We start from the raw sequence: 55,597 nt of genomic DNA, 5'->3' as shown, positions 1-55,597 counted from the left end.
GGTCCGGACCGGGATCGACAACTGCCTGCTGCTGGACCGCACCATCGAACCGGGCGACGAGCCGGTCAAGCTGTGCATCCGCGACGGCCGGATCGTCGATTTCCACAAGGTGCCGAAGAACGCCCATGACTGGCATGGGGAGTCGGTCGGTTTCTTCCGGCTATCGCCCGCCATTGCCGAAGCATTGGCCGGGCGTGCGCGGGATTATGTCGAGAGCGGGCGCGGGGCGATGGAGTACGAGGAGCCTCTACGCGACCTGATCCTCGCCAGCCCGCCGGGGACCTTCGGGTACGAGGATGTATCCGACCTGCCCTGGACCGAGATCGATTTCCCCGAGGACGTCGTGAAGGCCGAGACCGAGGTCCGGCCGGCGTTGCGCGACGATCCGATGACTGGAGGTGCGTGAGATGGATGAAACTCAGGTCGGCGCATTCCAGCGCGACGGTTACCTGCTGCTGCCCAGGTTCTTCGACCGTGATGAGGTTGCGGAGATCACCCGCTGGACCGAGGAACTGGCCTCGGCGCCCGAAGAGGTCGGAAGCCACTGGGTCTACCGCGAAGCCAGCCTGCTCGATCCGGAAGACAGGATCATCCAGCGGATCGAGAACTTCTGCCCGTTCCACGACGGCTTCGACCGCCTAGTCCGGCACGGCCGGCTGATGGAGACGGTGTCACGGCTGTTCGGCGAACAGGCGGTGCTGTTCAAGGAGAAGATCAACTTCAAGATGCCGGGCGGGGCCGGCTTCAAGGCGCATCAGGACCAGCAGGCCGGCTGGAGCACCTATGCGCCGCTGTTCATCACGGCGCTGGTCGGCATCGACGCCTCGACCCTGGAGAACGGCTGCTTGGAGGTGGCGCCGGGCTGGCACAGGCAAGGTCTGTTGGGGGAGGAGTGGAAGCCGCTGGACGACGACCGGATCAAGGAAGTCGGCTTGAAGCCGGTCCCGACGGAGCCCGGCGACGTGCTGCTGTTCGACAGCTATGTCCCCCATGCCTCCGCCGAGAACATGACGGGAGCGGCGCGCCGCATCCTGTACCTGACCTATAACCGGCTATCCGACGGCGACCATCGGGAAGCCTACTACCGCGACAAATTCGCGGCCTTTCCGCCAGATGTCGCCCGTGTCCCCGGTTCCAAATACGTCTTCCGGGTCTGACACAGGCGGATGAGGCTTCTTCCGGTATTGACGGCTCTGGCGGGGATCGGCGTCCTGGTGGCGCTGGTCCTGGGGACCGGGCTGGACGCCGTCCGCGACGCGCTGGCTCCCGTCGGGTGGGGGATCGTGCCGATCGTCTTGTCCCACGCGCTGGCGGTCCTGCTCGACGTGGTGGCGTGGCGGCTGCTGTTCATCGGTCCTGCCCCGTCGCTGGGTGCGCTGTTCGGGATGCGCTGGATCGGGGAGGGCGTCAACAACCTGCTGCCCGTCGCCCAGATCGGCGGCGAACTGGCGCGGGTGCGGCTCGCTATGCTGAGCGGGGTGGAGACGTCGCGCGCGGCGGCGACCGTGCTGGCTGATGTTACCTTCGGCGCGCTGACCCAGATGGTCTTCGCGCTGATCGGGGTCGGCTTGCTGCTGGCCGCCCATGAGGTCGGATCGGTCGTGCCGGTCGTATCGGGTCTGCTGCTGTTCGGCAGCGGCATCTTCGCGTTCTACTGGATACAGCGCGGCCGGGGGTTTGGGGTGCTGTGGCGCTGGGTCAGCGCCGTGCTGCCCAAGCAGGACTGGGCGGCCAGGCTTGGAGGCATGGGATCGTTCCAGACGGAGCTGGACCGGATCTACGCCGATCGGAGGGCTGCCGGGTGGAGCTGTTTCTGGCGGCTGGCCGGCTGGTTCGCCGGTGCTGCGGAGATCTGGCTGTGCCTGTGGTTCCTCGGCGTGCCGGCGCGCTGGACCGACGCGATCATCCTGGAAAGCCTGTCGCAGGCCGGGCGGTCGGCGGCCTTCACCGTTCCCGGCGCCATCGGCGTCCAGGAGGCGGGTTTCGTCGCCATTGGGCTGGTGCTCGGCCTCGATCCGTCCACGGCGCTGGCGCTGGGACTGATCCGCCGGGCGCGCGATCTGGCGCTGGGATTGCCGGCGCTGGCGGTCTGGTCGGCGATCGAGGCGCGACGGTCGGGAGCCGTCGGTCAGGACGGCGCCAGATAGCGCCTGAACTTCCAGCAGGCTCCCAGGAAGAAGGCGGGCGCGCCGATGGAGGCTAGGATCAGGATCGGCATCTCGCCGTTGAACCAGATGGCGAAGGGGATCATCGCCATCGCGTCGTCGGGATCGAACCCGCCCGTGGCCGAGTAGGAGGCGGCACCCATGCCGCCGAGGGATTCGACCCTGGTCATCAGCCACAGCATCGCGACGATGGCGCAGCCGGCCAGCAGCCCCAGGGCGATGGCCCAGTTGCCGAGCTGGCTGTCGCGCAAGCCGATCCCGATGCCGAGGAAGATCAGGATGTTGGACAGCGCATCGGTCACCAGATCGTAGCGGTGTCCCCACGGGGAAGACTTGCCGCTCTGCCGCGCCAGTTCCCCATCGGCCCGGTCGAGGAAGAACGAGAGCAGGAAGCTGGCCGCCGCCCAGTCGTTCCATTGGCCGTTGCCGAAGGCCAGCAGGCCGAAGGCGATCAGGGCGGTGGCGAAGCGCAGGGTGGTGATGTGGTTCGGCGTTACGATGCTCGACGCCAGCGGACGCACCAGTGGGCGAACCATTCCATGCGTCCAGGTATTGTGACTCATGCCTGACCTTTTCTCAGTGTGCCCGATTTGGAACGTTAAATGTCGGGCTGAAGAGGCCCGACCTACGTGAGCGTGCTTTTGCCCGAGAAGGCTTTCGCTGGTCGGGCCTCTTCAGCCCGACATGGCGAAAATTTCATTTGCGGACATACCCCGCCCCCTTGAACCAGTTCAGCGCGTCTTCCAGCCCTGCCACGGCTGGGCGGTGGCGGTAGTTCAGTTCGCGCTCGGCCTTGGCCGAGGAGAAGAACATCAGCTTGGCCGCCATGCGCAGACCGTCGCGGGTGAGGAAAGGTTCCTTGCCGGTCAGGCGGGCGACGCTTTCCGCCACGACGGCCAGCGGGAACAGCGGTGCGGTGGGCAGGCGGACGCGGGGAGGGGTGCGGCCTGCCAGACGCGCGATCTCCCCCAGCATCTCGGCCAGTGTCAGGTTGTCGCCGCCCAGGATATAGCGCTCGCCGATCCGGCCGTGCTCGAACGCCAGCAGGTGGCCCGCCGCCACGTCGTCGACATGGACGAGGTTGAGGCCGGTATCGACATAGGCCGGCATCCGGCCCGATGCCGCCTCCACGATGATGCGGCCGGTCGGGGTCGGCTTGACGTCGCGAGGTCCCACCGGGGTCGACGGGTTGACGATCACGGCCGGCAACCCGTCCTCGGCGGTCATCCGGCGGACCACCTGTTCAGCCTCGTATTTCGACCGCTTGTAGGGGCCGACGATGTCGCCGGGCCGGTCGGGGGTGTCCTCATCAGCGGGGGAACGGTCGGGTTTCAGGCCCAGGGTCGCGACGCTGCTGGTATAGACGATGCGCTCGACGCCGTCCGCCAGGGCTTCCCGCATCAGGCTGCGGGTGCCCTCGACATTGGTGCGCATCATGGCGTCCGGGTCCGGGACCCAGATCCTGTAGTCCGCCGCGACGTGGAACAGCGCCTTGCAGCCCGCCAAGGCGGCGCGCAGCGACGACAGGTCTTCAAGAGAGCCGGTGACGATCTCGACGCCTTCGCCAAGGTCCGACAGGTTGCGGCGGTTGCTGGTGCTGCGGACCAGCAACCGGACATGAACACCCCGCGCCATCAGCGCCTTCGCCACGGCGGACCCGACGAAGCCCGAGGCTCCGGTCACCAGGACGGTGCCGCCGATATCCTCAACCCGCATGGTGCTTCCCCTTTCCCCGGCTTCTGCGTTCCCACTCCATCATCAGGCTGGGTAGCACGATCAGGGAGCAGATAAGGGTGAATAGGATGGCGATGGCCAGCAGGATGCCCATGCTCGACAACCCTCGATGGTCCGACAGGGCCAGCGTGGCGAAGGCCGTCGCGGTGGTCAGGGTGCTGACCAGGACGGCGCGCGGCGTGCTGGTCAGCATCAGGTCCAAGCCGAAGCGGCGGCCGGGCGGCAGGTCGCGCGCCAGGGCGAGCCCGCGTTCCACCATATGGATGCTGCTCGCCACCCCAAGGCCGAACAGCAGCGGGATCACGATCACGTTGGCGAAGTTGAACGGGATGCCGAGCAGGGCCGATGCCGCCAGCGTATAGAGCGCCCCCAGCGTCAGGGGCGCCAGGATCAGCAGGACGCTGGCCACGCTGCGCTGGATCGCCAGCAGCAGCACGGCGATCAGCCCTATGGTCAGCAGGGTGGCTTCCCGAAAGGAACCCATCACGACCTTGCCGGCCTCCGTCACGGTCACGGGCGCTCCGGTCGCCGTCGGGGCTACGGCCATGATCGGTTCGGCAAAGGCCTGCATGTCGCGCGAGTCGGAGATATCACGCTCCGGCTGCACCTCGATCCGGGCGCGTCCATCGGACGCTATCCATTCGCGGCGCAGCGAGTCGGGGATGTCGTCGACGGTCACGGGTTGCTCGACTTCCAAGCCGGCGCGCAGGCGGTCGAGCAGGCCGGGCAGACTGGCGGTCAGCGTATCGTCCAGGGCCGCCAGCTTGGCGGGGTCATCGGCGGGGATGCGCCCAAGGGCGTCTTGCAGCCGGCGGATTTCGGGTTGCGCCTTGCCGTCATCGGCTACTGCCCGGCCCAATGCTGCGCGGATATCGGTCAAGGCTGCTTGCCTCTCGCCGGCGCTCAGCGGAGTAGCATTGGATGGGGTATACAGGCTCGGGCCGAGCAGCAGCGCCATGTCGCCGATGATGGCGAGCTTCGCGTCCTGATCGTCGGGGACATAACTAGCCAGCGTCCGGACGCCTCCGACCTCCGGCAGGCCTTGCAGGGTAGGCACCATCAAAAGGGCGGCGTCGAGGTCGGCCGCCAGGATATTGACGCTGTAAGGCGAGGTCTCCGGACGGGAGGCCAAGTCCCGGTACGTCTGGACCGCCTCGGCGGTTTCGTCCTGGAGGTTCAGCGGGTTGACGTCCAGCCGCACCAGCGGCAGGGCCAGCACCGAGCCGATCGCAGCGATGCCGCTGACGATCAGGATGCGGCGACTGTTTCGCTCGACCCAGACGGCGAAGCCCCGGTCTTCCGTCTGCATCGCGGCAGCGCCCGGACCCGGCTTAAGCAGCACGATCAGCGCCGGCAGCAGGGTCAGGCTGATCGCCAGCGCCACGAACATCCCGAGGCCGGAGATGATGCCGAACTCCGCCAGTCCCAGGTAGTCGGTCGGCACGAAGGACATGAAGCCGATGGCGGCGCACAGGGTGCTGAGCGTCAGCGCCGGTCCGACGCCGACCGAGGCCGCGATGACGGCCGGTATCGGGGAAAGCCCCCGGCGCAACTCCTCCTGATAGCGGAGGCTGAGATGACTGCCGAAATCGTCGCCCAGCCCGAAGAACATCACGGCGCAGGTGACGGAGATCAGGTTGAGCTGGCCGACGCTGAGGGTCGCCACGGCGGCGGCCAGCAGCAGCCCGGCCAACAGCGTCCCCATGACGGCGCCGATCAGCCGGCCGGAGCGCATGCCGACGATCAGCACGGCGGAAACCAGCAGGAACGAGAGCACGGAGGCGATTCCGGCGCTGCCCGCCACGGTATCCAGCTCGGTCTGGCGCAGCGCCATGTCGCCGGTGATCCGCGCGGTCACCCCTTGGCCGGCGGGTTCGGTGCGCAGGGTGGCGATGGCGTTCTCCACGACCGACAGCGACGGCCGGCCACGGGCGAAGGAGGCATTGTCGAGCGACGGCTGAGCCAGCACGAAGCGGCGGTTGCCCAGCCTGTCCTCCTCCCCGCCGGATACCAGTCCGGTCCAGGACAGGCGCGCCGGCGTGCCGTCGGCGACGCTTTCCGCGCCGTCGGCCAGACGGCCCAGCAGGTCGGTGAGGCCGGCCGGCGCCTCGCCGCCGGTATTGCCGAGCACCAGGTCGAGCATCCGCGCCAGCCCGCGCAGGTTGGGATCGCCGTTCAGCATGCCGAGCGCCGCCTGAGCGCCGGCCAGCCGGGTGGCGAGGTCCTGGAGCTTATCCGTTTCCAGGAAAAGCAGGCCGTAGCGCTGGAAATAGGGGTCGGCCGAGGGAACCTCGATATTGGAGAGGATGTCCGGACGAGAGGCCATCAGCTCGGCCATCCGGCTGGCCGCCGCGTCGCCCTGGTCGGGCGACGGCGCGTCGATCACCACGACGATCCGGTCTTCCGTGTCCGGAAACGCCGCGTCGTAGGCCTTGTCGTGCTGCCGGAACGGCACGTCGGGAGAGATCATCTCGGCGGCGCTGGTATTGATCTTCAGCGCCACGGCGGAATACCAGCCGCCCAGCACCGCCAGCAGCAGGACCGCGACCACCGTCACCGCCGGACGGCGGCAGATCGCGGTCACCAGACGCGCCAGCATGGTCGTTTCCCACATTCCCGGACCTTCATAAAGCTTGCCCCCGACTGGGACGGGCCAAGTCGAACCTGCCAGTTCAAGGGGGCCGGTTTAAAGCGGCGCGCGGGGCGATACTACCCATGCGCCGTAACTGGAACCGTTCTGACGGGTTGTTGAGGGTGAATGACTTTTCAAAGGGAGACTTCGAATGAAAAAGCTCGGCATCCCGGTATTGCTGGCGTTCCTGTCGATAGCCGTTCCGGCCGTGGCCCAGGACATGAAGGGCACGACCGAGGGCACCACCAAGGATTTCCAGCCCACGGGCGAGTTCAAGGGAATGGCGCAGGAACAGAAGCTGCTCCATGTCGAGGAAGCGTCCGATCCCGACTCGAGAGAGCAGGAAACCCGTCAGACCATCCGGCAGAACTGCGTGGCCGAGCATGTGGACGCGGCCGTCTGCGACAGGATAACCGGCCTGGACGTCAACAAGGCGCCGAACAAATAACTGTCGGCTCACCTGACCTCACTGCATCGCAGAGTTGCGTCATAAGCGGAGCTGAGGCGGCAGGGACATTTGGTCGCGCTATCATTATGGGCGCATACTACCGTCAGCGTCGTCCAGTTTTCCCCAAAGCCTTGGCAGTCCGTCCCCGTGGCCTCTCTACGCACGCAGTTGTTTCCGTCGAAAATCCCGCTCCCGGTCCAGGGCGCGCTGTGGATGGTAACCGGAGCGGCGCTGTTCTCGCTGCTCAACCTCCTGATCCGCCACGGCGCCACCGAACTCCACCCGTTCCAGGTCGCCTTCTTCCGCAACTTCTTCAGCCTGATGTTCATGCTGCCCTGGCTGGCGAAAGCCGGTCTGGGCGGGCTGCACACCAGCAAGGCATGGCTTTACACGACCCGGTCGCTCACGGGGCTGGCGGCCATGCTGACCTGGTTCTACGCGCTGACCGTGATGCCGCTGGGGGAGGCGGTGGCTCTCAGCTTCACCACACCGCTGTTCGCGACGATCGGCGCCGCCCTGTTCCTGGGGGAGGTCGTGCGGCTGCGGCGCTGGAGCGCCACCGTCGTCGGTTTCATCGGCGTACTCGTGATCATCCGGCCCGATGCCGAGGCGATCACCTTGCCGGCGGCGATCGTCCTCGTCTCAGCCTGCTTCAGCGCCGCGTCGGCGCTTCAGGTCAAGGCTTTGTCGCGGACCGAGTCGCCGGCTGTCATGGTGACGTACATGGTGCTGTTCCTGACCCCGATGTCGCTGGTGCCGGCGCTGTTCGTCTGGTCGTGGCCCAGCTGGGGCATGCTGGTCTGGCTGGTGCTGATGGGCGGCATCGCGACGCTGGGGCATCTAGCCCTGACCCGCGCGTTCACCCTGGCCGATGCCTCCGCGATGATGCCGTTCGACTATACCAAGCTGCCCTTCGCGGCCTTGCTAGGCTATCTGGCCTTCGGCGAGACCATGGACGTCTGGGCCTGGATCGGGGCGGGAATCATCGCGGCTTCGACGATCTACATCGCCCAGCGCGAAGCGATGCTGGCGCGCCGTGCCCGGTCCGCCGCAGCGGCCTCAGCCGCCGTCGGCAGTCCCGCCGAGTAGGCCGGTCCCGAGCAGCACCCGCGCCAGCGACACCGCAAGAGCCGCGATGACCAGGACGGTCAGGGCGCGGCGCAGCGGCAGATACCAGACGGGAGCGTGGCCGGCGCGGACGGCGGACCTGTCACCGGCGTAGAGGGCTGCGAAGGCCAGGATGAAGGTGATCAGGGCTGGGACAGCGTTCATGCAGACGGCGATCCAGGCGACCAGCGGCGGCACGACGCTCCAGCCGAGCCTTGACCACGTCATCGCGGGGGCTGGATTGTCCGGGGTGGCGGGAGCGCCGCCATAGTTGGCGACGGCCAGTCCCCAGTGGACGGCACCCAGGAACGACAAAATGGTCGCGGCGTAGAGGACCTGGATCTGGAGCGCGTGGACGTTCCATGGTGCTGGCGCCAGCCATACGCAGGTGGCGGCGAACCAGAACGGAATCAACCCGGCGAAACCGAGGACGAGGGCGGGACGTGGGGTCTGTGACAGCATGATCCGCCACCAGATAGGGCGGATTGGCGGTTCGTCTATCCCGCCGCCCGGCTGTCGCCGCCATTCGCCTGCTCCGGCGACTGGCCAAGCCCGGCCAGCGTTTCCCGTGCCCGCTCGTAATGGTCGGGCCTCATGTTCATGCGCACGGTCTGGATGGCGGCCATCAGCACGGCGGCGTCGTCCGTGAATCCCAGCAAGGCGATGAAGTCCGGTACGGCATCGACCGGCATCACGAAATAGGCAAGCGCTCCCAGCAGGATCGCCTTGGCCTTGGTCGGGGTCGAGCTGTCCGTGGCGCAGTAGAAGGACGCCACGGCGTCCTCGGCGAAGGGAATGCGGGCGACGGAGGAGCGCAGCTTGCTCCAGAATCGCTCGCGGACCAGCCGCTCGTCCTGCTCCATCCCGGCGCCGCCGGCGGTATCCGAAGTGCTTCGTGTTCTCATGGTTAACAGATATGGGCAGTGCCAGCGGCCGTACAATCGTCCGGCTGCTGCATTCGATGCAGCGGTCTGCTAAAGAGCGGGATGCGGCCGTTCCGGCCGGCAGACTTGATAGAAGACATGGTAAAGGGAGGCGACCGATGAAGGTCAAAAATCATGCCGCCGTCATCACGGGCGGCGGTTCGGGCATGGGTGCCGAAACAGCACGCCGTCTAGCGGCCGAAGGCGCCAAGGTGGCCCTGTTCGACCTGAACATCGACGCCGTTCAGGCGATCGCCGACGAGATCGGCGGCATCGCCCTGCAATGCGACGTATCCGACGGCCCCAGCCTGGAAGCGGCTTTCGCCAAGGCGCGCGATGCCCATGGGCCGGCCCGTATCGCGGTCAACTGCGCCGGGGTGGCGACTCCCGGCCGGATCGTCGGGCGCGAAGGCCCGCTAGACCTCGCCGCCTTCAAGCGGGTGGTCGACATCAACCTCGTCGGCACCTTCAACATGATGCGCCTGGCCGCCTACGACATGAGCAAGCTCGACCCGCTGGAAACGGCGGAGCGCGGCGTCATCATCAACACGGCGTCGGTCGCCGGGTTCGAAGGCCAGATCGGGCAGGCCGCCTATGGGTCGTCCAAGGGCGGTGTGATAGCGCTCGGCCTGCCGGCCGCGCGCGAACTGGCGCGGTTCGGCATCCGCGTCATGACGATAGCGCCGGGGCTGATCGCGACGCCGATGCTGCTGACGATGCCGCAGGAGATCCAGGACAGCCTCGCGGCTTCGGTGCCGTTCCCGGCCCGCTTCGGCGAAGCGTCGGAGTACGCCGACCTCGCCCTGCACATCATCGGCAACGTCATGCTGAACGGCGACGTGATCCGCCTGGACGGCGCGCTCCGGCTGGCGCCGAAGTAAGGTTCCGCGATCCGGACTTAGCGGTCGTGCTCGAGCGCGATCGCATCCATGTGGTGGGCCAGTTCGACATCGCGGTCGGACAGGCCTTCCACATCGTGGGTTGCCAGGATCACCTCTACGCGGTTGTAGACGTTGAACCATTCCGGATGGTGGTCCATCTTCTCCGCCTTCAGGGCGACACGGGTCATGAAGCCCCAGGCCGTCGCGAAGTCCGGGAAATGGAACGTCTTGCGGATGGCGTCCCTGTCCTCGACCTCGGCCCAGCCGTGCAGTTCGGCCAGGGCCGCCTGACGCCTTGCGCCGACGAGTTTTTCCACCATCTGAAGCCTCCCTTGTTGTATCGCTGTAGCGGTTGATCAGGAAGAGTGCGCCCGAATGACCAGTCGAATCAATGCCCCGACCATCGCCGACATCGAATCGCTGGCCGACGAGGCGCTCCAGACGATCCCGCCCGAACTGCTGCGGTTCGTCGGCAACGTGGTGATCCATGTCGAGGACTTTCCCGACGAGGAAACCGAGCGGGAAATGGGGCTCGACTCGCCGTTCGACCTGCTCGGCCTCTATCGGGGCGTCGATCTGGCCCACAAGAGCGTCAGCGCCACGCCCAGCGACCTCGACATGATCTACCTGTACCGCAGGCCGCTGCTCGACTACTGGTGCGAGACCGGCGAGGATCTGGCCCATCTGGTCCGCCATGTCCTGATCCATGAGATCGGCCATCATTTCGGCCTTTCCGACGACGACATGGAGGCGATCGAGGCTGCCGAGCCGGACTGAGCGGCGAGACAGTCAGCACGCTCAAAGCATCCGTGCTACCCGCTCCCGCAGCTCCGGCACCAGTTCCGCCTCGAACCAGGGATTGCGTTTCAGCCACGCGGTATTCCGCCAGCTCGGATGCGGCGTCGGGATGAAGCGGGGGAGGTATTCGCGCCAAGCCGCGACCGTATCGGTCATGGTCTTGCGGCGCCGCTTGCCGAGATACCATGCCTGAGCATGGCTGCCGACCAGCAGCACCAACTCCACTTGCGGCATCAGCGCCAGCAGGGGAGGGTGCCAGAGCGGCGCGCATTCCGGCCGGGGCGGGCTGTCGCCGCCGCTCTTGTCGATGCCGGGATAGCACAGCCCCATCGGCATGATGGCGATCCGGCTTTCGTCGTAGAAAGTGTCGCGGCCAAGGTCCAGCCAGCGGCGCAGCCGGTCGCCCGAAGCGTCGTTCCAGGGAATGCCGGTGTCGTGAACCTTGGTGCCGGGCGCCTGCCCGACGATCAGAAGCTTAGCCGTGGCGCTCGCCCGCAGGACCGGGCGGGGTCCGAGCGGCAGATGCGCTTCGCAGACCCTGCATGCCCTTGCCTTCCCGACCAGCACCGCCAGGGCGGCGGCGCGATCCGCTGCCGTCATTTGACCGCCAGGATGCGGTCGACGAAGGCCGGCACTGCCGCCGTGGCGGCGCCGTAGATCTTCTCGGCGAACAGGGTGGCACCTTCCGACGGCTCCAGGTTCAGCTCGACCGTATGGGCGCCGTTGATCCGCGCCTCCTGGACGAAGCCCGCCGCCGGATAGACATTGCCCGACGTGCCGATCGAGACGAACAGGGCGCAGCCGGCCAGGGCGGCGTAGATCCGTTCCATCTCCAGCGGCATCTCGCCGAACCAGACCACGTGGGGGCGCATCTCGGCGACGGCGCCGCAGGCGATGCAGTCGTCGTTCACCGACAGGTCGGTGCGGATCTCGGAGATTTCGCCGCAAACGCCGCAGCGGGCCTTCAGCAACTCTCCATGCATGTGGATCAGGTTGGTCGAACCGGCGCGCTCGTGCAGGTCGTCGATGTTCTGGGTGACCAGCAGGACCTCGCCCGGCCAGTCCCGCTCCAGCCTCGCCAGAGCGGCATGGGCGGCGTTCGGCTGGATATCGGCCTGGAGCAGACCGGAGCGGCGGTCGTTGTAGAACCGGTGGACGAGGTCGGGGTTCCGGTCGAACCCTTCCGGTGTCGCGACGTCCTCCAGGCGGACCCTTTCCCAGACGCCGCCGGCGCAGCGGAAGGTGTCCAGGCCTGATTCCTTGGAAATACCGGCGCCGGTCAGGATGACGATCCGGTCGGAAGGGCTTAAGATCATGGCGGCAGTTTCCGGAGCGTGAACAAGGAGCGTTTGTTGTCGAGTGTAGAGGTGGCTGCCGTCGAGCCGAACGCAAGAGTGCTTCCTGTCGCGGACCTGCGCGTATTCCTGACGGGTGCGTGGCGCATTTCCCGTACGATCAGTGATGCGCGAAGCGGACAGGACGGCGGTTTCGAGGGGAGGGCGGTCTTCGCGCCGCTGCCGGATGGCGGTTTGCTGCTGACGGAGAGCGGCACGATGCGGCTGGGCGGCTATGCAGGGCCGGCGGAGCAGACTTACCGCTACGCGTTTCCCGAAGGTCCCGGACGGGCGCAAGTCTTCCGCCACGACGGGATGCCGTTCCATGAGCTCGACCTGACGACCGGCAGCGCCGATGCCGTCCATCTTTGTGGGGCCGATCTTTACCGGGGTTCGTTCCGGGTGGAGCGGCATGACGAGTGGGTCGTCGAGTGGTCCGTCAACGGACCGCGCAAGGATTATCACATGGTGACGCGCCATATCCGCGCCGCCAAGGACGGGGAGCAAGCATGACCAAGGTTCTGTTCGTCTGTACCGGAAACATCTGCCGGTCGCCCACCGCCGAGGGCGTCTTCCGCCGGGTGGTCCAGGACGCGGGGCTGGACGGGCGGATATCGACCGACAGCGCCGGCACCCACGACTACCATGTCGGAGAACCGCCCGACGGCCGCTCCGTCCAGGCGGCCAAGTCGCGCGGAGTCGATATCGCCGACCTGCGGGCGCGCAAGGTCCGGAAATCGGACTTCGAGGAGTTCGACCTGATCCTGGCGATGGATCGCGGGCACTTCGACCAGCTTGTCCGGATGGCGCCCGAGGAGCGGCGCGATCGGATCAAGCTGTTCATGGACTATGCGCCGGATGCCCCGAAGCGGGAAGTTCCCGATCCCTACTACGGTGAAGGCACTCATTTCACCGAAGTCCTCGATCTGGTCGAGGCCGCTTCCGAAGGGCTGCTGAACAGTTTGCGCCATTCCCGCCCCGGCCATGTCCGTGCATCCGGCGATTCCTGAACATATCGGCCAAGTCGTTGCCGCCCGGCGGTTCGCCGACGGCAACACGGCGGAGTTGTGGCTGATCGATCTTGCCGGTGGTCGCCGGGTGGTGGCGAAGCGCGGCAAGGGGCTGATGCTGGAAGGCGCCATGCTGCGCCATCTTGCCGACCACTCGCGGCTGCCGGTGCCGGAACTGTTCCATGCCGACGATTCGCTGCTGGTCATGTCGTGGATCGAGGGAGGCGGTGGGCTGAACGCCCCGGTCCAGGAACATGCCGCCGAACTGGTTGCCGGCCTGCATGACGTCGGGGCCGAGCGCTACGGCTTCGCCTTCGACACCCTGATCGGCCCGCTGCACCAGCCCAACCCGGAGTCGAAGGACTGGATCGAGTTCTTCCGCGACCACCGGCTGATGCATATGGCAAGGCTGGCGCTGAAGGAGAAGCGGCTCGACGGCGGCCTGATGGGGAGTATCGAGCGGCTGGCGGAACTGCTGCCCAACCTGATCGGGGAACCGGCACCTCCCAGCCTGATCCACGGCGATTTGTGGGGCGGCAATATCCTGGCGCATCGGGGCCGGATCGCGGGGTTCATCGACCCCGCCGTCTACCACGCCGATCCGGAGATCGAACTGGCTTTCTCGACCCTGTTCGGGACCTTCGGCGAGCCCTTCTTCCGCCGCTATGCCGAGCTGCGCCCGATCCGGCCCGGTTTCTTCGAAGTGCGGCGGGATATCTATAATCTGTATCCGCTGCTGGTCCATGTCCGCCTGTTCGGCGGCAGCTACCGAGGGCAGGTGGCCGGGATCGTCAGCCGGTTCGTCTGAAGGAAGCGTCGGCGGCCGGTTTGCGGATCACGCCCGGTTCGGATCGGTCACTTCGTCCAGGCTGGCTGCCAGGACGCCCCGCCGCATCCAGCTTTCGAGGGTGGCGAGATCGGCATCCTCGATCTTTTCCAGCAGATCCTGTGGCAGCGGTCCGAACTTCTGCTCAAGGACGAGAAGCAGCGAGTCGGCTTTGCCTTTCCGCAAACCGTTCGCTTCGCCTTCCCGGAACGCTTCGACTCTACCTTCGGCCAGCCCCTCGGCCTTGCCTTCCGCGAACAGTCTTTGCAGCAGCGTAGTCATCTGTGAGTGCTCCTCGTTGGCGAGTGGGGCGATCAGGGCTTCCATCGTCGTCCGGTCCAACTCAGCATATACTTCCGCGACATAGCGGAGCAAGGCGAGCACCCGGTCGTCCCGATAGACTTCCTCCGTCGCAAGGGTAAGCAGCCTTCCGGCGACATCCGGCGAACCGCGCGCCAGTTTCAGCACGGCGAGACCGAAGCGCAGGAAAGCCTGGGTGGACAAGTCCTCGTCCGGAGTAGCGCCCAGATCGAACATCAAATAGGCGAAATCCGGAACGAAGGGAGCCAGCGGCGGATCGACGTCGTAAAGCCCGGCGTAGTTCGGGGCCTCGCTCCAGGGCTTGGCACCCTGATAGATCACCAGCGGGATGACCGGGGGCAGCGGCAGTCCGTGACCGTCCTCCAGGTGCTTCTCGCCCATCACGGCCATGTAGCGCATCAGTTTCGGCAGAACGACGGGATGGGAGCGCCGCCTGCTCACATGTTCGATCAGCACTGGGACGAAGGCACTGCGTCCGCTGGTCAGGGGTAGCCGGAAGAGCAGGTCGGTATGATGGCTGCGCCGCCCGCCGTCGATAAACGAGCCGGGCATCAATTCCGGCGGTTCGGGCGCCATCAGCGCCACGATATCAGGCGGCAGCCGTTCCCGCAGGAAGGTCGCCGCCGTGGCGGGCCTTCCCAGCAGGAGCTTGATGAGGTGATCGTGAAGTGAGCCGGTCTGGGTCATGGCGGTTGAGTGCGATACGTCCGCATGACATGCAAGCAGGCGGGCATGCGCCCGAACGCCACGTTTACCAGAACGGGAAGCTTACCTTGCTACTGCATCTTCGCAGCTACGCCTTGGCAGTCACATCTTGATCGTCACCTCGACCACGCCCGGCTCGTCGCGGTTTTCCTTCCGCGTGAAGCCCAGCTCGTGGCACATCCCCAGCATGGTGGTGTTCTCGCGCAGGACTTCGCCGTAGACCTCGCCGATGCCGCGTGAACGGGCATAGTTGATGATCCTGGTCATCAGCACATAGCCCAGGCCCTTGCCCTTCATGTCGCTGCGGACCATCACGGCGTATTCGGCCTTCTGGTTGTCCGGGTCGGCTGCGATGCGGACGATGCCGTAAAGCTCCTCCCGGCCATCCTCGTTGGGGGCCACGGCAACCACCGCCATCTCGCGGTCGTAGTCGATCTGGGTCAGGCGCGCCGCCATCTGGTGGGACAGCCGTTTCATGGGAGCGAAGAAGCGCAGGCGGATGTCTTCCGGCGTCATCTTCTCGAACATCCGGTGGACGATCGGCTCGTCCTCGGGCCGGACCGGGCGCAGCAGGTACTCGCGGCCGTCGTTCAGCTTGACCCGCTCTTCCAGCTTCTTCGGATAGGGCCGGATGGCGAGTCTCCGCGTGCCGGGCTGGACGGTCGGCACCGCGACCTTGATGCGGGCGTCGAGCGCCAGCACGCCGGCGTCGTCCGCCAGCAGCGGGTTGATGTCCAGTTCGACGATCTCGGCGATGTCGGTGATCATCTGGCTGATCTTGATCAGCGTCAGCGCTATCTGGTCGATGGCGGCCGGCGGACGGTCCCGGTAGCCCTGGAGCAGTTTCCAGACCCTTGTCCTGCTCATCATCTCGCGCGCGAGATTGGTGTTGAGCGGCGGCAATCCCAGCGCCTTGTCCTGAACGACCTCGACCGAGGTGCCGCCCTGGCCGAACAGCAGCACCGGGCCGAACAGCGGGTCGTCCGCCATGCCGACGATCAGCTCGTGCGCACCGGGCTTGCTGGCCATGGCCTGTACGGTGAAACCTTCGATCCGGGCATCGGGCTTGATCGCCCGGATGCGGTCCAGCATGGCGACGGCCTTGGCGCGCACTTCCTCCGGCGTCTTGATATGGAGCTGGACGCCGCCGATGTCGGACTTGTGGATGATGTCGACCGACAGGATCTTGAGGGCGACCGGCTTGCCGATCCGGCGCGCCGCGTCGGCGGCTTCGTCCGGGGTGGCGGCCTTCAGGGTTTCGACGACGGGAATGTCGTAGGCTTCCAGCACCTGCTTGGCCTCGAACTCGCTGAGCCAGCCGCGGCCTTCGGCGATAGCCGCGTCGATCACGGTGCGTGCGGCTTTCTCATCGACCTTGAACTGCTCCGGTGTGCTGGCCGGAGTTTCCATCAGCAGTTCCTGGTTCTTGCGGTACCGGACCATATGCATGAAAGCCCGGACGGCCTTGTTCGGCGTCTCGTAGGTCGGGATCCGGTTGGCGGCGAACAGGTGCCGCGCATCCTGCGCGCTGCCGTCGCCAAGCCAGCTCGTCAGGACCTGATGCTTCTTGCCCTTGAGCGTATCGACCACGGCCTGGGCCGCTTCCGTGCTTTCGGATAAGGCGACCGGGCAGTTGATCACCAGGATGCCGTCATGGCTGCGGCTGCCCAACAGCGTCCCGAGAGCGTCGGCATAGCGCTTGGCCGGCGCGTCGCCGATGATATCGACCGGATTGCAGCGGCTCCAGGTCGGCGGCAGGACGGCGTTCAGCTTCTCCATCACGGCCTCGTCGATCGAGGCCAGCTTGCCGCCTTCCTCGATCAGCATATCGGTCGCCATGATGCCGATGCCGCCGCCGTTGGTGACGATCGCCAGCCGGTCGCCGGTGATCTGCACGCCCATGGCCAGCGTCTCGACCGCGTCGAACAACTCGTCCAGCTCGACCACGCGGAGCATGCCGGCCCGGCGGAACGCCGCGTCATAGACATCGTCGTGGCCGGCCAGCGCGCCGGTATGGGATGTCGCGGCCTTGGCGGCTTCGTCGGAGCGCCCCGACCGGATCACGATGACCGGCTTCTGGCGGGCCGCCGCGCGGGCGGCCGACATGAACTTGCGGGCCTCGGTGATCGCCTCGACATAGAGGCAGATGGCGCGGGTATGCTGATCGGCCGCCATGTAGTCGAGCAGGTCGCCGAAATCCACGTCGGCCATGCCGCCCAGCGAGACGAGATGGCTGAAGCCGACCCGGCGGCTGGTCGCCCAATCGACGATGGAGGTGACGACGGCGCCGGACTGGGCGATCAGCGCGATATCGCCCTTCAGCGCGTTGACGTGGGCGAAGCTGGCGTTGAGGCCGATGCCTGGCACCATCATGCCCAGGCAATTGGGTCCGGCGACGCGGAGCAGGTGCGGGCGCGCCGCATCCAGCACCTGCTGTTCGAGCGCCTTGCCCTCGGGTCCCATTTCCCCGAAGCCGGAGGAGATGACGATGGCGGCCTTGGTGCCGCGCTCGCCCAGCTGGCGGATCAGGTCGGGCACCGTTTCCGGCGCGGTACAGATCACGGCGAGGTCGGGGGTGATCGGCAGCGCTTCGACCGACGGGTAGCACAGCACGCCCTCGATCGAGCGGTCTTGGGCACTGACCGGCATGATCGGGCCGTCGAACCCGGCGTTGAACAGGTTGCGCGCGACGACGGCGCCGATCGTCTTCGGTTTGCGGCTGGCCCCGATCAGGGCGATCGATTTGGGCTTCAGCAGGTAGTCGAGATTACGAACGGTCATGGCCGCCCCCGGAACGGTGTGGGCCGTCCGCCCCCGAGAACCGGCACCCGGCTCACGGGGCGGAAGGCCTGATGATGCGGCGCACCATACTCTTCGAAAGACATAGGAACAATTAAGGGCCGTTACAGTCGGGTGCGGTATTACGCCCCGGTGAAGACGGCGCCGGGTTGTCGAAAAAGCGAACGGCCGGCGTCGCCGCCGGCCGGGAAATGGGGACAGGTGCGATCCGATCCCGTCATCCGGTTCGCCGGTCCTATTCGGCGGAGCCTTGGCCGTACTTGTCGATCGAAGCCTGGATGATCTTGGCGGCCTCTTCGGCGTCGCCCCAGCGCTTGATCTTGACCCACTTGCCCTTTTCCAGGTCCTTGTAGTGCTGGAAGAAGTGGGCGATCTGGTCCAGCAGGATCTCCGGCAGGTCCTTGTACGACTGGACGTCGCTGTAGAACGGGTGAAGCTTGTTGACGGGCACCGCCAGGACCTTTTCGTCCAGGCCGGCTTCGTCTTCCATGATCAGCACGCCGATCGGCCGCGACCGCAGGACGGCGCCGGGCTGGATCGGCCGGCGGCCGACTACCAGCATGTCGCACGGGTCACCGTCGTCGGACAGGGTATGCGGCAGGAAGCCGTAGTTGCACGGATAATACATCGCGGTGTGCAGGAAGCGGTCGACGAACAGGGCGCCGCTGGCCTTGTCCACTTCGTACTTGATCGGCTCGCCGCCCATCGGAATTTCAATGATGACGTTGACGTCCCACGGTGCATTCTGGCCCACTGGGATCTTCGAGATATCCATGAACTTTTCCCTCGGTTCCGATCGGTTACGCCCCTTTTGGCGCGCAGTCCCGGCCGCGCCAACGGCATCCGCCGGGCGCGCGTCGGAGTTTAGGGTAAAGATCACAATTGAGCCAGACTTGCAAATAGGCGGATTGTCACGGTCTCTTCCGTCCGCGGCCTTTCCGTCGAACCGGCTTGCATATAGGCATCCCTGTACGGACACTCCAAGCCTATGAACAAAGCCATGTCCCGTGCCTTCCTCCGCGTCCTTTTCGTTTCTATCGCAGTCCTTTGCGCGTCGCCCGCTGTCAGCGGCGCGGCGGAACCGCAGCCGGCCCATGGCATCGCCATGCACGGGCAGCCCCGCTACGCCCCCGGTTTCAGCCATTTCGACTATGCCGATCCGTCGGCACCCAAGGGCGGGGTCTTCCGCAATGCGGCCGTCGGGACCTTCGATACGCTCAACCCCTTCATCGTCCGGGGGCGGGCGGCGCTGGGGCTGGGCTACGTCTCCGAAAGCCTGATGCAGCGGAGCTGGGACGAGCCGTTCTCGCTCTACGGCCTGATCGCCGAATCGATCACGGTCCCGGACGACCGCTCCTGGGTGGAGTTCACTCTGCGCCCGAATGCCCGCTGGCACGACGGCGTTCCGATCACGCCGGCCGACGTGCTGTTCTCCTGGCGCACGCTCCGCGACCATGGGCGGCCCAACCACCGCAGCTACTACGGCAAGGTCGAGCGCGCCGAACGGACCGGCGAGCGCGGGATCCGGTTCACCTTCAAGCCGTCGGCCAAGGCATCCGCCGACCCCGATGCGCCGGGCGACCGCGAGATGCCGCTGATCATGGGGCTGATGCCGATCCTGCCGGAACATGCCTGGACAACGCGCGAGTTCGACCGGACGACGCTGGAACCGCTGCTTGGCAGCGGTCCCTACCGCGTCGCGCGGTTCGAGCCGGGCCGGTCGATCGTGTACGAACGGGTGCCGGACTACTGGGGCCGCGATCTGGCCGTCAACCGCGGGCAGTACAATTTTGCCGAGATACGCTACGACTACTACCGCGACGACGGGGTGGCGCTGGAGGCGTTCAAGGCCGGGGCCTACGATTTCCGTCGCGAAACCGATCCGGCCAAATGGGCGACCGGCTACGATTTCCCGGCGGCGCGCGACGGCAGGGTCACGCTGGAATTGCTGCCCCATGGCCGGCCCGAGCCGATGCGGGCCTTGATCTTCAACACCCGCCGTCCGCATTTCGCCGACCGCACCGTCCGGGAGGCGCTGGGCTACGCGCTCGACTTCGACTGGATGAACAGGACGCTGTTCCACGGCGCCTACCGGCGGACCGCCAGCTACTATCCCAATTCGGAACTGGCGGCGTCCGGCCCGCCCGGCGCCGCCGAACTGAAGGTGCTGGAACCGTTCCGGGACACCCTGCCGTGGCAAGTCTTCGGCCCCGCCTATGTCCCGCCCGCCACCGACGGCAGCGGACCGGCCGGCCTGCGCGGCAACCTGCGGAAAGCGCAGGACCTGCTGGCGAAGGCGGGGTGGACCGTCCGCGACGGACAGTTGCGCGACGCCGGTGGGGCGGCGTTCGAGTTCGAGATCCTGCTGGTTTCGGCAAGCGACGAGAAGGTCGCCCTGGAGTTCGCGCGGGCGCTACAGCGGATCGGGGTGACGGCGAAGGTGCGGACGGTCGACAGCGCCCAGTATCAGGCGCGGCTGGAGTCCTTCGACTTCGACATGACGTTGAACCGCTGGACCTCGACCCTGTCGCCCGGCAACGAACAGATCTACTACTGGGGAAGCGAGGCGGCGGCCTGGGAAGGCAGCCGCAACTATCCCGGCATCCGGAGCCCGGCCGTCGATGCCCTGGCGAACAGCCTGGCGACGGCCGTGGACCGCGACGATCTGGTCGCCCGCGCACGGGCGCTCGACCGGGCGTTGACCTGGGGACACTACGTCATCCCGCTCTTCCACCTGACGGCGGACCATGTCGCCTATTGGTCCGGGTTGAAGCGGCCGGCGGTAACGCCCGTCTACGGGATGGTGATCGATGCGTGGTGGATGGCGGAGTGACGGTCGGTCAGGCGGCCGGGCCAAGGTCCCGGCCGGTGGGCAAGTCAATCAGAAGTTCATCCAGAACGATGTGCGCCGCACGCTCGATTTCGTCCAGGGCGAGGCCGGTCCGTCCCGGCTCCCCGGCGACCTGCTCCGGCAGCGGCGGCACATGGACGAAGCCCATCGGCAGCGGCCAGCCACGCCGTTCCAGGGCGTGGTGGACGCCGTAGAACAGATGGTTGCAGACGTAGCCTCCGGCATGGCCGCTGGCGGCGACCGGCACTCCCGCGTGATCCAGGGCATCGATCAGGCGGTCCACCGGCAGGGTGGACCAGTAGCCGACCGGCCCGTCCTCCACGATCCGCAGGCCGCAGCGGAGCACGCCGGCGTTGTCCGGCACGGTGGCCTCGTCCAGGTTCAGCGCCACCCGCTCCACCCTTATCCGGTCGAAGGAGCGGGCAAGGCCGAAGGCGACCGCCGCAACCGGGCGGTGCTCGTCCAGCAGGGCTTCGAACCGCTTTACGCTGGTGTGGTACTCGACCGGCAGGACGGTGGCGATAACGCCCTGTCGGTCCGCCAGCCGGTCCATCAGCAGCGCGGTCGGGTTCAGGTCGTTGGGACCGAACCGCTCGAAACCGGTGACGAGGATGCGCATCACGGACGCAGGAGGCCGATGATGTCCTTGATGTCCGACAGGTTGGCGGAGGCGATGGCGCTCGCCTTGTCGGCGCCATGCCGCAGGATGCGGTCGATCTCGCCGACGTCGGACATCAGGCGGTTCATCTCCGTGCTGATCGGCGCCAGCTTCGCCACCGCCAGATCGACCAGATTGCCCTTGAAGGCACTGAACTGCTGACCGGCGAACTGCCCCAGCGTGTCCTGACGGGAGGTCCCGGCCAGGGCCGAGTAGATCGTGACGAGGTTGTCGGCCTCGGGCCGCTTCTCCAACTCCTCGACCGCTTCCGGCAGCGGCTCCGGATCGGTCTTGGCCTTGCGGACCTTGAGCGCGATGGTGTCGGCGTCGTCGGTCAGGTTGATGCGCGAATAGTCGGATTCGTCCGACTTGCTCATCTTCTTGGAGCCGTCGCGCAGCGACATGACGCGGGTCGCCTCGCCCAGGATCTGCGGCTCGGGCAGCGGGAAGAAGTCGTTGCCGTAGTGCCGGTTGAAGGCGCCGGCGATGTCGCGCGCCAGCTCCAGGTGCTGCTTCTGGTCCTCGCCGACCGGCACATGGGTCGCCTTGTAGACCAGGATGTCGGCGGCCATCAGGACCGGATAGGCGTAGAGGCCGAGGGCCGCGTTCTCCCGGTGCTTGCCGGCCTTCTCCTTGAACTGGGTCATCCGGTTCAGCCAGCCCATCGGGGTATGGCAGGACAGGATCCAGGCCAGTTCGGAATGGGCCGCGACCGCCGCCTGATTGAAGATGATGCAGCGGTCGGGATCGATGCCGGCGGCGATATAGGCCGCCGTCACTTCCCGCGTATTCGACAGCAGGACGGCGGGGTCCTGCGGCAGCGTCAGGGCATGCAGGTCGACGATGCAGAAGATGCTCTCGAACTGGTCCTGCAAGGCGACCCAGTTGCGCAGTGCCCCCAGGTAGTTGCCCAGATGCAATTGGCGGGTCGGCTGCATGCCCGAGAAGATGCGGTTCACTGGTCGTCTCCGAATATACCCTGAGAGGATGGCCGCGCTGTTATCCCCTCTGCGGCGGGGCCGGTCAAGCGGCGCCGGGCGGTTCCGGTGCGCGCTTCAGCAGAATGCCGATCTCCCCCAGCCGGACGCCGCCGATACCGTGGGCGACGGCGAAATAGACGATGGCGCCGATGCCGACCAAGGCCGTCAGCGCCGTCGTCCTGATCAACATCGGTCCGTCCAGCCACGGCGCCAGCAGCCATGACGCGGCCTGGAGCGCCACCCCCATGACCAGCCCGGCCGCCAGCAAACGGGGAGCGCGGCGGCGCAGCCGGTCATCGATCTGGAAGTTACCTTGCCGGTGGAGCAGCCAGCCCAGCAGGACCGCGTTCATCCAGGCGGTGACGCCCGTCGCCAGTGCTATCCCGACATGGCCGAGCGGCTGGATCAGCGCCAGCCCCAGCGCGGCATTGGTCAGGGTCACCGCTATCGCGACCCGGACCGGCGTTCCGGTATCCTGACGGGCGAAGAAGGCGGCGCTCAGCACCTTGACGATCACGAAGGCGGGAATGCCGATGGCATAGGCCGCCAGCGCCTGCGCGGTGGCGGAAGTCTCATCAGGACCGAAGGCGCCGCGCTCGAACAGGACATGGATGATCGGATGGGCGGTTATCAGCAGGGCGACGGCTGCCGGCAGCCCCAGCATCAGCGAAAATTCCAGCGCGCGGCTGAGGAAATGGCGCACCGCGCCATGGTCGCCGCCGGCGACATGGCGCGACAGGACCGGCAGCAGGGCAGTCCCGATGGCGATGCCGATCACCCCCAGCGGCAACTGGTTGAGCCGGTCGGCATAATAGAGGAACGAGACGGCGCCGGACGGCAGCAGGGACGCCAGCACGATATTGATGAACAGGTTGATCTGCATGACCCCGGTGCCGATCGCCCCCGGCACCATCAGCACCATCAGCTTCTTGACGCCGGGCGTCAGGCGCGGCAGTCGGAGGCGAAGGCCGATCCCCGCCGCCCGGCAGGACGCCGCCAGCCAGACCAGTTGCACGACCCCCGCCACCGTCACCGCCTGCGACATGACGAGACCGGCGGGCATTCCCGCCTCCCGCGCCACCAGCAGCGCCGCGATCAGGGTCAGGTTGAAGGCGATCGGGGCTGCGGCGAAAGGTCCGAAGCGGTCGAGCGAATTGAGCACCCCGCCCAGCAGCGCCACCAGCGAGACCAGCAGCAGGTAGGGAAAGGTCATGCGGGCGAAATCCACGGCAAGCGCGAATTTCGCGGGTTCATCGGCGAAGCCGGGCGCCAGCGCGTGCATCAGCCAGGGCATGGCCGCGACCATTGCGATGACGAAAGGCAGCAGCACCGTCACCATGACCGCCAGCGCCTCTTCCGCGAAACCCTGCGCCGCCCTGCGGCCGTTCCGCTGGAGTTCCGCCGAGAACAGCGGGACGAAGGAGACGGTGAAGGCCCCCTCGGCGAACAGCCGGCGGAAGAAGTTGGGCAGCTTGAGCGCCACGAAGAAGGCGTCGGCGACCGGCCCCGCCCCCAGGATGGCGGCGGTCAGGATGTCGCGGGCGAACCCCGCCACCCGGCTCAGCATGGTCAGTCCGCCGACGGTGGCGATAGCGTGCGCGAAACTCATGATGGAAGGGATTTAGCCGAGATCGCGGGCTGGGGGAAGGCCGCCGAAGAGCCGGTCGCCTGATTGGGGCCGGGCAAGGACAAGATTAGCGAGCACGGGATGTCCAAGATAAACTCAGGATGCAGGTCTTCATACGCCCAGTACTTCGACTCCCAATTTGGCCGCCGCTTTTCGCAAGGCATTGTCCTTCGTCGCCAGCGGGATGCCTAGTCGCATTGCAAGCTCGAGGTAGGCCGCGTCATAGCTGGTCAAGCATTCGGCTCGAACCAATCCCAATATCTCGGTAAAAGCCCGGAACGGAGTTTCCTCATCTACGGTGATCGGCAGCGTATTCAGCAACGCGACGAACTCGGACGTCCTTGCTACGGCAATCCTGTTCTTCCGTTCGGCAAGCGTCAGGACATTCGTGACCTCAAGATGCCAGAGCGACGGGACGAAGGCTTCCTCGGTCCTCAATCGGTCCAGCACCTCCGCTGTCGCTGCCGTTGCCTCATCGTGAAAGCACCATGCCAGGGTAACCGACACGTCCAGGACGAAAGACATCAGCGGCGGCCTTCATCCCGAAGCTCACGAACCGACAACCCGCCGAGCGTCTGGCCTTTGCCGAACTCCTTGATACGGGCGATGGCATGCTCGATCAGGTTTCGGTCTGGTCCGCCGATCGGAACGATTTTTGCTACCGGAGTGCCATGCCGGGTGATCGTTATCTGCTCACCTTGTGCGACACGTTCCAGCAAGCTCGCGAAGTGAGTCTTCGCTTCGAATGCACCTATGCTCGTCATGGTGGACATACCCCTTGTTCAACCAGTCGCCAACCAGACTATACCAGCCTCATCCAAGGACCAACTCCAATTCCGCTACCGCCCAAGGGCATTGCCATCCCGCCTCCCGCACCCCAGCTTCCAACCATGCCGCGCATCCTGAACGAACGACCTTCCGACGCTCCAGCATTACCCTCCGTCGATGCCCGAATCTTCAGGCTGATGCTGCCGTTCCTGTGGCCGCGTGACGACCGCGGACTGCGGGTGCGGCTGGTGCTGTCGATGGTCTTGCTGTGCCTGACGGCCGTGCTGAACGCCGTGGTTCCCATCCTGTTCGCCCATGCGGTCGATCGGATCTCCACACCCGGTCAGGCGGCGATCGCCGTTCCCGTGGCGCTGCTGCTGGCCTATGGCGCGATGCAGTGGCTGGCCAAGGTCTTCAATGAGCTGCGCTGGGCCATGTACGGGCCGATCGAGCAGCGGATGCAGCGGCACATGGGCATGGCGGTGTTCCGCCACGTCCATGAACTCAGCCTGCGCTTCCATCTGGCACGGCGCACCGGACAGATCAGCCGGGTGCTCGACAACGGCATGCGCGGCATCCGCGAGCTGCTGTTCGACGTGGTGTTCCTGATCCTCCCGCTGCTGGCCGAGATCGCGATCATCTGCGCCGTTCTGCTGGGCGCCTTCAGCCCGGCCTTCACCGGCATCATATTGGTTACGCTGACGCTCTACGGCTTCTGCCTCGTCATCGGGTCGGAACGGCTGCGCCGCCGCCAGCGCCGCGCCGTCGCCGAGGGGGCGGAGGCGCACGGCAAGGCGGTGGACAGCCTGCTGAACTACGAGACGGTCAAGTATTTTGGCAACGAGCGCCACATCGCCGACCGCTACGACGGCGCCCTCCAGGAAGTCGAGCGGCTGACCGTCAACGCCATGATGTGGCGCAGCCTGACCGGCATCCTCCAGGTCTCCATCCTGGGCGTGGGGCTGACCGCGATGATCCTGCTGGCGGCGTCCAAGGTGGCAGGGGGCGCCATGACCGTCGGCGACTTCGTGCTGGTCAATACCTACCTGCTTCAGCTTATCCGGCCGCTCGACCGGCTGGGCCAGCTCTACCGCTCCATCAAGCAGTCGCTAACCGATGTCGAGCAGATGCTGACCCTGCTCGACCAGCCGGCCGAGGTGGCGGACGCGGCAGGAGCCGGCAGCCTGCCGAAGGGACCGGGGCGTCTGCGGTTCGAAGATGTTGACTTCGCCTACGATCCGCGCCGGCCGGTCCTGAACGACGTGTCGTTCGAAGTCCCGCCCGGCCGCACGCTCGCGATCGTCGGGCCGAGCGGGGCCGGCAAGTCCACCATCGGCCGCCTGCTGTTCCGCTTCTACGATCCGACATCGGGCCGCATCACGCTGGACGGCGCCGATATCGGCGCCGTCACCCAGGCAAGCCTGCGCGAGGCGATCGCGGTGGTGCCGCAGGACGCCGTGCTGTTCAACGACACGATCCTCTACAATCTGGCGTTCGGCCGGCCCAGCGCCTCCACGGAGGAGATCGAGCAGGCGGCGCGGCAGGCCCAGATCCACGACTTCATCGCCAGCCTGCCCGACGGCTACGAAACGATGGTCGGGGAGCGCGGCTTGAAGCTGTCGGGCGGCGAGAAGCAGCGCGTCGCCATCGCCCGCGCCATCCTGAAGCGCCCGCGCCTGTTCCTGTTCGACGAGGCGACCTCGGCCCTGGACAGCCATACCGAGCTTGCCATCCAGCGGAGCCTGCGGGAAGTCAGCCGGGGCACCACGACGCTGGTAATCGCCCACCGGCTTTCCACCATCGTCCACGCCGACGAGATCCTGGTGCTGGAGGATGGATGCATCGCCGAGCGCGGCAGCCACGCGGCCCTGCTCAACCGGGGCGGCGCCTATGCCGCCCTATGGGCGCGTCAGCAGGCCGACCGGGAAGCGGCGGATTGAACAATTCGCCCTGTTATTGTCAAAAGCTTGAACATGCGCCTGGATTCGTTCTAAATATTTCTGACGAATTTGTGGGCACCTTTTTTCATGCCTCAACCGCTACCATATGCAGGGCCATGACTGGAACACGACCCTTCAAGCATGCACTGGACCGGCTGCAACAGGCCGGCCTTCGTCCGACACGCCAGCGGCTTGCCTTGGCGCGCCTGCTGTTCGACAAGGTCGACCGGCATATCACGGCCGAGCAACTGCATGCGGAGGCGGTCGATGCCGAGGTGCAGGTGTCGCTGGCGACGGTCTACAATACGCTGCACCAGTTCACCGACGCTGGACTGCTGCGCGAAGTCGTGGTCGAAGCCGGCCGGTCGTATTTCGACACCAATACCTCCGACCATCATCATTTCTTCTTCGAGGGCAACGGCAACCTCCAGGACATTCCTGGTGAGAGCGTGACCGTCGCGCATTTTCCGGCTGCTCCCGCCGGGACGCGGGTGGCGCGGGTCGACGTGATCATCCGGCTGGCGCCCGAGGAAGCCTGACAAGACCTTTTGTCGGCCAGATCCTTTCGCAAAATTAAATTAGTAAGTGTTACGAATAATCAGAAAGAAAACATTTTAGAATATTTCTAAATTAATTGACTCTTATTGTCCTCCTGGCGCATAAAAGTTACGGAACGGTACCGCAAGGCAATCATGCGGTCCATATTAAGAACCGTTTCGTAACCGAGGAGGAAGCTATGTCACTCTCAGGTAGCAAGACCGAGCAGAATTTGAAGGCTGCCTTCGCCGGCGAAAGCCAAGCCAATCGCCGCTATCTCTATTTCGCACAGAAGGCCGATGTCGAAGGCTACAACGATGTCGCCGCCGTGTTCCGCTCGACCGCCGAAGGCGAAACCGGCCATGCCCACGGCCATCTGGAATTCCTGGAAGAAGTCGGCGACCCCGCCACCGGACTGCCGATCGGCAACACCGAGTTGAACCTGGCCGCCTCCATCGCCGGCGAAACCCACGAATACACCGACATGTATCCGGGCTTCGCGCGGACTGCCCGCGAAGAAGGCTTCGACGAGGTCGCCGACTGGTTCGAGACCCTCGCCAAGGCTGAAAAGTCCCACGCCGGCCGCTTCCAGAAGGCGCTCGACCAGCTCAATTGAGCGTTCCGGTCCGTCCTTAGACAACCAGCCGCGCCGATTAAGGGGGCCTGCCGCCGGGGCAGGCCCTTGAAGGACTTCCTTTGCCCGGCGCTTCTGGTGCAAAAGTGAGGGCGGTCAGTCATGTCCGAAACCTGTACGATATCCGAAGGCAGCCTAAAGGCTCCCACCCGCCATCCGGTCGATTGGCGGAATCCCGATTTCTACGACGAGGGAAAGCTCGACGCCGAACTGCGCCGGGTCTTCGACCTGTGTCACGGCTGCCGGCGCTGCTTCAACCTGTGCGACAGCTTTCCCCGGCTGTTCGACATGATCGACGCCACCGAATCCGGCGAACTGCATGACGTGGGTTCGGACCGGTTCAAACCCGTGGTGGATGCCTGCACGCTGTGCGACCTGTGCTTCATGACGAAGTGCCCTTATGTGCCGCCACACGACTTCGATCTCGACTTCCCGCACCTGATGCTGCGCTACCGCGCGATAGAACACCGCAAGGGCAGGACGCCGCTGGCGATCCGGGAGCTTACGAAGACCGACCGCAACGGCAAGCTGGCGGCTCTTGCCGCCCCGGTCGCCAACTGGGCGTCGGACACCGGCAATATGCTGACCCGCCCGGCGCTGGAAGCGGTCGCCGGGGTCCACCGCGACGCCCATCTGCCGAGATTTCACAGCAAGACCTTCGCGCTGCGGGCCGAATCCGATGGACTGACGCCGAACCGAAAGGCGCCGGCCTTCGGACGCAAGGCGGTGCTCTACGCCACCTGCTTCGTCAACTACAACAACCCGTCCATCGGCACCGCCGCCCGAGCCGTGCTGGCCCATAACGGGGTCGAGACGGAAGTGGTCTATCCCGCCTGCTGCGGCATGCCGCAACTGGAGCAGGGCGATCTGGCCGCCGTCTCGGACCGCGCCGCCAAGGTAGCGGGGGAACTGGCCGGCTGGATCGACCGGGGTTACGATGTGATAGCCCTGGTGCCGAGCTGTGCCCTGATGCTGAAGTTCGAGTGGCCGCTGATCGTGCCGAAGGACGCACCGCATCGGACATCCGTCGAAAAACTCGCGGCCCACGCCTTCGACATCAGCCAGTATGTCGTGGACATCGCCCGGAACGCCGGACTGGCGCCAGGATTGAAGCCCCTTCCCGGCGGCGTCACCCTGCACCTTGCCTGCCACGCCAGGGCTCAGAACATGGGTCCCAAGGCGGCGGAGATGCTGCGGCTGATCCCGGGCGTCGATGGCAAGGCGCCGGACGTCAAGGTGGTGGAGCGCTGCTCCGGCCATGGCGGTTCGTGGGGAATTATGACGGAAAACTACGAGGTGGCGCTGAAGATCGGGAAACCGGTGGCGACCCAGGCGCTGAAGCAGTCCAAGGCTTTCGTCGCATCCGAATGCCCGCTCGCCGGCGCCCATATCGCCCAAGGGATGGAGCGGCTGGGCAAGGATGCGCCGCAGCCTCCCGCCGAATTCGAGACTTTGCACCCGATCGAAATCTTCGCCCGCGCCTACGGACTTGCCGGCTGAGGCTGACGGCGAGGCTCGGAATTCCCATAGAGGCCGGCCCCAATAGAGACCAGAGAGAGGACTGCACCATGACGACGGCACCCGCCAGGACCGTACTCAGCCGCGCCGACATCCTGTCGATGGAAGACTACGCCCGGATCAGGGCGGACAAGCGCCGGGAGATGGTGGCGGTCAAGAAGAACCGCCGGGTATCCGTCGGGCCTTCGGCGACTTTCCATTTCGAGAGCTACGATACCATGTGGCTCCAGATCCACGAGATGCTGCGCATCGAGAAAGGCGGGGAGGAGCAGATCGCCGGCGAACTCCTCGCCTACAACCCGCTGATCCCCAAGGGCGAAGAACTGGTCGCAACCCTGATGTTCGAGATCGACGACCCGGTCCGGCGGGCCGCTCTGCTGAACCGGCTGGGCGGCGTCGAGAACACGATCAGCCTGCAATTCGCCGGTGAGACGGCCATCGCCGAACCGGAACGGGATGTCGAACGCACCAGCGAGGCCGGAAAGGCCTCGAGCGTCCATTTCCTCCACTTCACCCTGACGCCGGCTCAGATCGTGAAGTTCCGGAAGGAGGGTATGCAGGTGATACTGGGCATTGGGCACGAGCAGTACGGGCATATGGCGATATTGCCGGAAGCGGTCCGCAGCGAGCTTGCCAGGGATTTTCAGTAATCCGGCACCCATATGATTAGTGTATGTCACGAACTTTTAAGATTTATTGTATTTATTTTGCCCTGAAACACCATGACGTTGCACCGGAGTCATGCTGGAAGAGCATCGAGTGTGGGAAATCCCTTGATGGCCCGACCATGCCAGCGCCGTAGGCTCTTTGCGGGATCACGTTCCAATGACGATCAATTTCCGGATCACGTTCGCCAATCTCCTTTTCGTCGCCATGCTGCTGGCGGCGGCCGGCAGCATGTTCGTCTTCACCAGGAACCAGGAAGACAGGATCGAAAGATCTGAGAAGGCGGCAGAGCTTGCCGCCGTCCAGGGCATCCGGCTCGTCACGCTGATCAAGACGATCCAGATCGAGGTCGTGCAGGTGCAGCAGTGGCTGACGGATATCTCCGCGACACGCGGGCTGGACGGACTGGACGACGGCTATGACGAGGCCGACCAGGCGGCGGACGGCTTCGAGGCCGCCGTCGCTGAAGCGGAAGAGCTTGCCCGCGCCATGAATCTGCCCGAAGCCGTAGAAGCGCTCCAGGTCGTCAGCCTTACTTTTCCACCCTACTACGCCCTGGGCAACCGCATGGCGCAAGTCTATGTCGCCGAAGGCCCGGCAGGGGGCAACAGGATCATGGGCGACTTCGACACGGTCGCGGAACGGCTGAACGAGGAACTCGACAACCTGGTGACGCTGACGACGGACGCCTCGAACAGGGCTACCGCCGATCTGCTGGACCAGTTGCGGACTGTTTCACGTGAAGCCCGCTGGCTGGTGTCGTTCATGGTCGTCCTTGGAGCGGTCGGCATCGTGCTGGGCGCTTCGATCACCCTGATGGTCCGGCGCGGCGTCATCCGTCCGTTGCAGGACATGACCGCAGCCATGGGCGCCATGAGCCACGGCGTCCTGGACGTCAGGATCACGGGATCGGGCCGGCGGGACGAGATCGGCGCCATGGCCAGCGCGCTGGAGATCTTCCGTACCCAGGCGCGCGAGAACGAAAGGCTGCGGGCGGAGGGCGACCGGCAGCGCGACGAGGCAGACGGCAACCGCCGCCGTGCCCTGGCCGAAATGGCGGACCGGGTCGAGCGCGAGATGACGCAATCGGTCGAAGCCCTGGCGCGGCGAACCGGAGACATGGACGGCAACGCCCAGGGAATGGCATCGTCGGCGGTGCTCGTCAGCGCGCGGTCGCAGAGCGTGTCCGCCGCAGCCGCCCAGGCGCTGAGCAACGCCGAGCAGGTCGCGGCGGCGGCGGACCAGCTGGCGGCATCGATCGCCGAGATCGGGACCCAGGTGGCGAGCGCCAGCAGCATCTCCCACGCGGCCGTGGAGACCAGCGGCCGGACCAAAACAGCCATTTCCTCCCTGTCGGCGGCGGTGGACCGGATCGGCGACGTGGCGCACCTGATCCAGGACATCGCCAGCCAGACCAATCTGCTGGCGCTCAACGCCACGATCGAGGCGGCGCGGGCCGGCGAGGCCGGCAAGGGATTCGCCATCGTCGCCGGCGAGGTCAAGAACCTCGCCACCCAGACAAGCAGGTCGACCGAGGAGATCAGCCGGATCATCGGCGAGATCGAGCAGGTTACCGGGACGGTCGTCAGCTCCGTCGAGGAGACCGGCGGCCGGATCGTTGAGATGGATCAGGTGGCGAATTCGATCGCCGCTGCGATCAAGGAGCAGGCGGCCGCTACCGGAGAAATTTCCCGCAACGTCGTACAGACCGCCGGCGCCGCGCGCGAAGTGACGCACCAGATCGCCGAGGTGTCGGCCGAAGCCGGCAAGACCGGAGAGCGGGCCGACGAGGTCAGGGTGCTGGCCGGCGAGGTCGCGTCCAGCATCGAAACCCTGAAGCAAGCCCTGGTCCGGGCCGTCCGTACCTCGACCGAGGAGGTCGACCGGCGCCGGAAGCCACGCTTCGCGGTGGATCGCCAGGGGCAGCTGCGCGCCGCGGCACTGGATACCGCCGTCAAGATCTCCAACATGTCGGAAGGCGGCGCCATGATCGACGGCGCGCTGGACTTGGCGCCCGGCACCGCCGGCACCTTGTCCATCGACGGCGTACCGATGGCCCTGCCGTTCCGGGTGCGGGACGCCCACGCCGGAGCCGTCCATGTCAAGTTCGACCTGGACGAAACCCAGGCCGCCGCGTTCCACCAGCATTTCCTGAAGCTTACCGAAGGATTGCAACCGATCGAGCAAGCGGCCTGACCGGCCGATGGCCGCAGGCAAGTCGCCCGTGCGGCCATTTGCCGCCCCTTTGCCGGAGGCAGCCGCGATCTCCCTTCCGTGAAACTACTCGACCGTCTCCGCTGGGTAGACGCCCCAGAACTCCGACTTCTGGAGCCAGCCGCGATAGCCGCCGACATTGACCTCGCACCAGTTGGTCTGGCAGTGCAGCAGCTTGCCGGCGACCCCCGGCTCGACCTTGGCCAGTCCGCCGGCGCTGTCGCCGGCCGACCGGCGCAGGGTGCGGACATCGCCCAGCACCATGATCGCGCGCTTGCCCGACAGCATGCTCTGGTGGACCCAGCCTTCGGTGCCCTCCCAGTCGCGGATGCGCCGCCAGGTATCGAACTCGGCCGTGATTTCGACCGGGATGTCGCGTTTGACGAACACCCATTCCACCGGATAGCGGGTGCCGGGACCCGTCCTGACGTTGACCTCGGCCGAGCGCAGCGAGACGAAGCGCGGGACGGGCAGGCCCGTGGGCGGGGCCATGCCGGGGACCGACTCCGACTCCTGGGCTTGGGAGGACGGCATGCCGGTGAAGGCGTACGGCAGGACGGTCAGGCAAAAGGCGAGAATGCCGATACGGGCGGCAAGGATCATGGACGCGAACTCTGGTCTGGTAAGCCCAACGAAGGGGCTAGTCACTCAATGTGGCAGCGGTATGGCCGATCGGGATCGCCTAATCTATAGCAAGTCCGTTAAGAGGTGGTCACCGGGCACCGGTGCCGCTGGACAAGATGCCATGGGCCTTGGTATGGCAAGGGGAAGCCGCCAGGGAGATCCGGTACGATGCCCGAGAAGAAAAAGCCCGTCGTAGTCGTCACGCGCAAGCTGCCGGACGTCATCGAGACGCGGATGATGGAGCTGTTCGATACCCGCCTCAATCACGACGACACGCCGCCCGGCCCGTCGGAACTGATCGAGGCCGTCAAGACCGCCGACGTCCTGGTTCCCACCGTGACCGACAGGATCGACGCGCGCCTGCTGTCCCAAGCCGGCCCCAACCTGCGCCTGATCGCCTCGTTCGGCACCGGCGTCGATCACATCGACCTGAAGACCGCGCGCCAGCGCGGCATTACCGTCACCAACACTCCCGGCGTCCTGACGGAGGACACGGCGGATATGACCATGGCGCTGCTGCTCGCCGTGTCGCGCCGCTTGTCGGAAGGCGAGCGGCTGGTCCGTTCCGGCGACTGGAAGGGCTGGGGTCCGACCACGATGCTGGGGCACCGCATCTGGGGCAAGCGCCTGGGCATCGTCGGCCTCGGCCGGATCGGTCAGGCGCTCGCCAAGCGGGCGCGCGGCTTCGGCCTGTCGATCCACTACCACAACCGCCGCCGCGTCCATCCGGAGATCGAGGGCGAGCTGGAAGCGACCTACTGGGAAAGCCTGGACCAGATGCTGGCGCGGATGGACATCCTGTCCATCAACTGCCCGCACACCCCGGCGACGTACCATCTGCTGTCGGCCCGCCGGCTTCAGCTTCTCCGGCCGCACTGCTACATCGTCAACACGTCGCGCGGCGAAGTGGTCGACGAGAACGCTCTGACCCGCATGCTCCAGAAGGGCGAGCTGGCCGGCGCCGGGCTTGACGTGTTCGAGCACGAGCCCGCCGTCAACCCCAAGCTGCTGACGCTCGACAATGTCGTGCTGCTGCCGCACATGGGCTCAGCGACGATCGAAGGCCGGATCGACATGGGCGAGAAGGTCATCATCAACATCAAGACCTTCATCGACGGCCACGCACCGCCGGACCGCGTGCTCGAAGCGATGTTCTGAGGCGCCCTGCCGCCTATATCAGGGGTGTCCGGCACGCCGGGCACCCGCCTGATCTCCAGGCGTCACGATACCGGGAGCAGCGGACCATGGACCGGCGCCCTCACAAGACCCTGCGGACCGTTCTGCTGAAAGTGCTGCTGCCGCTGGGCATCGTCGGCGGCAGCGTCGCCGTCCTGATCGTCCTTCACCTCGACGGAACCCTGCGGATGTTCCTGGACCAGCAATCCATGCTCGGCATGATCGCCGTGGTGCTGGTGCTCAACATCGTCGGCTTCGCCTTCATCTATATGCTGTCGATGGTCTGGAAATCGGTGAAGCACGACCTGCTGAACTACCGGGACCCATGACCGGCCCGCGGCTGCCCAACTCCAGGCGCCGCCGGCATCAGGCCGCCTGCGTTTCCGCCGCCTGCCTTTCGGCCACCTGCTTCGCCAGCGTGAAGTGGAAGGTGCTGCCCTTGCCCGGCTCCGAAGTCAGCCAGATCCTGCCGCCGTGGTGTTCCACGATCTTCCGGCAGATCGCCAGACCGATGCCGGTGCCCTCGTATTCACCCCGGCCGTGCAGCCGCTGAAACACCATGAATACGCGTTCGAAATGCTCCGGCGCGATGCCGAGGCCGTTGTCGCGGACGGAAATGCGCCAGTGCTCCGGCTCGTCCGCCCAATCGACCGAGATTTCCGGAACCGTGTCCGCCGCACAGTACTTGATGGCATTGCCGATCAGGTTCTGAAGCAGCCGGGTCAGTTCGTTGCTGTCGGCCTGCACGGTCGGCAGGTCGCCGGGCACGCGGAGGATCGTGCCGCGCTCGCCGATGGCGACTTCCAGATTGTGGCAGGCGCTCGCGACCACCTCGTTCAACGGCGTCGGAGCCATCGGCTTGCTGCGCCGGCCGACCCGTGAATATTCCAGCAGGTCCAGGATCAGCCGGTCCATCCGCACTCCGCCGTCGCGGGCGAAGCCGATGAATTCCTTCGCGTCGTCGTCGAGCTTGTCGCCATAGCGCCGCTGGAGCAGCGACAGGTAGCTGTTGACCATGCGGAGCGGTTCCCGCAGGTCGTGCGACGCGACATAGGCGAACTGTTCCAGCTCCGCGTTGGAGCGCTTGAGATCCTCCGCCTGCCGCGCCATGCGCCGGTGGGCATCGGCGATCTCCTGCTCATGCCGGGTCCGGTCGGTGGTGTCGGTCATGACGCCGACCAAGCCGCCGACTTCGCCGCTGGACTGGCGGAAAAGCGCCTTGGAATAAAGGACGTCGTGGCGGCTGCCATCGGCGAAGTCGAGCTGGGTCTCGTAGACTTGGAAAGCGTCCTGGATCGCCATCAGGCAGGCGTCGGCATTGTCGTCCAGCGCCGCCGTCTCCGGTTTCATCAGGTCGCCGGGACGGCGGCCGACCACTTGGCCGACGCTGACGCCGTGGATCGCGGCGAAGGCGCGATTGCAGCCGATATAGACCCCGTCGGCGTTCTTGTAGTAGATCGGGCTTGGGATGGTGTCGAGCAGCGTGGACAGGAAGACCACCTGGTCGCGGACCGACGCCTCGATCCTCTTCATCTCCGTTATGTCGGTATGGGCGCCGACCAGGCGTATCGGCACGCCGTTCTCGTCCTTCAGATGGACGGCGCGGCTCAGGATGTAGCAGGTATGACCCTGCCTGTGGTGGAACCGCTGGGTCGCCAGGAAGTTCGGCACCCGCCCCAGGTTGTAGTCCTCCACCAGCTTCAAGGCCGCGATCCTGTCTTCCTCGAAGATCACGCCCGCCCACATATCGAGGGTATCCTCGAGTTCGTCTTCCCCGTACCCCAGCATCTCCTTCCAGCGCGCCGAGAACCAGATCCGGCCGGTCCGCAGGTCCCAGTCCCAGATCCCGTCGTTGCTTCCCTGGACCGCCAAATGGAAGCGCTCCTCGCTTTCCCGCAGCGCCGACTCGACCCGCCGGCGCTCCGTCTCGTCCACGGTGACGCTGACGATGGTGACCCCCACTCCGTCGGCATGTCGGTGGGCGGACCGGTAGATGTTCACGTCGCGTCTGGCTCCGATCGCGTCGGTCAGCGACATCTCGAACCGGATCGGGGTCGAGCGGGTCAGCGCCTCTTCGATGCCCTGGTCGAACTCCACGGCGGTTTCCCGTCCGAACAGTTCCGCCGAGGTCCGGCCCAGGACCTCGTCCCGCCGGCGCAGCGTCAGTTCCAGGAAGGCGCGGTTGCAGCGGATGAAGATGCCCTTCTCGTTGCGCATCGACAGCGGCAGCGGGATCGCGTCGATCAGCGACTGCTGAAGCGAAACCTCTTCCGAAAGCGCCCGCTCGCTCCGGTAGACGCGGGCGATCGCCTCGTGCTGCCTGTCCGACAGCCACAGAAGTATCCGGACCGCCCCCGCGATTCCGGCCGCCAGGATGGCGGCCAGTGCCGCTCCGGTGGCCACGTGGTGCCGCCAGAGTTCCATCTCCTTGTGGACGGGCATGCTCACGCTGACGGCAAGCGGCAGGTTCGAGACGCGAACGGTCGCGCCGGCCCGGTCGCCGCCGAGACCGGGGCCGGCATCGCCGGCACCGTCGTCCGCGATGGCGCCGGGAGCGAACGCCACCGACAGGTCCAGCGTATCCATCGTTCCCTGAAGCCCCCGGGCCAGCCCGCCGAGATCGAGGGTCAGCGCGATCATGCGGTCGCCGCTTCCGTCCGGCGCCGTCCCGGCCTCCGGATCGAGACGCCGTGCGATCAGGATTTTCGTTCCCGGCCCGGCGCCGGGCAGCGCATCCATGACAAGCCCCGGCATCCCCGCGCCGGACATTCCCTTGCCGGGCATCCGGATAAGCGGCGCCGGGCAGTTCGCCCGCGCAGCCGCGACGCAAGGCTCGATGACGCGGGCCTCCACCAAGGCCGCATCGAACGATTGAAGCCGCGGGATCAGGTCGCCGAAGCCGTCGCCCCGCCGAACCCGCTCCGCCAGCATACCGAGCAGTGCGTCATAGACCCTGATCTCCCGTTCCGCCTGCCCGGCATGCACCTGGGCCAGCGCCCTGACGTCCTTGTTCAGGTCGTCGAGCAGCGATACGCGCTCCAGTATCAGGTTGAAGGCTATCAGGCCGGCGACGACGAGAGCGAACACGACGCCCAGGACCACGATCTGGCGGGAGGTGGCGGGTTGTCCGTATGCGGGTGAGTAATTGGATATAGACACGATTCGGCCCGGTCGGTACGCGGCGATTGCGCCGTTCCGCGGATACTGGACCTTTTCGGGGGCAGGGCGCCACCGGCCCGGACAATAGGTCGCGGGTGAGTGGGTAAGCCACTCGTTATAGTTCTGTAACGGATCATCCGTCACGATGCGCGGATCGGCCTGACGGTCAGCGGCTGACGAATGGCTGGGCAATGGTGTTCCACGATGGCGATGCGCATGGGCAGTCGATGAAAGCTTCGGTTCGGTGCGGCCCTTCCCTGCGCATGTCCGGTCCGCGTGGCGGTACCGCGTCATGAAACCGGGCTGGTGGCAGAGACTCATGCCGGCAATCGCGGCCGTGGTCGTCATCGCCGTTGTTCTGGGCGGCGTCGTGGTCCTGGACGCATCCGAAGGCCGCCGCTACGCCGAACAGAACGTCGCCACGGTGACTGAACACGCGGCCGCTACCCGCGCCAGGATCGAGCAGGCGCTGAATGCGCGCCTGTTCCTGGTTCGCAGCCTTGTCGCACTGGTGCGCAGCAACCCCGAACTGACCCAGACCGAGTTCGAGGATGCGGCGGGCGCCGCCGCCGAGGGCGTTCCCGGCGTCCGCGGCTTGGCGCTCGCCCGCAACGCCGTCGCCACCCACTTCTACCCGCTGGCCGGCAACGAGCAGGCGATCGGCCACGACCTGCTGGCCGATCCCAACCGCCGGGGCGCCATCCTAGAAGTCATCGGGAAACGCCGGTTCCTGATCCAGGGACCCCTGTCCCTTCTCCAGGGAGGAGAGGCGATCATCGGCCGTCTTCCCGTGATCCTGCCCGACGCCGCTTCTCCGCCGGATGCCGGTTCCGGAAACCGGGCGGGAGCCGGCAAGGTCTGGGGGCTGGCCGTCATCATCGTGGACGTCTCGACCGTCTTTCGCGAGGCGGGTCTCGCGGACGGCTCGGACACGGCGATCGAGTTCGCCATGCGCGGGCGGGACGGACTGGGTGCATCCGGAGAGGTGTTCCTGGGCCGGCCGGACCTGTTCGCCGACGGACCCGTGCTGACCGACATCGTGCTGCCCAACGGGACATGGCAGCTGGGCGCCATCCCGCGGGGAGGATGGCCGCAGGGCGCACCCTATGCCACGACCCTGCGGGTGCTTGGGGCGATGCTGGCGGCGGTCTGCGGTTTCGCCGCCTGGAGACTGGTGCGTGACCCTGTGCATCTGCGGCGCGAAGTCGCCGCCGCGCGCGAAAACATCCTGGTCGGCGAGCGCCGCCAATCGCTTCTGGTGGACAGCGTGGAGGACTATGCCATCTACATGCTGGCACCGGACGGCACCGTCGAGAGCTGGAGCAACGGCGCCCGCCGGATCAAGGGGTACGCGGCGGAAGAGGTGATCGGCCAGTCCTATTCCCTGTTCTTTCCGTCCGACGCCACCGGCGGCATGCCGGAGGCGGAGATCTCGGTAGCGCGCGAGCAGGGCCGGTACGCGGTGGAGCGCTGGCACCGGCGCAAGGACGGGACCCGGTTTCTCGGCACGACGACGATCGCGGCGATCCGGGAAGGCGAGGCCGGCCGGCTGCTGGGATTTTCTGTCGTCACCCACGACCTTTCCCAGCGGATCGAGATCGAAAGCAGCCTGCGGGAGAGCAACCGCCGCTTCCTCGACATCGTCGGGATGGCGGGCGAGTTCATCTGGGAAACCGACGTGGATGGCCGCTACACCTTCGTCAGCGACCGGGTCCACGCGGTCCTGGGGCACAGCCCCGCCGAACTGCTGCACTGCCCGATGGTGGACCTGATGGCGCCGGAGGACGGAGCCCGCATGACGGCGCTGCTCCGCAGTGCTCCCGGCACTGCCAAGGCATTCCACCACGAGGAGTTCCGCTGCATCGCCCAGGACGGGCGCACGGTCTGGCTATGGGGCAGCGGGATACCGATCCGGCATGCCGACGGCCGTTTCACGGGTTTCCGCGGCGCTTCCCAGGATATCACGAACCAGAAGGAGATCGAGAACCGGCTGCGGCGCACGGTCGAGAAGCTGGAGCGGTCCAACGTCGAACTGGCGCGCTTCGCCGAGGTGGCGGCCCATGACCTGCAGGAGCCGCTCCGCATCATGGTCAGCTACGCCCATCTGCTGTCCCGCCGCTACAAGGGACAGTTGGACGCGGATGCCGACGACTTCATCGGCTTCATCGTCGACAGCAGCGTCCGCATGAAGAGCCTGATCCAGGATCTGCTGCGCTATTCGCTGATCGACCGAAGCGACCCGCCGGTGGCGCTGGCCGACACGGCGGCCTGCATCGCCGAGGCGGTGGAAGGATTGGCCGAAGCCCTCCAGGCCTGTGGCGGGCGGATCGACATGCCGTCCATGGCACCGCAGCTTCCGGCCGATCCCCGCCAAGTCACGGAAATCTTCCGCAACCTGTTTTCCAACGCCATCGAGTATCGCTCGCCCGATCGCAATCCGGTGATCCGGGTCGACGTGAGGCCGGTGGGGACGGCCTGGGAGTTCACCGTCAGCGACAACGGCATAGGGATCGAAGCCCAGTACTTCGACCGCATCTTCCTGGTGTTCGAGCGGCTGCACACCCAACGCGCCCATCCCGGCACCGGCGTCGGGCTGGCGATCGTCAAGAAGATCGTGGAACGTCACGGTGGCGCCATGGCCGTATCGTCCGAGTTGGGCCAGGGAACCGCTTTCAGCTTCACACTGCCGGCTGCTGCGGCGGAAGACCACGGGGCTCGCGCAAAACTTGCCGAAGTATCGACTGCACTATAAACTAATCATCCCATCCTTGCATTCAATGGCAGCTTCAGCGTGCACAATATGGTAACTAGCCTGAACATACTGCTTGCTGAAGACAACCTTGCCGATGCAAGACTGGTGAAGGAGGTCATGCGCGAAGGGAAGTTCCTCGCGACGCTCCATCATGTGGAGGATGGCGTCGAAGCCATGGCCTTCCTGCGCCGCCAGGCGCCCTACCAGGACAAGCCGCGTCCCGATCTGCTGCTGCTGGACCTCAACATGCCGCGCAAGGATGGCTGGGAGGTGCTTGACGACATCCGGGCCGATGCCGACCTGTCCGGCCTGCCGGTCATCATCATGACGACATCGGACGTTCATTCCGATGTCCAGCGGGCTTACGACCGGCACGCGAACTGTTTCCTCACCAAGCCGGTCGAGCTTGAGGATTTCATCAGGATGATAACTCTGCTGAAGGACTTCTGGCTGACCGCCGTCCGGCTGCCGCCGGCCTGACGATCGGGAAGGACAGCATGACCGGGCAGCGGTCCATCAGCGTCCTCCTGATCGAGGATAATCCCGGCGACGCCCGGCTGGTCCGCGAACTTCTGGCGGAAGAAGGGGATATGTTCGGCATCGTCCTCGCGGGATCGATGCGGGAAGCGCGGGAGCGGTTGAACGCAGAGGCCTTCGATGTCGTGCTGCTCGACCTGTCGCTGCCCGACAGCCATGGATTCGGGACCATATCCTGCATCCGCGCCCAGGCGCCAGCCATGCCGCTGATCGTCCTGACCGGTTTCGACGATGCCGATTTCGCCGTCGCCGCCGTGGAGGCGGGTGCCCAGGACTTTCTGGTCAAAGGGCAGTTCGAGGGCGGCACGATCCGGCGGGCGATCCGCTACGCCATCACCCGGCGCATGCTGGAGGAGCAGGTGCGCCTGTCGGAGGAACGGCTGAAGGGCATCATCGAACTGGCCCATGACGGGATCGTCGTCATCGACGAGGGATACGACATAACCCTGTTCAACCCGGCGGCGGAGCGGCTGTTCGGCTACCGGGCGGAAGAGGTGCTGGGCAAATCGCTCGACGTGCTGCTGCCGGACCGGGTGCTCGAGCAGCACCGGCGTTTCCTTGGGGATTTCGCCCGCGACCTGACGGGCTCGCGCGCCATGACCAACCGACCGGCCGTTACCGGTAAGCGGAGCGACGGGACCGAGTTCGCCGCGGAGATTTCGATCTCCCAGTTCTCGTCTCCCACGGGCCGCCAGTTCACCGCGACCGTGCGCGACATCACCGAGCGTCGCCGGGCGGAGGACGAGTTGCGGCGGCTGGCCCTGACCGACGCGCTGACGGGGGCCGCCAACCGGCGTCACTTCATGGAGCGCGCCGCCTTCGAGTTCGCGCGGATGAGACGTTACGGCAATCCGGTGGCGCTGGTGATGCTCGACGTCGACCACTTCAAGCGCGTCAACGACACCCACGGCCATGCCGCCGGGGACGCGGCCCTGATCCTGCTGGTCAAATGTTGCCGTTCCCTGCTGCGCGACACCGATCTGGTCGGCCGGCTCGGCGGTGAGGAGTTCGCGCTTCTGCTGCCGGATGCCACCGACGAAGACGCCTTCCAGGTGGCCGAGCGGGTGCGTTTCAATCTGTCCGATCTTGAAATAGCGGCTGAGGGCATCGCCTTCAGCTTTACGGTCAGCATGGGCGTGGCCTGCTGCCAGCCGGCCGAAACCAGCGTGGAGCAGACCATCGGGCGCGCCGACCGCGCCCTGTACCGCGCCAAGTCTGAAGGACGCGACCGCACGCTGAGGGCGGCGCCGTAGCGCTGCCCCGACGTGCGGCGGCAAGTTCTTACTTCCAGCCGGCCCGGTCCATGATCTTCAGGGCTTCTTCGTTGTTCTTGCCGAAGATCGAGGCGTTCAGGTTGTCTTCCTTGAACGATCCCCAGGAAGCGATCACCGGCGAGGTTTCCGCGACCGTCGACACGGGGTACTCGTAGTTGCCTTCCGCGAAGATCTTCTGGGCCGGCGGGCTGACGAGGTATTCCAGGAACTTGACCGCGTTGTCCTTGTTCGGGGCGCTCTTCAGGACGCCGGCGCCGCTGATGTTGACATGGGTGCCGCGGTCGTTCTGGTTGGGGAAGAACACGCCGACCTTCTCGGCGACGGCCTTGTCCTCCGGCTTGGACGAACCGGCGATGCGGCCGAAATAATAGGTGTTGCTGACCGCGATGTCGCCTTCACCGGCGGCCACCGCCAGGATCTGGTCGCTGTCGCCGCCCTGCGGCCGGCGGGCAAGGTTGGCGACGATGCCGCGCGCCCACTCCTCGGTCGCCTTCTCGCCATGGGCCGCCAGGATCGAGCCGGCCAGCGACTGGTTGTAGACGTTGGTCGAGGAGCGGATCAGCAGGCGGCCCTTCCACTTCGGATCGGCCAGATCCTCGTATGTGGAAAGCTCCGACGGCTTGACGGCGGCCTTGTTGTAGATGATGACGCGGGCGCGCTTGGTCAGGCCGAACCACAAGCCGCTCGGTTCCCGCAGGTAGCTCGGCACGGTGTCTTCGAGGGTCTTGGACTTGATCGGCTGAAGGATATCGGCGTTTTGCGCGCGCCACAGGCGGCCGGCGTCGACGGTGATCAGGATGTCGGCCGGGCTGTTGCCGGCTTCGGTCCGGATGCGCTCGATCAACTCGTCGTCTCTGCCCTCGATGATGTTGACCTTGATGCCGGTCTGCTGGGTGAAGGTCTGGTACAGCGACTTGTCGGTGTCGTAGTGACGCGACGAGTAGACATTGACCTCGGCTGCGGAAGCGGAGACGGCCGAGCCCATGATGGCGGCCGTACCCAGAATGGCGGCAAGCGCGCCGCGGGCGAAAAAGTTCATCGGGTTTCCTCAACAGGCTGGCGAAAATGAGATGCGTTCGCAGTGACGCGCACCTTCCCCACAGGGACCTATCCTGTCAAGTGAGATTGCGAACCGTTTGCAGGCAAAGACGGAAGAGAGGACGCGGCCAAGGGTCGCGCCCCTCTCCCGCCTGATCGTCCCGGATTATTGAGCGGGCTGCCGTTCGATCACGCCGCAGCCGTTCCTGTCGCCGGAATGGCCGGCAGGATCGCTCTCGTAGTCGTCCGGTCCTGCATGGACGACCAGGGCGGTGCCGCCCTCCTTGAAGAGGCTATTGGGACCTGCGTCCAGCGTGACTTCCCCCGCGACCACGTCGAGATCCAGCACGCCGTCCTGCTGGACGAAGACATTGGGCAGGTCGCCGGCGTGGGCGCCCTGCGGGTTCTGCAATCCATGCTGGGTGTCGGCCGGATTGTAGTGCCCGCCGGCGCTTTCGAACTTGGGCGGATCGCACCGGCCGGTCTGGTGGATGTGCAGGCCATGGCTGCCGGGTGGAACGTCCTTCAGGCGGAGCTGGATCAGGACGCCCTGCGGGGTTTCGGCCAGGGCTGCCGTGCCGAGCGGCTTGCCCTGCCCATCGTTGAGCTGAGCATGCGCCTGGGGAGACTGGCTTCCCTGCGCCAGGGCCGGGATTGCCGGGATGCCGGCCGCGAATGCGGCGCTCAGAAGAACGGTGCCGGAGAAAGCCCGGACGGCGGTCGGCTTCATGAATGTCTTCCCTAATCTGTTGCCGGATCAGGAAAGACAACCGATGCCGTCCGGGACCGTTCCGAAAAAGCCGAGCGGCCCCTAACCCGCGCGCCGGCGGCGCGTCTGCTGGCCGCGCCCTTGGGGGGCCGAACCGCGGGTGTCCTCGTCGAACAGCTCGGCCAGCTTCTCCATCATCGTGCCGCCCAACTGCTCGGCATCAACGATGGTCACCGCACGGCGGTAGTAGCGGGTGACGTCGTGGCCGATGCCGATCGCGACAAGTTCGACCGGCGATCGGTTCTCGATCTCTCCGATGACCTGCCGCAGGTGGCGCTCCAGGTAGTTGCCGGAGTTGACCGACAGCGTCGAGTCGTCCACCGGGGCACCGTCGGAGATCACCATCAGGATGCGGCGCTGCTCGGGCCGTGCCATCAGGCGGTTATGCGCCCACAGCAGCGCCTCGCCGTCGATGTTCTCCTTCAGGATGCCTTCGCGCAGCATCAGGCCCAAGTTCTTGCGAGCACGCCGCCAGGGTGCATCGGCGTTCTTATAGACGATATGCCGCAGGTCGTTGAGCCGGCCGGGGTTCGCCGGCTTGCCTCGGCCGATCCACCGCTCGCGCGCTTGCCCGCCCTTCCAGGCCCTGGTCGTGAAGCCCATGATCTCGACCTTGACGGCGCAGCGCTCCAGCGTGCGGGCCAGGATGTCGGCGCTCATCGCGGCGATGGTGATCGGACGACCGCGCATGGAGCCGGAATTGTCGATCAGCAGACCGACGACGGTATCGCGGAAGTCGGTCTCCTTCTCGCGCTTGAACGACAGCGGCAGCACCGGGTTGACGACGACGCGGCTCAGCCGCGCCGCGTCCAGGATGCCGTCGTCCAGGTCGAACTCCCAGGCGCGTGTCTGCTTCGCCATCAGCCGGCGCTGGAGCCGGTTGGCCAGACGAGAGATGACGCCTTGAAGGTGCTGGAGTTGCTGGTCGAGCAAGGCCCGCAGCCGTGTCAGCTCGTCCGGGTCGCACAGCTCGTCGGCTTCCACCACCTCGTCGAACTCGGTGGTGAAGGCCTTGTAGGCGTCGGGATCGATCTCGTTCCGGCGGTCGCGCTCAGGCCGCCAGGGCTGGCCGGGCTGGCCCGGTTCTTCCGAGCCGCTGCCCTCCGCCATCTCGCCGTCCATCTGGTCGGCGCCCTCCGTCCCGTCGTCCTGATCGACTTCGCGGGTGTCGGGCTGGGTCATGGTTTCGGTCTGGCTGGTCGAATCCTCGCCGCCGCGCGACTGGCCGTCGTTCGGTTCGTTCTCGTCCGGCTCGCCTTCCTGGTCCTGCTCCTCGTCCTCCTCGGTCGGCTCCGGCTCCCCGCCGACTTCCATGTCCAGGTGCGACAGCAGCTTGCGGGCCTCGCGGGCATAGCCGTCCTGGTCGTCCAGCAGCGCCGCCAGATCCGTCATCTCCTTGCCGATGCGCTCCTCGACCCAGGGGCGCCAGAGATCGACGGCGAACCGGGCGGTTGCAGGCGGTTCCTCCCCGGTCAGCGCCTCGCGCGCCAGCAGGCGCATCACTTCCGACAATGGGACCTGATCCCGGTCGGTCACCCGTTCGAAACCCTGGCGCCGGTAGCGCTCGTCGAGGGCCGCTCCCAGGTTGGATGCGACCCCCGGCATCGAGCGGGCTCCCAGCGCCTCGCAGCGCGCCTGCTCCAGCGCCTCGAACGCTTGCCGGGCGGTGTCGCCCGTCGGCATGCGGTGGCTGTGGATGCCGCTGTCGTGGTGGCGCAGGCGGAGCGCCACGGCGTCGGCCGCCCCGCGCAGGGTCGCGACATCGCGCGGGTTGAGGTCGCGTGCCGGCATCGGCACGCGGACCCTGGTCCCGGCCACGCCCGGAGGTTCGCCGCTGAACCCGATCTGAAGATCGTTCCGTTCGGCGATGGCCCGGATCGCGGCCGAGGTGGCGCGCTTGAAGATCTCGACAGGGTTTTCTTTGTCAGACATCACAATCTTCAGTTCGATTGGTCCGGCGGGCCGTCTACTGCCCTAACCTTGATCCGGTTGGCCTCAGACCAGGTTGGCCTTCACACCCGACTCCGGCAGTTCGGTCCCGAAGCAGCGCTGGTAGTATTCCGCGACGGTCGAACGCTCCACCTCGTCGCACTTGTTCAGGAAGGTGATGCGGAAGGCGAAGGGGATGTCGTCGAAGATCTTCGCGTTCTCCGCCCAGGTGATGACGGTGCGCGGCGACATGACGGTCGAGATGTCGCCCGACATGAAGCCGGCACGGGTCAGGTCGGCCAGATGGACCATCGCGGAGATCTGCTTTTGGCCCTTCTCGTCGGCATAGCCCTGGACCTTGGAGGCGACGATCTTCACTTCGTCGTCGTGCGGCAGGTAGTTCAGCGTCGCCACGATGTTCCAGCGGTCCATCTGGCCCTGGTTGATCTGCTGTGTGCCGTGATACAGGCCGGTTGTGTCGCCGAGGCCGACCGTATTGGCGGTGGCGAACAGGCGGAAGGCCGGGTGCGGCCGGATCACGCGATTCTGGTCCAGCAGCGTCAGCTTGCCTTCGACTTCCAGCACGCGCTGGATCACGAACATGACGTCGGGCCGGCCGGCGTCGTATTCGTCGAACACGATGGCGCAGGGGTGCTGGAGCGCCCAGGGCAGGATGCCTTCCCTGTACTCGGTCACCTGCATGCCGTCGCGCAGGACGATGGCGTCCTTGCCCATCAGGTCGATGCGGCTGATATGGCTGTCCAGGTTGATCCGGATGCAGGGCCAGTTCAGGCGCGCCGCGACCTGCTCGATATGGGTCGACTTGCCGGTGCCGTGATAGCCCTGGACCATGACGCGCCTGTTGTAGGCGAAGCCGGCCAGGATCGCGAGCGTGGTGTCGTGGTCGAACCGGTAGGCGTCGTCCACGTCGGGCACATGCTCGGAAGCGCGGCTGAAGGCCGGAACCTGGAGGTCGCTGTCGAGACCGAAGGTCTGCCGGACGGAAACCTTGATGTCCGGGATCGAGCCGTTCGGCGCTGACTGAGTTGTCGTTTCGGAGGCCATATTATCTGTCGCTTCGTTCCTGGTGTCGGGTGGGCGTGTCGGTCGCTGGTGAGGCATTATTAATACGGCATTTTCCTGAGCGGGCCGTTTTTTGTTGCGGATGCGCGCCTAATCAACCGCCATAGCTGGCTTTCAGCGTCGTATAGGCCTGATTTATCCGCTTCAGCGTTTCTTCCGCGACCTTGTCGCCGCCATTGATATCCGGATGGTGGATCTTGGCAAGCTCCCGGTATCTGGCCTTGATCTGGGAAAAGTCCACGGGCGGCGCCAAATCAAGCACCGATAGCGCCTCTTCCTCCGGTGTCCGCATGCGGTTGGCCGCGGAGCCGTTGGCGCCGTGCCCGTCGTGCGCGCCGTTCCGGGCGCCGCCTTCTCCCGCATCGTGGAAACCGTACTGGCGCATCGCCTCGTCGTGCATCGTCCGCTCGCGGGTCTTCCAGAAACCCATCGGCCATGTCGGGCGCTGCCACGTGGCGTCGCTGCGGAGATGTTGCTCGATCTGGCGCTCCGACATCCCGGCGTAATAGTCCCACGCCTTGTTGTACTCGCGTACGTGGTTCAGGCAGAACCAGAAATACTCGTTCAGCCGCTCGCGGCCCTTCGGCGCCCGGTACTCGCCCATGGCCGAGCAACTGGGCATGTCGCAGCAGCGGGACGCCGGCGGCGGCTCCTGGGAAAACGGGGATGAGTAACGGACACGATTCTTGTGCATCGGAAAAGTATGGTCAGAGGTTGGCGCGCTGGCAAGCGATCCCGCTGGCAGCGCGGCTATTGCGCACGGGGCTTGATGCGATCCCCCAGGGCCAGCCACGCCAGCCCTCCCAGGATCAGCACCAGTCCCGCAAGGTTGGTGAGCGTCACCGGCTCTCCCAGCATCGCCGCGGAGGCGGCGACACCGGCGACCGGAACGCCGAGGGTTCCAAGCGAGGTCGTTATGGCGGGGAGGGCACGGTTGACCGTGACCACCGCCCAGAAGCAGAAGGCCGTTGCGATCGGTCCATTGTAGAACAGGACGGCCACGGCCCGTCCGGTCCAGTCGACAGACCGTCCGGCATCCATGAAGAGTGCGATGGGAAACAGCACCACGGCCGCCACGGTGAACTGCCAAGGTGCCAACTCCAGCGGGGAAGCGTGCCAGCGATGGCCGCGCACCTGGATAATCTGGGCGGCCCAGGCCAGTGCCGCAAGCATCAACAACCCGTTTCCGACCAGAACATCGCGGTCGGTCCAGTCGAAGGCCACCGGGTTGAACATGACGGCGACGCCGGCCATGCCGAGCATGAACCCGGTCAGCTTCGTGCCGGTCAGCCGTTCGCCCAGGAACAGAGCCGCACCCGGCACGACCCAGAGAGCCGTCGTATAGGCCAGGATCGACGATCGCCCCGCGGAAACGAACTGCAAGGCGACCGTCACCAGCCCCAGGAAGGCGCCCATCTGGAGCAGTCCGACCGTCAGGACGATCGGCAGGTCGTGACGGCTGGGCAGGCGGATGCGGTTGCCGCGCAACGCCAGTACGCCGAACATGCAGACGGCGCCCAGCAGCATGCGGATGACGGCGAATGTCATCGGCGGGATATCTTTGATGCCGAGCTTCATGACCGGCCAGTTGACTCCCCAGAGCAGGATGACGGAACCCAGCAGCAGCCAGGCCATTCGGGGAGAAACGGTGCCGCTTGCCTGGAATGGGGCCGCCGGAGCGCCGGCTGACCTTGGATCGGCGGAGGAAGAACCGGACGACGGAGGGGGAGGGTGTATTGCGGGCCGGGTGGAACCGGGATCGGACAATCAGGGGCTTCCTTGACAGCGAGGGTCGGACGATAGCACTTTTCGAGGACTGCGGCCCGATCTTCTCGCCAAACCGGCACGGGCGCAACACGCATGCCCTGCCATGGCATGCGCGGCTCGCAATGCCACATCCCACTTGTCGGCCCACTTGTCGACATCATACCCACGAGGCGGTTTCACCATGGACTACGCGACGCGCATGCGTACCAAGCTTTCCAGTTCCCTCCAGCCGGTCCGGCTTGAGATCGAGGACGACTCGCAGCGGCATGCCGGCCATGCCGGGGCCGATCCGGTCGGCGAGACCCACTTCAACGTAACGGTTGTTTCGGCGGCGTTCGAGGGCAAGTCCCGGGTCGCTCGCCAAAGGATGGTCTATGAGATCGTCGCGGAGGAACTGAAGGAGCGGGTGCATGCCCTGGGCCTCCGGACGCTGACTCCGTCAGAGGATGTCCGATAGCCGCTCCTTGCCGGCGCCTTGGCGCCGGCAAGGAGTTTTTCCGGCCCGCTGCATACGATGGCAACTCAAACGGGTGTTGAAACAAAAATATCTTCCGAAAGGTATATGACAATAGTTGAAATTACCTCGAAATTGCGTACAGTCACACCGACGCAACCATTCGCACGATATGGAATCGATCAGGTTTCTATCGACCTGGCGGTGGAGTTCTGTATGACCGCAAGAGGAATTCAACTTATGCATTCTGAGCCTGAGTCGCCCCTGCCGATTTCCGAAGACCCGGCGGGAGTCCGCGGCTTCCGCGAAGCAACCGGTTCACCGCAAGCGGAAGTCCGCCCGGATATGGCAAAGGTCAGCACGCTGATCAGCCGCAACGTCACCATTGGCGGCCATCGGACAAGCTGCCGCCTGGAACCGTTCATGTGGGACGCCCTCTACGACATCTGCGCACGCGAGCGGGTGACCATCCATTCGCTCTGCACGCGGATCAGTGAGCGCAAGGATGCCAATACGTCGCTGACGGCGGCGATCCGGGTATTCGCGCTAGCCTATTTCCGCGCGGCCGCCACGGAGGAGGGACATATGAAGGCATCGCACGGGAACGGCAATCCGTTCACGAAGACGCCCTTCGATTCCGAAGAGCAGCCGTCCGAGCAGGTGGTCAGCCTTCGCCGGAGCGTCGGCTGACCGCGCTGCCGGTTCATGTCCGGGTGCTCAGGTCACGAGCCCCACGGGCAATGAAGGTCATGGCCGGGGCGTGCCTGTATAATGCTCCGGCCATACCTTCCGCGTGACCTCGCCGTCGCTGCGAAAAGCATGGCAGGTGTTGAGCAGCAGGGGCGGGCGCTTATGCCCGGAGGGGGAAACGGCGGGAGAATCCGCTTTCTTCTCTCCGGCTTCCGCCTTGGCACGCGCCTCTTTCTCACGCGACAGAACCGGGTAGATGGTCTGGAACGCCGTCGTCGCGACGGGACCCAGCAGTTCGACCAGATGGGTGCAGCCCTCGACCCCGCCCAGCAGTTCCTTCACCTTCTGCGTCCAGCCGGACTTGATCCGCAGCCCGACGAGGCGCTGGAAGTTGGGCGTGATGGCGGGGCATACCGCGAAGGGGCTCTTGTCGGTCACCGCCTCGACCGCCTTCACCTCAAAGCCGTCGTCCACCGTCAGCCTGATCCACATGTCGTGGATCGGATCGCCCGGCTGGATGGCGCCCCGGTAGTCGTTGGCGAACGGGTAGGTCTTGATGTCCATGATATGGCCTTCGATGTCCCACAGCCCATCGGCGCGGCGAAAGCCCTGGCAGGTGACCTGACGGGTATGAATGTGCTCGCGCTCGGTCGGGGATGAAAGCGGCATGAAGGCCTGGTTCTCCGTTACGTAAACGTAAAGCGTCTTTCGAATATCGACTCGGCGGCACGACCGGTCAAGACCGCCGACCCCCGCGCCCCGCGGGCATCTCCTATGCGGCGGCGTCTTGATCAGAATTAAAGTTGCGCATCTATCCCGGTTTGTTCCAATTTGCCGAACGCTATTTAAGCAAACGGCATTTTACTTTAATAAGCCGATCTGGAAGGAAAGCAGCTTTAATCAGTGAACCTCCGTCACTGACATCAGGCTTGCGACATCAGGCTTGCAGATCGCCGTTCCGCAACAGCGCCGCCAGTGGCATCAGACGACGTGACGTGACCGAAGGGTCATGGATGTCGTGTACCGCGAGGATGCCGCAGGCGGAACGGCGGATGCGCGTTGACTTTCGCACCGCAACAGCTAGCTTAGGCGAACATGCTGACGACCTCTCGCGGGAGAGATCGCCGGACCTCCGTTCGAGGACCGGTGGCGCCGAAGGAGCAACCGCCCCCGGAAACTCTCAGGCAACGAGGACCGCAGAGGGAAGCACTCTGGAAAGCAGGATGCCGGACGGTCGGGATTGACCACGGCACGCCTCACCGAAGGAGTAAGCCGGTGCCCATCCCAGGGGCTGGTGAATCTCTCAGGTCCGCGACAGAGGGGGCCGTGACCGCGCCGTACGCGCGGGATGGAACTCTGTCGGAGGAAACGTTCCTTGAGTGACAACAAGTCCGGCCAGGGCCAGTCCAATGAGGGTGCCGTACCGGTTCCACCCTCTCCTGATCTTTTGCTGACCACACCGCTCCACGAGCTTCACGTGGAACTGGGCGCGAAGATGGTGCCGTTCGCCGGCTACGACATGCCGGTGCAGTACCCGCTGGGCATCCTGAAGGAACACCTCCATACCCGCGCCGCCGCAGGCCTGTTCGACGTTTCGCATATGGGGCAGGTTCGGCTGACCGGCGACAACCCGGCGGCCGCGCTGGAAACCCTCGTTCCCGGCGAGATCCAGGCGCTGGCGGAAGGCCGCATGCGCTACAGCCTGTTCACCAACGAACACGGCGGCATCCTGGACGACCTGATGATCACCAACATGGGCGATCATCTGTTCCTGGTCGTCAATGCCGGCTGCAAGGCCGCCGATGTCGAGCACCTGCGCACCCGCCTCGCCGGCAAGGCCGAGGTCGAGTATCTGGGCGACCGCGCCCTGCTGGCGTTGCAGGGACCGCAGGCCGCCGAAGTGCTGGGCCGTTTCGTCCCGGCCGCAGAGACCATGAAGTTCATGAGCGTGCTGGAGGCCACCTTCCGCGGTGCCCCTGTCCTGATCACCCGTTCCGGCTATACCGGGGAGGACGGCTACGAGATCTCCGTCCCCAACGCCTTCGCCGAGATCACCGCCCGCCTGCTGCTAGCCGAAGAGGAAGTCGAGGCGATCGGCCTGGGTGCCCGCGACTCGCTGCGGCTGGAAGCCGGTCTCTGCCTTTACGGCCACGATATCGACACCACGACGACCCCGGTCGAAGCCAACCTCAACTGGGTGATCGGCAAGCGCCGCCGGGCCGAAGGCGGCTTCCCCGGCGCCGATGTGATCCTGGACCAGCTTGCCAACGGCACGGCGCGGAAGCGGGTCGGCATCCGTCCCGACGGCCGTGCCCCGGCGCGCGAGCATACTCAGATAACCGACGCTTTCGGCGCATTCCTGGGCGAAGTCACCAGCGGCGGCTTCGGCCCCAGCGTCAACGGTCCGGTCGCGATGGGCTACGTCGCCACGGCGTCGGCGGCGCCCGGCACTCCGGTCAACCTCGTCGTCCGGGGCAAGCCGATGCCGGCCAAGGTCGCCGAGATGCCGTTCTTCCCCCAGCGCTACTACCGGGGCTGACCCTTTTCCGGGAGAGGCCTTCCGGCCGTTTTCCCTGTTGCCTCTTCAGATTTTCCGCTTTTCAGATCCGGGATACCCGCCATGAGCATCATCAAGTTCACCAAGGACCACGAGTGGATCAAACTCGACGGCGAAGTCGCGACCGTCGGCATCACCGACTATGCCCAGCAGCAGCTGGGTGACGTGGTCTTCGTCGAACTGCCCGAGGTCGGGCGCAACGTCGTTGCCGGCAAGGAAGCCGCCGTCGTCGAGTCGGTCAAGGCCGCCAGCGAAGTCTACGCTCCGGTCGCCGGCGACGTGGTCGAGGTGAACGAAGCGCTGGCAGACGACCCGGCGCTGGTCAACCGTGACCCGCAGGGCGAGGGCTGGTTCGTCAAGCTGCGGATCGAGAACCAGGGCGACCTGGACGACCTGCTCGACGAGGCCGCGTACAAGGAATACTGCGAGGGCCTGCACTGATGCGTTACCTGCCCCTGACCGAGGCCGACCGCCGGTCGATGCTCGCCACCATAGGCGTGCCCTCGGTCGACAGCCTGTTCCGCGACGTGCCGGAGGCGGCCCGGCTGTCGGCCCCGATCGAGGGGCTGGCGCCCCATGCCGGCGAGATGGAAGTCGAGCGGACGATCGCGGCGATGGCCGCGAAGAACATTTCCGCCGGCAGCGTGCCGAGCTTCCTGGGGGCCGGGGCCTATCGCCATCATGTCCCGGCCTCGGTCGATCACCTGATCCAGCGCGGCGAGTTCCTGACCTCGTACACGCCGTACCAGCCGGAAGTCACCCAGGGCACGCTGCAATACCTGTTCGAGTTCCAGACCCAGGTGGCGCTGATCACCGGCATGGACGTGGCGAACGCCTCGCTTTACGACGGGGCCACGTCCTGCGCCGAAGCCGTGATGATGGCAAACCGGGTGACCCGGCGCGGCAAGGCCGTGCTGTCCGGCGGCCTGCATCCGCATTACCGCGACGTGACCTTGACCAACGCCCGCTTCCACGGCTTCGAGGTGGTCGCGGCTCCGGCCGATCCGGAGGGCGAAGAAGATCTGCTTGCGCTGATCGATGACAAGACCTCCTGCGTCGTCGTCCAGAACCCCGGCTTCTTCGGCCAGGTTCGCGACCTGACCGACCTTGCTGCCGCCGTCCACGCCAAGGGCGCGCTGCTGATCGTAGCGGTTGCCGAAGTCGTCTCGCTCGGGCTGCTGACGCCGCCGGGCGAGATGGGAGCGGATATCGTCGTAGCCGAGGGCCAATCGATCGGCAATTCGCTGAACTTCGGCGGTCCGTATGTTGGCCTGTTCGCGACACGCGACAAGTATGTCCGCCACATGCCGGGCCGGTTGACCGGCCAGACCGTCGATGCCGAGGGCCGGCGCGGCTGGGTGCTGACGCTCTCGACCCGCGAGCAGCATATCCGGCGCGAGAAGGCGACCAGCAACATCTGCACCAACAGCGGCTTGTGCGCGCTCGCCTTCACGATCCATATGAGCCTGCTGGGCGAGGAAGGCTTCAAGCGGCTGGCGCGGCTGAACCATGCCAAGGCCGTTCAGCTTGCCGACCGGCTCGACGGTCTGAAGGGCGTCGAAGTCGTCAGCGACAGCTTCTTCAACGAGTTCACGGTGCGGCTGAAGAAGCCGGCATCCAAGGTCGTCAACAAGCTCGCCAAGCACGGCATCCTGGGCGGCGTGCCCGTCTCCCGCCTGCATCCCGGCGACGAAGCGCTTGCCGACCTGCTGCTGGTCACTGCGACCGAGACCAATACCGACGCCGACATGGAAGCCCTGGCCCACGGCCTGAAGGAGGCTCTGTCATGAACACCCAGGGACGCAAGACCCATATTGACACCCTCGGGGTCGAAGGCGGCAATGCTGCCTCCGCCGCTGCCGGCACCATCAGCGGCAACCGCGCGCTGATGCTGGAAGAGCCGCTGATCTTCGAACAGGACAGCCCCGGCACCACCGGCGTCGATCTGCCGGAACCTCCTACCTTCAAGCCGCGCCTCGGCAAGGTGCGGGAGCGCGGCACCATCGGGCTGCCAGGATTGAGCGAGCCGGAGGTGATCCGGCACTACACCCGCCTGTCGCAGAAGAACTTCGCGATCGACAGCGGGCTGTATCCGCTCGGCTCCTGCACGATGAAGCACAACCCGCGCCTGAACGAGAAGCTGGCGCGGTTGCCGGGCCTGAGCGACATCCACCCGATGCAGCCGGAACGGACTGTTCAGGGTGCGCTCGAGCTGATCGACACGCTGGCCCATTGGCTGAAGACGCTGACCGGCATGCCCGCCGTCGCGATGTCGCCGGCCGCCGGCGCCCATGGCGAGCTGTGCGGCATGGCCGCGATCCGCGCGGCAATCGAGGACCGGGACGGCAGCACCAGCCATCGACGCCGCGTGCTGGTCCCGGAATCCGCCCACGGCACCAACCCGGCGACGGCGGCGGCCTGCGGCTTCACCGTGGACGCCATCCCGGCCGACGCCACCGGCCGCGTCGATCTGGAGGCGCTGAAGGCGAAGCTGGGCGACGACGTCGCAGCCATCATGCTGACCAACCCGAACACCTGCGGGCTGTTCGAGCGCGACATCATCGAGATCGCCGACGCCGTCCACAAGGCCGGCGCCTTCTTCTACTGTGACGGCGCCAACTTCAACGCCATAGTCGGCCGGGTCCGTCCCGCCGACCTCGGCATCGACGCCATGCACATCAACCTGCACAAGACCTTCTCGACGCCCCACGGCGGCGGCGGTCCCGGCAGTGGCCCGGTCGTGCTGTCGGAAGCGCTGGCGAAGTTCGTTCCCCTGCCTTACGTCGTCCACGGCGAGGACGGCTTCTCGCTGGTCGAGAGCGGCGAGGACGATCAGGCCAACGGCAAGGAGTTCGGCCGTCTCAAGGGATTCCACGGCCAGATGGGCATGTTCGTGCGGGCGCTGGCGTACATCCTGAGCCACGGCGCCGACGGCCTGCGTCAGGTCGCGTCCGACGCCGTGCTGAACGCCAACTACGTGATGGCAAGCCTGAAGGACGTGATGACCGCGTCCTTCGAAGGCCCGTGCATGCATGAGGCGCTGTTCGACGACCGCTTCCTGAAGGGGACAGGCGTCACGACGCTCGACTTCGCGAAGGCGATGATCGACGAGGGCTACCACCCGATGACCATGTACTTCCCGCTGGTCGTCCACGGCGCCTTCCTGATCGAGCCGACCGAGACCGAGAGCAAGCAGAGCCTGGACGCCTTCATCCGCGTCATGCGCGGTCTGGCCGAGCGCGCCCGCTCCGGCGACGCCGAACACTTCCTCGGCGCTCCCCGCATGACGCCCCGACGGCGCCTAGACGAAACGGGCGCCGCCCGCAAGCCGGTGCTGCGCTGGGTGCCGGAGGTGAGCCAAGCGGAGGCGGCGGAGTAGGGGGTTGAGGCGGAACGCCCCCTCCTTGATGTAAGCTGAGGTGCCAGTGTCGTTGCTACGGGTATCGGCACTGGCCTCTCCGGCGCATCTGTCTTTAAGGCTGTTTGTTGTGACGCTGGCGAAAAGAGGGTTATAACCTTTACCTCTTTCGTGGGGCTTATGTGCTCACGTGCTGGTTGACTGCGAGACGCTCAATGCTTAAATTTTGCTTTGCGGTTGGGAGGGCTGCCATGGAGCAGTCCGTTGAGGCTTGGCCCTCACCCGGCCGCCTTTCTTTTTCATAACCGGCATATGTACGTCCTTTACCTGGATGATGCGGGCTCCGTCACAAAT

At 65.9% G+C, this 55,597-nt stretch carries 54 protein-coding genes and 2 riboswitches (2 of these 56 running past the window's edge); of the genes, 29 read left to right on the top strand and 25 right to left on the bottom strand.

What is annotated here, in order from left to right:
* The 3 genes in view from N826_RS11330 to N826_RS11320 are tightly spaced (at most 9 nt apart) and all read left to right on the top strand, a layout consistent with a single transcriptional unit that may run on beyond the window.
* On the top strand, positions 1-406 hold the 3' portion of the coding sequence (locus N826_RS11330; RefSeq protein ID WP_044428738.1) for a phosphocholine cytidylyltransferase family protein. It extends 356 nt beyond the left edge of the window; 406 of the gene's 762 nt are visible here — the last part of the coding sequence; its start codon lies off the left edge, out of view; it ends in the stop codon at positions 404-406.
* 1 nt (position 407) lies between these two features.
* A complete protein-coding gene (locus N826_RS11325; protein WP_052831054.1) occupies positions 408-1,157 on the top strand; it encodes a phytanoyl-CoA dioxygenase family protein in 750 nt (249 codons plus the stop codon).
* A gap of 9 nt (positions 1,158-1,166) precedes the next feature.
* Positions 1,167-2,147 carry a lysylphosphatidylglycerol synthase domain-containing protein gene (locus N826_RS11320; RefSeq protein WP_052831052.1) on the top strand — a complete coding sequence of 327 codons (981 nt, stop codon included), beginning with the start codon at positions 1,167-1,169 and terminating at the stop codon, positions 2,145-2,147.
* Here N826_RS11320 and N826_RS11315 read toward each other — a convergent pair.
* From N826_RS11315 to N826_RS11305, 3 genes are all read right to left on the bottom strand, one after another.
* Positions 2,129-2,701: a CDP-alcohol phosphatidyltransferase family protein gene (locus N826_RS11315; protein ID WP_169789324.1), complete on the bottom strand. Its 573-nt coding sequence runs from the start codon at positions 2,699-2,701 to the stop codon at positions 2,129-2,131. The genes N826_RS11320 and N826_RS11315 overlap by 19 nt on opposite strands.
* Positions 2,702-2,861: 160 nt before the next feature.
* Entirely contained in the window at positions 2,862-3,881 is a 1,020-nt protein-coding gene (gene hpnA, locus N826_RS11310; RefSeq protein ID WP_044428732.1) for a hopanoid-associated sugar epimerase, read from the bottom strand.
* Entirely contained in the window at positions 3,871-6,513 is a 2,643-nt protein-coding gene (locus tag N826_RS11305) for an MMPL family transporter (protein ID WP_044428730.1), read from the bottom strand. Before N826_RS11305 ends, hpnA begins: the two co-directional genes overlap by 11 nt.
* 169 nt (positions 6,514-6,682) lie before the next feature.
* Here N826_RS11305 and N826_RS11300 point away from each other — a divergent pair, with 169 nt between their 5' ends.
* Both N826_RS11300 and N826_RS11295 read left to right on the top strand, forming a co-directional pair.
* Complete coding sequence (locus N826_RS11300) at positions 6,683-6,979, top strand: hypothetical protein (protein ID WP_044428728.1); 297 nt, start codon at positions 6,683-6,685, stop codon at positions 6,977-6,979.
* Positions 6,980-7,126: 147 nt separating this feature from the next.
* Positions 7,127-8,068 carry a DMT family transporter gene (locus tag N826_RS11295; protein WP_052831048.1) on the top strand — a complete coding sequence of 314 codons (942 nt, stop codon included), beginning with the start codon at positions 7,127-7,129 and terminating at the stop codon, positions 8,066-8,068.
* Here the strand turns inward: N826_RS11295 and N826_RS11290 are convergent.
* Together N826_RS11290 and N826_RS11285 are read right to left on the bottom strand one after the other, a co-directional pair.
* Positions 8,039-8,548 carry a DUF3429 domain-containing protein gene (locus tag N826_RS11290; RefSeq protein WP_044428724.1) on the bottom strand — a complete coding sequence of 170 codons (510 nt, stop codon included), beginning with the start codon at positions 8,546-8,548 and terminating at the stop codon, positions 8,039-8,041. The genes N826_RS11295 and N826_RS11290 overlap by 30 nt on opposite strands.
* A gap of 35 nt (positions 8,549-8,583) precedes the next feature.
* Positions 8,584-8,991 carry a YkvA family protein gene (locus N826_RS11285; RefSeq protein WP_044428722.1) on the bottom strand — a complete coding sequence of 136 codons (408 nt, stop codon included), beginning with the start codon at positions 8,989-8,991 and terminating at the stop codon, positions 8,584-8,586.
* A gap of 137 nt (positions 8,992-9,128) precedes the next feature.
* Between N826_RS11285 and N826_RS11280 the strand changes: the two genes are divergently transcribed.
* Positions 9,129-9,890, top strand: a complete 762-nt coding sequence (locus N826_RS11280; RefSeq protein ID WP_044428721.1) for an SDR family NAD(P)-dependent oxidoreductase — start codon at positions 9,129-9,131, stop codon at positions 9,888-9,890.
* Between the two features lie 17 nt (positions 9,891-9,907).
* On the opposite strand, the gene N826_RS11275 is transcribed toward N826_RS11280, so the two are convergent.
* Positions 9,908-10,231 (bottom strand): 4a-hydroxytetrahydrobiopterin dehydratase, encoded by a 324-nt coding sequence (locus tag N826_RS11275; protein ID WP_280178477.1) that lies wholly within the window; start codon positions 10,229-10,231, stop codon positions 9,908-9,910.
* Positions 10,232-10,265: 34 nt separating this feature from the next.
* On the opposite strand from N826_RS11275, the gene N826_RS11270 reads away from it, so the two are divergent.
* Positions 10,266-10,667, top strand: coding sequence for a metallopeptidase family protein (locus N826_RS11270; protein WP_044428718.1), 402 nt, complete (start codon positions 10,266-10,268; stop codon positions 10,665-10,667).
* A gap of 21 nt (positions 10,668-10,688) precedes the next feature.
* On the opposite strand, the gene N826_RS11265 is transcribed toward N826_RS11270, so the two are convergent.
* Both N826_RS11265 and cobB read right to left on the bottom strand, forming a co-directional pair.
* Positions 10,689-11,288 (bottom strand): uracil-DNA glycosylase family protein, encoded by a 600-nt coding sequence (locus N826_RS11265; RefSeq protein ID WP_044428716.1) that lies wholly within the window; start codon positions 11,286-11,288, stop codon positions 10,689-10,691.
* Positions 11,285-12,004 carry a Sir2 family NAD+-dependent deacetylase gene (gene cobB, locus N826_RS11260; protein ID WP_044428714.1) on the bottom strand — a complete coding sequence of 240 codons (720 nt, stop codon included), beginning with the start codon at positions 12,002-12,004 and terminating at the stop codon, positions 11,285-11,287. The genes N826_RS11265 and cobB overlap by 4 nt, the downstream gene beginning before the upstream one ends.
* Positions 12,005-12,040: 36 nt before the next feature.
* On the opposite strand from cobB, the gene N826_RS11255 reads away from it, so the two are divergent.
* The 3 genes from N826_RS11255 to N826_RS11245 are packed head-to-tail and all read left to right on the top strand — an operon-like array spanning position 12,041 to position 13,840.
* Positions 12,041-12,535: a DUF6314 family protein gene (locus tag N826_RS11255; protein ID WP_147040815.1), complete on the top strand. Its 495-nt coding sequence runs from the start codon at positions 12,041-12,043 to the stop codon at positions 12,533-12,535.
* Positions 12,532-13,032, top strand: coding sequence for a low molecular weight protein-tyrosine-phosphatase (locus N826_RS11250; RefSeq protein WP_044428711.1), 501 nt, complete (start codon positions 12,532-12,534; stop codon positions 13,030-13,032). The genes N826_RS11255 and N826_RS11250 overlap by 4 nt, the downstream gene beginning before the upstream one ends.
* Entirely contained in the window at positions 13,007-13,840 is an 834-nt protein-coding gene (locus tag N826_RS11245) for a fructosamine kinase family protein (protein ID WP_052831046.1), read from the top strand. The genes N826_RS11250 and N826_RS11245 overlap by 26 nt, the downstream gene beginning before the upstream one ends.
* Before the next feature lie 27 nt (positions 13,841-13,867).
* Here N826_RS11245 and N826_RS11240 read toward each other — a convergent pair whose 3' ends face one another.
* The 3 genes from N826_RS11240 to ppa all read right to left on the bottom strand — a co-directional run bounded on the left by N826_RS11240 (position 13,868) and on the right by ppa (position 18,458).
* A complete protein-coding gene (locus N826_RS11240) occupies positions 13,868-14,866 on the bottom strand; it encodes an Rpn family recombination-promoting nuclease/putative transposase (protein WP_044428710.1) in 999 nt (332 codons plus the stop codon).
* 120 nt (positions 14,867-14,986) lie between these two features.
* Positions 14,987-17,665, bottom strand: a complete 2,679-nt coding sequence (locus N826_RS11235; RefSeq protein ID WP_044428709.1) for a bifunctional acetate--CoA ligase family protein/GNAT family N-acetyltransferase — start codon at positions 17,663-17,665, stop codon at positions 14,987-14,989.
* Positions 17,666-17,918: 253 nt separating this feature from the next.
* Positions 17,919-18,458 carry an inorganic diphosphatase gene (ppa, locus tag N826_RS11230; protein WP_044428708.1) on the bottom strand — a complete coding sequence of 180 codons (540 nt, stop codon included), beginning with the start codon at positions 18,456-18,458 and terminating at the stop codon, positions 17,919-17,921.
* 225 nt (positions 18,459-18,683) lie between these two features.
* On the opposite strand from ppa, the gene N826_RS11225 reads away from it, so the two are divergent.
* Positions 18,684-20,516 carry an extracellular solute-binding protein gene (locus N826_RS11225; protein ID WP_044428707.1) on the top strand — a complete coding sequence of 611 codons (1,833 nt, stop codon included), beginning with the start codon at positions 18,684-18,686 and terminating at the stop codon, positions 20,514-20,516.
* Positions 20,517-20,523: 7 nt separating this feature from the next.
* Here the strand turns inward: N826_RS11225 and N826_RS11220 are convergent, their stop codons facing one another.
* From N826_RS11220 to N826_RS11200, 5 genes are all read right to left on the bottom strand, one after another.
* Positions 20,524-21,153, bottom strand: coding sequence for a pyroglutamyl-peptidase I (locus N826_RS11220; RefSeq protein WP_044428706.1), 630 nt, complete (start codon positions 21,151-21,153; stop codon positions 20,524-20,526).
* Positions 21,153-22,151: a tryptophan--tRNA ligase gene (gene trpS, locus N826_RS11215; protein ID WP_044428705.1), complete on the bottom strand. Its 999-nt coding sequence runs from the start codon at positions 22,149-22,151 to the stop codon at positions 21,153-21,155. The genes N826_RS11220 and trpS overlap by 1 nt, the downstream gene beginning before the upstream one ends.
* Before the next feature lie 64 nt (positions 22,152-22,215).
* Complete coding sequence (gene murJ, locus N826_RS11210) at positions 22,216-23,781, bottom strand: murein biosynthesis integral membrane protein MurJ (RefSeq protein WP_044428704.1); 1,566 nt, start codon at positions 23,779-23,781, stop codon at positions 22,216-22,218.
* 129 nt (positions 23,782-23,910) lie between these two features.
* On the bottom strand, positions 23,911-24,324 hold the full coding sequence (locus tag N826_RS11205; protein WP_044428701.1) for a type II toxin-antitoxin system VapC family toxin: 414 nt from the start codon (positions 24,322-24,324) through the stop codon (positions 23,911-23,913).
* Positions 24,324-24,572 (bottom strand): type II toxin-antitoxin system Phd/YefM family antitoxin, encoded by a 249-nt coding sequence (locus N826_RS11200; RefSeq protein ID WP_211099258.1) that lies wholly within the window; start codon positions 24,570-24,572, stop codon positions 24,324-24,326. Before N826_RS11200 ends, N826_RS11205 begins: the two co-directional genes overlap by 1 nt.
* A 117-nt stretch (positions 24,573-24,689) precedes the next feature.
* Here N826_RS11200 and N826_RS11195 point away from each other — a divergent pair, with 117 nt between their 5' ends.
* The 6 genes from N826_RS11195 to N826_RS11170 all read left to right on the top strand — a co-directional run bounded on the left by N826_RS11195 (position 24,690) and on the right by N826_RS11170 (position 32,058).
* Entirely contained in the window at positions 24,690-26,507 is a 1,818-nt protein-coding gene (locus N826_RS11195; RefSeq protein ID WP_044428699.1) for an ABCB family ABC transporter ATP-binding protein/permease, read from the top strand.
* A gap of 116 nt (positions 26,508-26,623) precedes the next feature.
* Complete coding sequence (gene irrA, locus N826_RS11190; RefSeq protein ID WP_044428697.1) at positions 26,624-27,046, top strand: iron response transcriptional regulator IrrA; 423 nt, start codon at positions 26,624-26,626, stop codon at positions 27,044-27,046.
* A gap of 197 nt (positions 27,047-27,243) precedes the next feature.
* Complete coding sequence (locus N826_RS11185) at positions 27,244-27,660, top strand: rubrerythrin family protein (protein WP_044428695.1); 417 nt, start codon at positions 27,244-27,246, stop codon at positions 27,658-27,660.
* A gap of 120 nt (positions 27,661-27,780) precedes the next feature.
* Positions 27,781-29,178: a heterodisulfide reductase-related iron-sulfur binding cluster gene (locus N826_RS11180; RefSeq protein ID WP_244619631.1), complete on the top strand. Its 1,398-nt coding sequence runs from the start codon at positions 27,781-27,783 to the stop codon at positions 29,176-29,178.
* Positions 29,179-29,246: 68 nt separating this feature from the next.
* Complete coding sequence (locus tag N826_RS11175) at positions 29,247-29,846, top strand: DUF3501 family protein (RefSeq protein ID WP_044428693.1); 600 nt, start codon at positions 29,247-29,249, stop codon at positions 29,844-29,846.
* Positions 29,847-30,021: 175 nt separating this feature from the next.
* On the top strand, positions 30,022-32,058 hold the full coding sequence (locus tag N826_RS11170; protein ID WP_052831044.1) for a methyl-accepting chemotaxis protein: 2,037 nt from the start codon (positions 30,022-30,024) through the stop codon (positions 32,056-32,058).
* An 84-nt stretch (positions 32,059-32,142) separates the two neighbouring features.
* Here N826_RS11170 and N826_RS11165 read toward each other — a convergent pair whose 3' ends face one another.
* Positions 32,143-32,679 carry an SH3 domain-containing protein gene (locus tag N826_RS11165; protein ID WP_084720662.1) on the bottom strand — a complete coding sequence of 179 codons (537 nt, stop codon included), beginning with the start codon at positions 32,677-32,679 and terminating at the stop codon, positions 32,143-32,145.
* 189 nt (positions 32,680-32,868) lie between these two features.
* Between N826_RS11165 and N826_RS11160 the strand changes: the two genes are divergently transcribed.
* On the top strand, positions 32,869-33,858 hold the full coding sequence (locus N826_RS11160) for a 2-hydroxyacid dehydrogenase (protein WP_044428689.1): 990 nt from the start codon (positions 32,869-32,871) through the stop codon (positions 33,856-33,858).
* An 86-nt stretch (positions 33,859-33,944) separates the two neighbouring features.
* Positions 33,945-34,205, top strand: a complete 261-nt coding sequence (locus N826_RS11155; RefSeq protein ID WP_044428687.1) for a hypothetical protein — start codon at positions 33,945-33,947, stop codon at positions 34,203-34,205.
* Between the two features lie 37 nt (positions 34,206-34,242).
* Here N826_RS11155 and N826_RS39885 read toward each other — a convergent pair whose 3' ends face one another.
* Positions 34,243-37,035 carry a PAS domain-containing sensor histidine kinase gene (locus tag N826_RS39885; protein ID WP_147040811.1) on the bottom strand — a complete coding sequence of 931 codons (2,793 nt, stop codon included), beginning with the start codon at positions 37,033-37,035 and terminating at the stop codon, positions 34,243-34,245.
* Between the two features lie 319 nt (positions 37,036-37,354).
* Between N826_RS39885 and N826_RS42975 the strand changes: the two genes are divergently transcribed.
* Genes N826_RS42975 through N826_RS39875 form a run of 3 tightly spaced genes read left to right on the top strand, consistent with a single transcriptional unit; the run spans position 37,355 to position 41,577 of the window.
* Complete coding sequence (locus tag N826_RS42975) at positions 37,355-39,787, top strand: PAS domain S-box protein (protein WP_052831040.1); 2,433 nt, start codon at positions 37,355-37,357, stop codon at positions 39,785-39,787.
* Positions 39,788-39,835: 48 nt separating this feature from the next.
* Entirely contained in the window at positions 39,836-40,267 is a 432-nt protein-coding gene (locus N826_RS11140) for a response regulator (protein WP_147040819.1), read from the top strand.
* A 17-nt stretch (positions 40,268-40,284) separates the two neighbouring features.
* A complete protein-coding gene (locus N826_RS39875) occupies positions 40,285-41,577 on the top strand; it encodes a GGDEF domain-containing response regulator (RefSeq protein ID WP_052831038.1) in 1,293 nt (430 codons plus the stop codon).
* A 28-nt stretch (positions 41,578-41,605) separates the two neighbouring features.
* On the opposite strand, the gene N826_RS11130 is transcribed toward N826_RS39875, so the two are convergent.
* The 6 genes from N826_RS11130 to N826_RS11105 form a co-directional block, all read right to left on the bottom strand.
* The gene (locus N826_RS11130; RefSeq protein WP_044428686.1) at positions 41,606-42,637 is read right to left on the bottom strand and encodes a Fe(3+) ABC transporter substrate-binding protein; all 1,032 of its coding nucleotides are present in this window, start codon (positions 42,635-42,637) and stop codon (positions 41,606-41,608) included.
* 165 nt (positions 42,638-42,802) lie between these two features.
* Positions 42,803-43,366, bottom strand: a complete 564-nt coding sequence (locus N826_RS11125) for a superoxide dismutase family protein (protein ID WP_084720660.1) — start codon at positions 43,364-43,366, stop codon at positions 42,803-42,805.
* Between the two features lie 81 nt (positions 43,367-43,447).
* The gene (cobT, locus tag N826_RS11120) at positions 43,448-45,337 is read right to left on the bottom strand and encodes a cobaltochelatase subunit CobT (protein WP_044428683.1); all 1,890 of its coding nucleotides are present in this window, start codon (positions 45,335-45,337) and stop codon (positions 43,448-43,450) included.
* A 63-nt stretch (positions 45,338-45,400) separates the two neighbouring features.
* Positions 45,401-46,399, bottom strand: coding sequence for a cobaltochelatase subunit CobS (gene cobS / locus N826_RS11115; protein WP_044428677.1), 999 nt, complete (start codon positions 46,397-46,399; stop codon positions 45,401-45,403).
* Between the two features lie 112 nt (positions 46,400-46,511).
* A complete protein-coding gene (locus N826_RS11110; protein WP_244619629.1) occupies positions 46,512-47,039 on the bottom strand; it encodes a J domain-containing protein in 528 nt (175 codons plus the stop codon).
* A 128-nt stretch (positions 47,040-47,167) separates the two neighbouring features.
* Positions 47,168-48,184, bottom strand: a complete 1,017-nt coding sequence (locus N826_RS11105) for a DMT family transporter (protein ID WP_244619628.1) — start codon at positions 48,182-48,184, stop codon at positions 47,168-47,170.
* 181 nt (positions 48,185-48,365) lie between these two features.
* Here N826_RS11105 and N826_RS11100 point away from each other — a divergent pair, with 181 nt between their 5' ends.
* The gene (locus N826_RS11100; RefSeq protein WP_044428670.1) at positions 48,366-48,641 is read left to right on the top strand and encodes a BolA family protein; all 276 of its coding nucleotides are present in this window, start codon (positions 48,366-48,368) and stop codon (positions 48,639-48,641) included.
* A 237-nt stretch (positions 48,642-48,878) separates the two neighbouring features.
* Positions 48,879-49,328, top strand: a complete 450-nt coding sequence (locus N826_RS39870) for a ribbon-helix-helix domain-containing protein (protein WP_052831036.1) — start codon at positions 48,879-48,881, stop codon at positions 49,326-49,328.
* A gap of 57 nt (positions 49,329-49,385) precedes the next feature.
* Here the strand turns inward: N826_RS39870 and N826_RS11090 are convergent, their stop codons facing one another.
* The gene (locus N826_RS11090; RefSeq protein ID WP_044428669.1) at positions 49,386-49,997 is read right to left on the bottom strand and encodes a DUF2889 domain-containing protein; all 612 of its coding nucleotides are present in this window, start codon (positions 49,995-49,997) and stop codon (positions 49,386-49,388) included.
* A 433-nt stretch (positions 49,998-50,430) separates the two neighbouring features.
* Positions 50,431-50,535, top strand: a riboswitch (glycine riboswitch).
* Positions 50,536-50,650: riboswitch (glycine riboswitch) on the top strand.
* A 125-nt stretch (positions 50,651-50,775) separates the two neighbouring features.
* On the opposite strand from N826_RS11090, the gene gcvT reads away from it, so the two are divergent.
* From gcvT to N826_RS44735, 5 genes are all read left to right on the top strand, one after another.
* On the top strand, positions 50,776-51,867 hold the full coding sequence (gene gcvT, locus N826_RS11085; RefSeq protein WP_044428667.1) for a glycine cleavage system aminomethyltransferase GcvT: 1,092 nt from the start codon (positions 50,776-50,778) through the stop codon (positions 51,865-51,867).
* An 81-nt stretch (positions 51,868-51,948) separates the two neighbouring features.
* On the top strand, positions 51,949-52,326 hold the full coding sequence (gene gcvH, locus N826_RS11080) for a glycine cleavage system protein GcvH (protein WP_044428664.1): 378 nt from the start codon (positions 51,949-51,951) through the stop codon (positions 52,324-52,326).
* Positions 52,326-53,675: an aminomethyl-transferring glycine dehydrogenase subunit GcvPA gene (gene gcvPA, locus N826_RS11075; protein ID WP_044428662.1), complete on the top strand. Its 1,350-nt coding sequence runs from the start codon at positions 52,326-52,328 to the stop codon at positions 53,673-53,675. The genes gcvH and gcvPA overlap by 1 nt, the downstream gene beginning before the upstream one ends.
* Positions 53,672-55,264, top strand: a complete 1,593-nt coding sequence (gene gcvPB / locus N826_RS11070) for an aminomethyl-transferring glycine dehydrogenase subunit GcvPB (protein WP_084720658.1) — start codon at positions 53,672-53,674, stop codon at positions 55,262-55,264. Before gcvPA ends, gcvPB begins: the two co-directional genes overlap by 4 nt.
* A 243-nt stretch (positions 55,265-55,507) precedes the next feature.
* Positions 55,508-55,597: the start of a hypothetical protein gene (locus N826_RS44735; RefSeq protein WP_186818094.1), read on the top strand. 318 nt of this gene lie beyond the right edge of the window; the window shows 90 of its 408 coding nt (coding positions 1-90); the start codon lies at positions 55,508-55,510; the stop codon falls past the right edge of the window.

The organism is Skermanella aerolata KACC 11604 (assembly GCF_000936425.1).
GTDB classification, from domain to species: domain Bacteria; phylum Pseudomonadota; class Alphaproteobacteria; order Azospirillales; family Azospirillaceae; genus Skermanella; species Skermanella aerolata.
The sequence above is the reverse complement of the archived record's forward strand: the minus strand, read 5'-3'. Positions and strand labels throughout refer to the sequence as shown.

Bases quoted from the DNA above. Each gene is read 5' to 3' on its own strand.
- N826_RS11325 (WP_052831054.1), top strand. From the start codon at position 408: ATGGATGAAACTCAGGTCGGCGCATTCCAGCGCGACGGTTACCTGCTG.
- N826_RS11320 (WP_052831052.1), top strand. From the start codon at position 1,167: ATGAGGCTTCTTCCGGTATTGACGGCTCTGGCGGGGATCGGCGTCCTG.
- N826_RS11315 (WP_169789324.1), bottom strand. From the start codon at position 2,701: ATGGTTCGCCCACTGGTGCGTCCGCTGGCGTCGAGCATCGTAACGCCG.
- hpnA (WP_044428732.1), bottom strand. From the start codon at position 3,881: ATGCGGGTTGAGGATATCGGCGGCACCGTCCTGGTGACCGGAGCCTCG.
- N826_RS11305 (WP_044428730.1), bottom strand. From the start codon at position 6,513: ATGTGGGAAACGACCATGCTGGCGCGTCTGGTGACCGCGATCTGCCGC.
- N826_RS11300 (WP_044428728.1), top strand. From the start codon at position 6,683: ATGAAAAAGCTCGGCATCCCGGTATTGCTGGCGTTCCTGTCGATAGCC.
- N826_RS11290 (WP_044428724.1), bottom strand. From the start codon at position 8,548: ATGCTGTCACAGACCCCACGTCCCGCCCTCGTCCTCGGTTTCGCCGGG.
- N826_RS11285 (WP_044428722.1), bottom strand. From the start codon at position 8,991: ATGAGAACACGAAGCACTTCGGATACCGCCGGCGGCGCCGGGATGGAG.
- N826_RS11280 (WP_044428721.1), top strand. From the start codon at position 9,129: ATGAAGGTCAAAAATCATGCCGCCGTCATCACGGGCGGCGGTTCGGGC.
- N826_RS11270 (WP_044428718.1), top strand. From the start codon at position 10,266: ATGACCAGTCGAATCAATGCCCCGACCATCGCCGACATCGAATCGCTG.
- N826_RS11265 (WP_044428716.1), bottom strand. From the start codon at position 11,288: ATGACGGCAGCGGATCGCGCCGCCGCCCTGGCGGTGCTGGTCGGGAAG.
- cobB (WP_044428714.1), bottom strand. From the start codon at position 12,004: ATGATCTTAAGCCCTTCCGACCGGATCGTCATCCTGACCGGCGCCGGT.
- N826_RS11250 (WP_044428711.1), top strand. From the start codon at position 12,532: ATGACCAAGGTTCTGTTCGTCTGTACCGGAAACATCTGCCGGTCGCCC.
- N826_RS11245 (WP_052831046.1), top strand. From the start codon at position 13,007: ATGTCCGTGCATCCGGCGATTCCTGAACATATCGGCCAAGTCGTTGCC.
- N826_RS11240 (WP_044428710.1), bottom strand. From the start codon at position 14,866: ATGACCCAGACCGGCTCACTTCACGATCACCTCATCAAGCTCCTGCTG.
- N826_RS11235 (WP_044428709.1), bottom strand. From the start codon at position 17,665: ATGACCGTTCGTAATCTCGACTACCTGCTGAAGCCCAAATCGATCGCC.
- ppa (WP_044428708.1), bottom strand. From the start codon at position 18,458: ATGGATATCTCGAAGATCCCAGTGGGCCAGAATGCACCGTGGGACGTC.
- N826_RS11225 (WP_044428707.1), top strand. From the start codon at position 18,684: ATGTCCCGTGCCTTCCTCCGCGTCCTTTTCGTTTCTATCGCAGTCCTT.
- N826_RS11220 (WP_044428706.1), bottom strand. From the start codon at position 21,153: ATGCGCATCCTCGTCACCGGTTTCGAGCGGTTCGGTCCCAACGACCTG.
- murJ (WP_044428704.1), bottom strand. From the start codon at position 23,781: ATGAGTTTCGCGCACGCTATCGCCACCGTCGGCGGACTGACCATGCTG.
- N826_RS11205 (WP_044428701.1), bottom strand. From the start codon at position 24,324: ATGTCTTTCGTCCTGGACGTGTCGGTTACCCTGGCATGGTGCTTTCAC.
- N826_RS11200 (WP_211099258.1), bottom strand. From the start codon at position 24,572: ATGTCCACCATGACGAGCATAGGTGCATTCGAAGCGAAGACTCACTTC.
- N826_RS11195 (WP_044428699.1), top strand. From the start codon at position 24,690: ATGCCGCGCATCCTGAACGAACGACCTTCCGACGCTCCAGCATTACCC.
- irrA (WP_044428697.1), top strand. From the start codon at position 26,624: ATGACTGGAACACGACCCTTCAAGCATGCACTGGACCGGCTGCAACAG.
- N826_RS11185 (WP_044428695.1), top strand. From the start codon at position 27,244: ATGTCACTCTCAGGTAGCAAGACCGAGCAGAATTTGAAGGCTGCCTTC.
- N826_RS11180 (WP_244619631.1), top strand. From the start codon at position 27,781: ATGTCCGAAACCTGTACGATATCCGAAGGCAGCCTAAAGGCTCCCACC.
- N826_RS11175 (WP_044428693.1), top strand. From the start codon at position 29,247: ATGACGACGGCACCCGCCAGGACCGTACTCAGCCGCGCCGACATCCTG.
- N826_RS11170 (WP_052831044.1), top strand. From the start codon at position 30,022: ATGACGATCAATTTCCGGATCACGTTCGCCAATCTCCTTTTCGTCGCC.
- N826_RS11165 (WP_084720662.1), bottom strand. From the start codon at position 32,679: ATGATCCTTGCCGCCCGTATCGGCATTCTCGCCTTTTGCCTGACCGTC.
- N826_RS11160 (WP_044428689.1), top strand. From the start codon at position 32,869: ATGCCCGAGAAGAAAAAGCCCGTCGTAGTCGTCACGCGCAAGCTGCCG.
- N826_RS11155 (WP_044428687.1), top strand. From the start codon at position 33,945: ATGGACCGGCGCCCTCACAAGACCCTGCGGACCGTTCTGCTGAAAGTG.
- N826_RS42975 (WP_052831040.1), top strand. From the start codon at position 37,355: ATGCCGGCAATCGCGGCCGTGGTCGTCATCGCCGTTGTTCTGGGCGGC.
- N826_RS11140 (WP_147040819.1), top strand. From the start codon at position 39,836: ATGGTAACTAGCCTGAACATACTGCTTGCTGAAGACAACCTTGCCGAT.
- N826_RS39875 (WP_052831038.1), top strand. From the start codon at position 40,285: ATGACCGGGCAGCGGTCCATCAGCGTCCTCCTGATCGAGGATAATCCC.
- N826_RS11130 (WP_044428686.1), bottom strand. From the start codon at position 42,637: ATGAACTTTTTCGCCCGCGGCGCGCTTGCCGCCATTCTGGGTACGGCC.
- N826_RS11125 (WP_084720660.1), bottom strand. From the start codon at position 43,366: ATGAAGCCGACCGCCGTCCGGGCTTTCTCCGGCACCGTTCTTCTGAGC.
- cobT (WP_044428683.1), bottom strand. From the start codon at position 45,337: ATGTCTGACAAAGAAAACCCTGTCGAGATCTTCAAGCGCGCCACCTCG.
- cobS (WP_044428677.1), bottom strand. From the start codon at position 46,399: ATGGCCTCCGAAACGACAACTCAGTCAGCGCCGAACGGCTCGATCCCG.
- N826_RS11110 (WP_244619629.1), bottom strand. From the start codon at position 47,039: ATGCCCAGTTGCTCGGCCATGGGCGAGTACCGGGCGCCGAAGGGCCGC.
- N826_RS11100 (WP_044428670.1), top strand. From the start codon at position 48,366: ATGGACTACGCGACGCGCATGCGTACCAAGCTTTCCAGTTCCCTCCAG.
- N826_RS39870 (WP_052831036.1), top strand. From the start codon at position 48,879: ATGCATTCTGAGCCTGAGTCGCCCCTGCCGATTTCCGAAGACCCGGCG.
- N826_RS11090 (WP_044428669.1), bottom strand. From the start codon at position 49,997: ATGCCGCTTTCATCCCCGACCGAGCGCGAGCACATTCATACCCGTCAG.
- gcvH (WP_044428664.1), top strand. From the start codon at position 51,949: ATGAGCATCATCAAGTTCACCAAGGACCACGAGTGGATCAAACTCGAC.
- gcvPA (WP_044428662.1), top strand. From the start codon at position 52,326: ATGCGTTACCTGCCCCTGACCGAGGCCGACCGCCGGTCGATGCTCGCC.
- gcvPB (WP_084720658.1), top strand. From the start codon at position 53,672: ATGAACACCCAGGGACGCAAGACCCATATTGACACCCTCGGGGTCGAA.